General features: G+C 68.3%; 43 protein-coding genes (1 of these 43 running past the window's edge). 19 read left to right on the top strand and 24 right to left on the bottom strand.

Features of this window, described 5'->3' with window-relative positions; genetic code table 11:
• Positions 1-38 precede the first annotated feature (38 nt).
• The 3 genes from AB0M14_RS30335 to AB0M14_RS30325 all read left to right on the top strand — a co-directional run bounded on the left by AB0M14_RS30335 (position 39) and on the right by AB0M14_RS30325 (position 4,665).
• Entirely contained in the window at positions 39-698 is a 660-nt protein-coding gene (locus AB0M14_RS30335; RefSeq protein ID WP_365002009.1) for an rRNA adenine N(6)-methyltransferase family protein, read from the top strand.
• Positions 699-1,527: 829 nt separating this feature from the next.
• The gene (locus tag AB0M14_RS30330) at positions 1,528-2,028 is read left to right on the top strand and encodes a hypothetical protein (protein WP_365000917.1); all 501 of its coding nucleotides are present in this window, start codon (positions 1,528-1,530) and stop codon (positions 2,026-2,028) included.
• A 399-nt stretch (positions 2,029-2,427) separates the two neighbouring features.
• Entirely contained in the window at positions 2,428-4,665 is a 2,238-nt protein-coding gene (locus tag AB0M14_RS30325; protein WP_365000914.1) for a serine/threonine-protein kinase, read from the top strand.
• Between the two features lie 11 nt (positions 4,666-4,676).
• Here the strand turns inward: AB0M14_RS30325 and AB0M14_RS30320 are convergent, their stop codons facing one another.
• Together AB0M14_RS30320 and AB0M14_RS30315 are read right to left on the bottom strand one after the other, a co-directional pair.
• Positions 4,677-5,045 carry a hypothetical protein gene (locus AB0M14_RS30320; protein WP_365000911.1) on the bottom strand — a complete coding sequence of 123 codons (369 nt, stop codon included), beginning with the start codon at positions 5,043-5,045 and terminating at the stop codon, positions 4,677-4,679.
• A gap of 118 nt (positions 5,046-5,163) precedes the next feature.
• On the bottom strand, positions 5,164-7,215 hold the full coding sequence (locus tag AB0M14_RS30315) for an AMP-binding protein (protein WP_365002006.1): 2,052 nt from the start codon (positions 7,213-7,215) through the stop codon (positions 5,164-5,166).
• A 309-nt stretch (positions 7,216-7,524) separates the two neighbouring features.
• On the opposite strand from AB0M14_RS30315, the gene AB0M14_RS30310 reads away from it, so the two are divergent.
• Both AB0M14_RS30310 and AB0M14_RS30305 read left to right on the top strand, forming a co-directional pair.
• Positions 7,525-7,746, top strand: coding sequence for a hypothetical protein (locus tag AB0M14_RS30310; RefSeq protein ID WP_365000908.1), 222 nt, complete (start codon positions 7,525-7,527; stop codon positions 7,744-7,746).
• Complete coding sequence (locus AB0M14_RS30305; protein WP_365000905.1) at positions 7,746-8,969, top strand: hypothetical protein; 1,224 nt, start codon at positions 7,746-7,748, stop codon at positions 8,967-8,969. The genes AB0M14_RS30310 and AB0M14_RS30305 overlap by 1 nt, the downstream gene beginning before the upstream one ends.
• 121 nt (positions 8,970-9,090) lie before the next feature.
• On the opposite strand, the gene thpD is transcribed toward AB0M14_RS30305, so the two are convergent.
• The 6 genes from thpD to AB0M14_RS30275 form a co-directional block, all read right to left on the bottom strand.
• Positions 9,091-10,017, bottom strand: coding sequence for an ectoine hydroxylase (gene thpD / locus AB0M14_RS30300; protein WP_365000902.1), 927 nt, complete (start codon positions 10,015-10,017; stop codon positions 9,091-9,093).
• 12 nt (positions 10,018-10,029) lie between these two features.
• Positions 10,030-10,425, bottom strand: a complete 396-nt coding sequence (locus AB0M14_RS30295; protein ID WP_365000900.1) for an ectoine synthase — start codon at positions 10,423-10,425, stop codon at positions 10,030-10,032.
• Between the two features lie 3 nt (positions 10,426-10,428).
• A complete protein-coding gene (gene ectB / locus AB0M14_RS30290; RefSeq protein WP_365000897.1) occupies positions 10,429-11,724 on the bottom strand; it encodes a diaminobutyrate--2-oxoglutarate transaminase in 1,296 nt (431 codons plus the stop codon).
• Complete coding sequence (gene ectA / locus AB0M14_RS30285; RefSeq protein ID WP_365002003.1) at positions 11,721-12,218, bottom strand: diaminobutyrate acetyltransferase; 498 nt, start codon at positions 12,216-12,218, stop codon at positions 11,721-11,723. The genes ectB and ectA overlap by 4 nt, the downstream gene beginning before the upstream one ends.
• Before the next feature lie 227 nt (positions 12,219-12,445).
• Entirely contained in the window at positions 12,446-13,156 is a 711-nt protein-coding gene (locus AB0M14_RS30280; RefSeq protein ID WP_365000894.1) for a response regulator transcription factor, read from the bottom strand.
• Positions 13,157-13,701: 545 nt separating this feature from the next.
• On the bottom strand, positions 13,702-14,097 hold the full coding sequence (locus AB0M14_RS30275) for a hypothetical protein (protein ID WP_365000890.1): 396 nt from the start codon (positions 14,095-14,097) through the stop codon (positions 13,702-13,704).
• Between the two features lie 139 nt (positions 14,098-14,236).
• Between AB0M14_RS30275 and AB0M14_RS30270 the strand changes: the two genes are divergently transcribed.
• The gene (locus AB0M14_RS30270) at positions 14,237-14,443 is read left to right on the top strand and encodes a hypothetical protein (protein WP_365000887.1); all 207 of its coding nucleotides are present in this window, start codon (positions 14,237-14,239) and stop codon (positions 14,441-14,443) included.
• Between the two features lie 19 nt (positions 14,444-14,462).
• On the opposite strand, the gene AB0M14_RS30265 is transcribed toward AB0M14_RS30270, so the two are convergent.
• The 5 genes from AB0M14_RS30265 to AB0M14_RS30245 form a co-directional block, all read right to left on the bottom strand.
• On the bottom strand, positions 14,463-15,248 hold the full coding sequence (locus tag AB0M14_RS30265; protein ID WP_365000885.1) for an RNA polymerase sigma factor SigF: 786 nt from the start codon (positions 15,246-15,248) through the stop codon (positions 14,463-14,465).
• Complete coding sequence (locus AB0M14_RS30260; protein ID WP_365000883.1) at positions 15,238-15,669, bottom strand: anti-sigma factor; 432 nt, start codon at positions 15,667-15,669, stop codon at positions 15,238-15,240. The genes AB0M14_RS30265 and AB0M14_RS30260 overlap by 11 nt, the downstream gene beginning before the upstream one ends.
• 128 nt (positions 15,670-15,797) lie before the next feature.
• The gene (locus AB0M14_RS30255) at positions 15,798-16,424 is read right to left on the bottom strand and encodes a PAS and ANTAR domain-containing protein (RefSeq protein ID WP_365002001.1); all 627 of its coding nucleotides are present in this window, start codon (positions 16,422-16,424) and stop codon (positions 15,798-15,800) included.
• 141 nt (positions 16,425-16,565) lie between these two features.
• The gene (locus AB0M14_RS30250; RefSeq protein WP_365000880.1) at positions 16,566-16,958 is read right to left on the bottom strand and encodes an STAS domain-containing protein; all 393 of its coding nucleotides are present in this window, start codon (positions 16,956-16,958) and stop codon (positions 16,566-16,568) included.
• A 397-nt stretch (positions 16,959-17,355) separates the two neighbouring features.
• On the bottom strand, positions 17,356-17,922 hold the full coding sequence (locus AB0M14_RS30245; RefSeq protein ID WP_365000877.1) for a hemerythrin domain-containing protein: 567 nt from the start codon (positions 17,920-17,922) through the stop codon (positions 17,356-17,358).
• A 171-nt stretch (positions 17,923-18,093) separates the two neighbouring features.
• On the opposite strand from AB0M14_RS30245, the gene AB0M14_RS30240 reads away from it, so the two are divergent.
• Positions 18,094-19,329 (top strand): glycosyltransferase, encoded by a 1,236-nt coding sequence (locus AB0M14_RS30240; RefSeq protein WP_365000875.1) that lies wholly within the window; start codon positions 18,094-18,096, stop codon positions 19,327-19,329.
• 41 nt (positions 19,330-19,370) lie between these two features.
• Here AB0M14_RS30240 and AB0M14_RS30235 read toward each other — a convergent pair whose 3' ends face one another.
• A complete protein-coding gene (locus AB0M14_RS30235; protein ID WP_365000872.1) occupies positions 19,371-19,907 on the bottom strand; it encodes a DUF6328 family protein in 537 nt (178 codons plus the stop codon).
• A 94-nt stretch (positions 19,908-20,001) separates the two neighbouring features.
• Between AB0M14_RS30235 and AB0M14_RS30230 the strand changes: the two genes are divergently transcribed.
• The 7 genes from AB0M14_RS30230 to AB0M14_RS30200 all read left to right on the top strand — a co-directional run bounded on the left by AB0M14_RS30230 (position 20,002) and on the right by AB0M14_RS30200 (position 23,975).
• The gene (locus AB0M14_RS30230; protein WP_365000869.1) at positions 20,002-20,592 is read left to right on the top strand and encodes a hypothetical protein; all 591 of its coding nucleotides are present in this window, start codon (positions 20,002-20,004) and stop codon (positions 20,590-20,592) included.
• Positions 20,593-20,856 carry a BON domain-containing protein gene (locus AB0M14_RS30225; protein WP_365000866.1) on the top strand — a complete coding sequence of 88 codons (264 nt, stop codon included), beginning with the start codon at positions 20,593-20,595 and terminating at the stop codon, positions 20,854-20,856.
• 5 nt (positions 20,857-20,861) lie between these two features.
• Positions 20,862-21,605, top strand: a complete 744-nt coding sequence (locus AB0M14_RS30220; protein ID WP_365000863.1) for a metallophosphoesterase — start codon at positions 20,862-20,864, stop codon at positions 21,603-21,605.
• Positions 21,606-21,675: 70 nt separating this feature from the next.
• Positions 21,676-21,960: a hypothetical protein gene (locus tag AB0M14_RS30215; protein WP_365000860.1), complete on the top strand. Its 285-nt coding sequence runs from the start codon at positions 21,676-21,678 to the stop codon at positions 21,958-21,960.
• Positions 21,960-22,412, top strand: coding sequence for a hypothetical protein (locus AB0M14_RS30210; protein ID WP_365000857.1), 453 nt, complete (start codon positions 21,960-21,962; stop codon positions 22,410-22,412). Before AB0M14_RS30215 ends, AB0M14_RS30210 begins: the two co-directional genes overlap by 1 nt.
• Before the next feature lie 24 nt (positions 22,413-22,436).
• Positions 22,437-22,754: a hypothetical protein gene (locus AB0M14_RS30205; RefSeq protein ID WP_365000854.1), complete on the top strand. Its 318-nt coding sequence runs from the start codon at positions 22,437-22,439 to the stop codon at positions 22,752-22,754.
• 237 nt (positions 22,755-22,991) lie between these two features.
• Positions 22,992-23,975, top strand: coding sequence for a glycosyltransferase family 9 protein (locus tag AB0M14_RS30200; RefSeq protein WP_365000851.1), 984 nt, complete (start codon positions 22,992-22,994; stop codon positions 23,973-23,975).
• Between the two features lie 77 nt (positions 23,976-24,052).
• Here the strand turns inward: AB0M14_RS30200 and AB0M14_RS30195 are convergent, their stop codons facing one another.
• Positions 24,053-24,301 carry a CsbD family protein gene (locus tag AB0M14_RS30195; protein ID WP_365000848.1) on the bottom strand — a complete coding sequence of 83 codons (249 nt, stop codon included), beginning with the start codon at positions 24,299-24,301 and terminating at the stop codon, positions 24,053-24,055.
• A 106-nt stretch (positions 24,302-24,407) separates the two neighbouring features.
• Here AB0M14_RS30195 and AB0M14_RS30190 point away from each other — a divergent pair, with 106 nt between their 5' ends.
• The 4 genes from AB0M14_RS30190 (at position 24,408) to AB0M14_RS30175 (ending at position 28,764) form a co-directional block, all read left to right on the top strand.
• The gene (locus tag AB0M14_RS30190; RefSeq protein WP_365000845.1) at positions 24,408-25,913 is read left to right on the top strand and encodes an FAD-dependent oxidoreductase; all 1,506 of its coding nucleotides are present in this window, start codon (positions 24,408-24,410) and stop codon (positions 25,911-25,913) included.
• A 148-nt stretch (positions 25,914-26,061) separates the two neighbouring features.
• Positions 26,062-27,585 (top strand): hypothetical protein, encoded by a 1,524-nt coding sequence (locus AB0M14_RS30185; protein ID WP_365001998.1) that lies wholly within the window; start codon positions 26,062-26,064, stop codon positions 27,583-27,585.
• Positions 27,575-28,174 (top strand): DUF305 domain-containing protein, encoded by a 600-nt coding sequence (locus AB0M14_RS30180; RefSeq protein WP_365000842.1) that lies wholly within the window; start codon positions 27,575-27,577, stop codon positions 28,172-28,174. The genes AB0M14_RS30185 and AB0M14_RS30180 overlap by 11 nt, the downstream gene beginning before the upstream one ends.
• A gap of 62 nt (positions 28,175-28,236) precedes the next feature.
• Entirely contained in the window at positions 28,237-28,764 is a 528-nt protein-coding gene (locus AB0M14_RS30175; RefSeq protein WP_365000839.1) for a hypothetical protein, read from the top strand.
• Positions 28,765-28,779: 15 nt separating this feature from the next.
• Here AB0M14_RS30175 and AB0M14_RS30170 read toward each other — a convergent pair whose 3' ends face one another.
• From AB0M14_RS30170 to AB0M14_RS30130, 9 genes are all read right to left on the bottom strand, one after another.
• Positions 28,780-29,451, bottom strand: coding sequence for an FHA domain-containing protein (locus tag AB0M14_RS30170; protein WP_365000836.1), 672 nt, complete (start codon positions 29,449-29,451; stop codon positions 28,780-28,782).
• Positions 29,451-30,737, bottom strand: a complete 1,287-nt coding sequence (locus tag AB0M14_RS30165; protein ID WP_365000833.1) for a VWA domain-containing protein — start codon at positions 30,735-30,737, stop codon at positions 29,451-29,453. Before AB0M14_RS30165 ends, AB0M14_RS30170 begins: the two co-directional genes overlap by 1 nt.
• 21 nt (positions 30,738-30,758) lie before the next feature.
• Positions 30,759-31,988: a PP2C family serine/threonine-protein phosphatase gene (locus AB0M14_RS30160; RefSeq protein ID WP_365000830.1), complete on the bottom strand. Its 1,230-nt coding sequence runs from the start codon at positions 31,986-31,988 to the stop codon at positions 30,759-30,761.
• A complete protein-coding gene (locus tag AB0M14_RS30155) occupies positions 31,985-34,396 on the bottom strand; it encodes a tetratricopeptide repeat protein (RefSeq protein ID WP_365000827.1) in 2,412 nt (803 codons plus the stop codon). The genes AB0M14_RS30160 and AB0M14_RS30155 overlap by 4 nt, the downstream gene beginning before the upstream one ends.
• Positions 34,393-35,613, bottom strand: coding sequence for a hypothetical protein (locus tag AB0M14_RS30150; RefSeq protein WP_365000824.1), 1,221 nt, complete (start codon positions 35,611-35,613; stop codon positions 34,393-34,395). Before AB0M14_RS30150 ends, AB0M14_RS30155 begins: the two co-directional genes overlap by 4 nt.
• Positions 35,610-36,572: a glutamate ABC transporter substrate-binding protein gene (locus AB0M14_RS30145; RefSeq protein WP_365000821.1), complete on the bottom strand. Its 963-nt coding sequence runs from the start codon at positions 36,570-36,572 to the stop codon at positions 35,610-35,612. Before AB0M14_RS30145 ends, AB0M14_RS30150 begins: the two co-directional genes overlap by 4 nt.
• Positions 36,569-37,840, bottom strand: coding sequence for a hypothetical protein (locus AB0M14_RS30140; protein WP_365000818.1), 1,272 nt, complete (start codon positions 37,838-37,840; stop codon positions 36,569-36,571). The genes AB0M14_RS30145 and AB0M14_RS30140 overlap by 4 nt, the downstream gene beginning before the upstream one ends.
• A gap of 108 nt (positions 37,841-37,948) precedes the next feature.
• The gene (locus tag AB0M14_RS30135; protein WP_365000815.1) at positions 37,949-39,841 is read right to left on the bottom strand and encodes a CocE/NonD family hydrolase; all 1,893 of its coding nucleotides are present in this window, start codon (positions 39,839-39,841) and stop codon (positions 37,949-37,951) included.
• Between the two features lie 36 nt (positions 39,842-39,877).
• Positions 39,878-40,753, bottom strand: a complete 876-nt coding sequence (locus AB0M14_RS30130; RefSeq protein WP_365000812.1) for an SDR family oxidoreductase — start codon at positions 40,751-40,753, stop codon at positions 39,878-39,880.
• Positions 40,754-40,892: 139 nt separating this feature from the next.
• Between AB0M14_RS30130 and AB0M14_RS30125 the strand changes: the two genes are divergently transcribed.
• A protein-coding gene (locus tag AB0M14_RS30125) for an aldehyde dehydrogenase family protein (RefSeq protein WP_365000810.1) crosses the window boundary here: on the top strand, positions 40,893-41,416 show its 5' portion. The gene runs 1,003 nt beyond the window's last position; 524 of the gene's 1,527 nt are visible here — the first part of the coding sequence; the start codon lies at positions 40,893-40,895; its stop codon lies beyond the right edge, outside the window.

Genomic DNA, 41,416 nt, shown 5'->3' with positions numbered 1-41,416 from the left:
GGCTCCGCGGTCCGGTTTCCCGGGGGCCGTAACTCTTTCTGTATAGGGCCCCCGGCGACGGCATGCTGACTCGGCAGTTGCTCGGCGCCGCCGACCGCGTCCTGGCCTACGAACTCGACGGCCACTACGCCGCCCGCCTCCGCCGCCGCTACGCGGACAACAAGCGAATCCGCTGCTACCACAGCGATTTCCGGGCTATGTCGGCCCCCAGCGAACCCTTCGCCGTGGTCGCCAACATCCCGTTCGCGAGCACCACCGACATCGTGCGCTGGTGCCTCGCGGCCCAGCACCTGACCTCGGCGACACTGCTGGTACAGGAGGAGTTCGCGCGCAAACACACCGGCGACTACGGCCGCTGGACCAAACTCGCGATCAAGCATTGGCCGTGTGTCGCAATGGAATTAGGACCGCGAGTCGACCGGCATCGCTTCCATCCGGTCCCACAGGTCGACGCGGCCGTGCTGCATCTCCGCGTCCGTTCGCGGCCACTGCTCCACCACGCCGCGCTGCCGACCTACCGGCGACTGGTGGAACTCGGATTCTCCGGTGTCGGCGGGTCGCTGGCGGCGTCACTGGGCCAGGAGTTTCCGGCCCGCATCGTCCGTAAGGCCTGTGCGAGCGCGGGAGTTCCGTTGGACCAGCCGGTGGGCTTCGTCGCTCCCAGCCAGTGGTTGAAGATCTTTCACGCACTCAGCTAGGTGCTGTCTCGAAGTGGTGAGGTCAGTGGTCGGCTCTCACCTGCGATGTCTGGTATCGGTCAGCGAGCGTGCCGAACCGGAAGCTCTGCGGGGCAGTTCAAGACTTACTCGACTCCCTTGAGCCACCGCAGGACCGAACCTGCGTTCGGTGGCGGTGCCCGGTGTGCGAGTGCGGGCGGCCAATGTGTGACTACACAGACCGAGCTGTCACCAAGGCTGGGTCACCGCCAACCTGGTCCGAAAGCGTCGGCCCGGCAGTCCTGTCCGGAGTGGCCTAGGGTTCTGGGCTGTATCGACTACAGGGGCGGCTCGGTCGGCTGCCCGGGGAGGATTGTTCGTGACGAACCCGAGTCAGCAGCAAGCACAGCAGGGGTTCGGTCCTGCGCCGCATGATGCGAATAATGCTGCGGGGCAGCAGCATCAGCAGAACCAGCCGCAACCTCCGCAGGACGGCGGCTTGGTGCTGCCGGATCCATATCAGGCCGGAGGGCAGGTTCCGCAGGACTCCTACCAAGCCGCGGGCCAACCAGCACCGCAGAGCTCCCACCAAGCCACAGGCCAACCGGCACCGCATGGTGCGTACCCCGTACCGGGGAACATTGGGCCGCAGGGCTCCTTTGCGGGAGCGGGTCAGCAGCAGGGCCTGCCGGTTTCGTATCAAAGCGGCGGGCAGCCCAGTCCGCAGTATCCAGCCAATGCCCCGTATCAGGGTGCGGGGCAGGGCGTTCCGCAGCCGGGACAAGGCGCTCCGGGGTATCCCGCGCCGTACGGGCAGCAGCGGCCTGGGTACCCGCCGCAGCCGGCCCGGCCGGGCGCAGCGCTCGGGCGGGTGGCGGGTGGGCTGCTGCTGGTAGCGACGATCCTGGCGATCGTGGAGCGGGTGGTCTGGGGGCGGATGGACTTCTTCCACGAGGACTTCTGGTACGACGCTCCCTTCTATCTGGTCTGCCTCGCCGCGTTCGGATCCGCAATCATGTTGCTGATCGGAGTGCGCGCGCCCGCCGCCGCGGTGGCTTGCTCGGCCGCCTCGGGCATGCTGTTCGCGACTGGGTTGACCCCGATCCTTGCCTACGGACGCTTCTTCGGCATTGCATCGGCCCCCCTGCTGGTGCTCGTACTGAGCGTTCTCGCGAACTTGGCCGCACTCGTCCTGGCAGTGATCGCGGCGGCGAAGGCTAGTGGCGCTACGCCCCCGGCACAACCGCCCGCGCAATGGGGCGGCCAGCAGCCGCCCTCGTCACAGCCGGGACAGCAATGGGGACAGCAGCCCGTCTCGCCGCAGCAGGGCCCGTGGGGGCAGCAGCTCGGAACACCCCACCAAGGGCAGTAGGCCAGCGACCCGGAAACGGCCGCACCAGAGCGCGGTTGGCCAACAGCCCGGAAACGCCCCACGAGGTGCTGTAGGCCAGCAGCACGGGAACACCTCGCCAGGGGCAGTGGGCCAACAGCCCGGAAATGTCTCGCCGAGGGCGGTAGGCCAACGGCCCGGGAATGCCTCCGCCAAGGGCAGCGGGCCAACAGCCCAGAAACGCCTCGCCAGAGGCAGTAGGCCAACAGCCCAGAAACGCCTCGTCAAAGGCACTGGGTCAGCAACCGGTGGTGAAGGGCAACCGGCTGGAAGGCCGTATCAGCCGCCTCAGTGATGTATTTGTGCCTCATGGAGCGCGCGGCTGGTCGCATCTGCTGTTGTTGGGCTACTGCTGTCGGCGGCCGGCGCTACGATTCAGCCATGGCGCATCCGGCTCCGGTGGTTTCGGGGGCGACGGTTGCAGCGGGCCGTTCGCCCGGTATCGGGGTGGCTGAGGTGGTGGCGCGGTTTGCTGAGGCGTGGCAGGAGGCTGAGGCGCCGCCGGAGATTCCCGCGTATTTGCCGGAGTCGCCTGCTATTCGGCGGGTTTCGCTGATCGAGTTGATCAAGGTTGATCTGGCGAATCGGTGGCGGCGGGGGCAGGAGCCCAAGCGGCTGGCCGACTATGCGGCGGAGTTGCCGGAGCTCAGCAGCTGGCCGTTGCCGCCGGATTTGATCTATGAGGAGTTCCACGTCCGCAAGCAGGCCGGTAGCGAGGTCGAGGCGGCGGAGTACACCGCCACGTATCCCGCTCAGGCAGCGCAGCTTTCGGAGATGCTGGCCACCGACGACTATCACAGCACGCTGATGTCGGTGGCCGCCGAACCCGCGCGGCTCGACGATATCGAGGCCGGGCAGCGCATCGACGACTTCGATCTGATGACGGCGCTGGGCCGGGGCGCGTTCGCGCGGGTGTTCCTGGCGCGGCAGCGGTCGATGCAGCGGCTGGTGGCGGTGAAGATCTCGCAGGACAAGAGTTCCGAACCGCAGACGCTGGCGCAGCTGGATCACGACTACATCGTGCGGGTTTTCGATCAGCGGATCCTGGAGGAGCGCGGGCTGCGGCTGCTGTACATGCAGTATGTGCCGGGCGGGACGCTGTTCACCGTGCTGGAACGGGTGCGCAAGACCGCCCCCGCGCAGCGGTCCGGCGCACTGCTGCTGGAGGTCATCGACGGCGTGCTGGCGGACAAGGGTGAGATCCGGCCCGGGGAGTCGCCGGTGCGGGCCGAGCTGGCGCGGTTGTCCTGGCCGGAAACCATTGCCTGGCTGGGGCGCCGGCTGGCCGAGGCCCTGGATTACGCCGATCACCGCGGCGTCCTGCATCGCGATATCAAGCCGGCGAATGTGCTGCTGACGGCGGAGGGCGTGCCGAAGCTGGCGGATTTCAACATCAGCTTCAGCGGCTCGGTGTCCGGGGACAGTCCGGTCGCGTATTTCGGCGGTTCACTGGCGTACATGTCACCGGAGCAACTGGCGGCGGTGCACCCGGACAAGCCGCAGACCGCCGCCGACCTGGATGTGCGCAGCGATCTGTTCGCGCTGGCGGTGGTGCTGTGGGAACTGCTCACGGGCACCAAGCCGTTCGCCGACGACGGCGTGACCGGCGGCGACCGCACCACGCTCGACGGCATGCTGGAACGGCGCGAAGCCAGCCCGGAGGCACTGCCGTACGAGAATCTGCCCGAGGATTGTCCAGCCTCCTTGCGCCGCGCCCTGGCTCGCGCGCTGGAACCCGAACCAAGACGGCGCTGGGCCAACGGCGCCGAGATGGCGCAGCAACTCGAGGTCAGTCTGGACGCGCGCGCCCGCGATCTGGTGGACCCGCCGCCGCGCAGCCCGCGAATCCGCGCGCGTGCGCTGATGCATCCGATCATGGCCTGCGCCATCGCGATTCCGAATGCCCTGGCGATCTGGTACAGCTACCACCACAATCGCACGCTGATCATCGGCAAGTTCGACGAGCAGGCCCAGCATCGGTTCGATCAGATCGCGCTGACCACCTACGGGCTGTGTTTCCTGGTCGGATTCCTCGTCACGAATCTCTTGCTGATGCGCCTGTGGTCGACGGCGCGCGCACTGCGGCGCGGCCAGTCCTTCGACGCGCCCGCGCTGGCGAAGGTGCGGGCCGACACGCTCCGGCTGGGCACCCGCAACGTGCTCACCTGTTTCGCGTTGTGGGCGCTGGCGGGTGTCGTGGTCCCGCTGTCGGTGCAGCTGAGCGGCAATCAGCTCGGCGCGGCCGACTACGCGCACTTCTTCCTCACGCAGATCGTGTGCGGCGCGATCGCGATGGCGTATCCGTACTTCCTGGTGAGCTTCTACGCGGTGCGCTGCCTGTATCCGATGTTCCTGCCGCACGGCGGCGTCGGCGGGGACGACCCGCGCCGGCTCGAACAGCTGGACCGCCGCAGCACCTATTTTCTGGCGATTGCCGCGGCGGTTCCGCTGCTCGGAGTCGCCGGGGCCACGTTCATTCCGGTCGACGACATCGGCTCGGTAATCCTCGCCATCCGGGTGTTGTGCGTAGGCAGCGCGCTGGCCTTCCTCGCCATCTACTGGCTGTTCCGTATGTTGGAGAAAGACCTGAACGCGCTGCAACGCATCGTCGTTCGCTAGCCGGGGCTAGCTCAGTTGCCGGACTTGGCCGGGGCGGTGGTGTCGGACTTCAGGCACAGCGCGTGCGAGGTGTCGTTGATCTGCTGGATGTACGGCGCGACCACACCGTTGTCCCGCAGCACGAAGTCGGCCTCGACCTCGTTGAGGGAACCGACGTAGGCGCTGCTGACCTTCTGGTCCTGCAGCAGCTTGACGGGGGCCTCGGTGTTCTGTGCGGTGAAGCCGGCCTGCTTCATGCCCGCTCCGGCGCAGATCTTGGCCGGCGCCTCACCGGGCTTGCCCGCCACGAGGGTCATCTCGTGGTCGGCGTGCGCAGTGCCCGACATCGCGACGAGGATGCCGGTGACCGCGACACCGACGCCGAGTGCACGGATTTTCATGTAGAGCCTTTCCGAACCTTGTTGTTCGAGCATGAGCTCGGCTCGGGGAGGTCCCGAGCACCACGGTTATTCGGTTCGGCGGATCGGACGGATGGGTCGGCTTTTGCTGGTCAAGCGGTCAACTGGGTTGGACGAGTGTCCGTTTCAAGATCTTTCCGGTGGCGTTGCGCGGCAGCGCGTCCAGGAAGGTCACATCCCGGGGCACCGAGAATCTGCTGAGGCGATGGCGGATGTAGGTGCGCACCATCTCCCGGTCCAGCCCGAACCCGGGCCGGGTCACCACGAACGCCGCGAGCCGCTGCCCGTACTCCCGATCCGGTACACCCACCACGGCTACCTCGCTCACTTGCGGCAGATGCGACAGGGCCTCCTCCACCGGCCGCGGGAAGACGTTCTCGCCGCCGGAAATGATCATCTCGTCGTCGCGCCCGGCCACGAACACCAGTCCGTCGGCGTCGATGTAGCCGAGGTCTCCGGTATCGAGCATGCCCTCGGCTTCGGCGGGCGGGGTCGCGTCGGTGTATCCGTCGAACAGCATGTGGTTGTTGACGAAGATGCGGCCGGTCACCCCGCGCGGCACCGGCCGGAAGTCGTTGTCCAGGATCGCCACCTTGGTGCCCAGCGGCGGCCGCCCGGCGGTGGTCGGCGCGGCCCGCAGGTCGGCCGGATCGGCGATGGTCGCCCAGGACACCTCGGTGGACCCGTAGACGTTGTAGAGGGTGTCGCCGAAGGTCTGCTGGAACCGCTCCACCGTCGAACCGGCGAGCGGCGCACCGCAACTGGCGACGATGCGCAGGCTGGAGCGGTCGTAGTGCGCGAGCACGTGCGGCGGCAGGTCGAGAATCCGGTTGATCATCACCGGCACCACCACCAGCGCGCTCACCCGATGCTGTTCGATCAGGCGCAGGGTGTCCTCGGCGTCGAAGCGCTCCGGCAGCACCACGCTCGCCCGGATCGGGGTGCTGATCTGCAAGGCCGCCAGCCCCCAGGTGTGGAACAGCGGCGCGGGCACCAGCATGGTCTCGTCCATCCGGAACGGGATCCGCGACAGCAGCGCGGCCACCGTGCCGAACCCCTTGGGGTGCGGGCGGCGCGCGCTTTTCGGGGTGCCGCTGGTGCCGGAGGTGAGCACGATCAGCCGGCCCGGCTGCGGCGGCCGGGCGAACGACGGCGCGTCCAGGCCCATCAGGTCGTCGAGGTTCAGCGGGCCGTCCGGCCGCGGCGGCGAGGTGGAGTAGCGCGGGATGGTCGGCGAGACGTATTTGAGCAGGTGGTCGTATTCGTCGTCGCGGAAGATCGCCGCCAGCCCGTGGCGGAGCACCACCTCCTCGATCTGGCCCGCCGACAGTCCCGTGTTCAACAGCACCGTGTCGACACCCAATTTGCCTGCGGCGACCATGCATTCGACCATCGGAGCGCTGTTGCGGGCGAGCAGGCCGATGCTGGTGCGCGCCCCGAATCCGAGGGTGCCCAGGGCGGCGGCGAGCTGGTGGGTGCGCTGGTGCACCTCGGTGAAGGTGTAGGCGACGTCGGGGTCGATCAGGCCGAGCCGCTTGGGGGTGTAGGCCGCCGCGGCGGCGTATCCACCGGCCAGGTTGAAACCCCACTTCGCCAGTCCGCCCAGCTGTTTGAGGCCCCGGTCGAATCGGTAGCTGCGCACCACGCCGGTGGTGACCAACTGCCGGGCGATGCCGACCTGCAACCGGGTCGCGGCGCTCTTGGACGCTGCGGTCTCGCCGTTGATCAGGACCGAGGTGGGCGCGCCTTGAATGACTTCGGCGATCCGCGTCAAACCCGCACGCACCCAGGCGACTACGGCCGCGTTGTCCGGTTCGGCCGCACCTGGCCGGCCGCCGTATCGCAGGACACGGCCGGCGCCGAAAACCGTGACACTCACCCGCGTCTTCGCCCGCTCCGATCCGGCGTCGACAGTGTTACGCAGTCGGACTGCGACGAAACTTCCCGTGCTCGGGCACTGCAATTCGAGTAATTCGCGCTCCCGCGCGACAACGAGATGGATTGGCGGTACGGTGATTTCCGTACCGGAGGTGCTCGCACGAATCAACAGAATCACTTGCGTTTCTGAAGTTTCTTCGCGCTCGGCGGCTCCGATACCGGTAAACATTCGCGTGTAGGTCTGCGGCTCCAGCAGCAGATCCCACATCGCCATGCGATCGACCCCGTATTCGAGCTCGACAGTGATGACATCGGTAACCAATGGCGTGCTTTTCTCCTCTGCCGACCCAAAGTTGCAGACAGATCGGCATGTTTCACGTATTTGTACTCACCGGTAACACCTAGGTCAAGAGCCGATTTCTTTGCTCGATGATTGCCGCTGACGCGTCGACGTCCTTCCGGCCGCGAATCATCCCAGCACTCTGCACATCCCGGCAGAATATGATCGTGTAATCCTCGGGTTACAACTCGAGAAACCCGCGCGCGCAATGCTGTTCGCGCGGGTGTGCAGAACGGGAGAACGATGACCGCCAGAGCCGAGCTGGAACGCGAATTGGGGGGCCCGCTATCCGCCCTCGACCTGCTCTCCGAGCCTGAAATACGGGAATTACTGATGACTTTCCGATCGGCGCGCCGGGTCGAGGCGGCGATGCTCAACGACTCCGTGGACAGCGTCATCGGCACCCTGCCCTGGCCGCTGCGCACGCCGGCGAAGAAGATCATGTTCGGCAATCGGCTGCGCTGATGACGGATCTGGTCACCCAAGCCCAACTGGTGCTGCTGGCGCGGACGCTGCACGTGCCCGTCGAACGTCTCGCGCACCTCGAGCGCCTCGGCGCCGAAGCCCTGCACGAGCTGCAACAGCGCATGGCAGCGGTAATTTTCGCCCAGCATGCCGCGACCTTCGAGCGCATCAGCAAGCTGGTGCCGATCATCCCGCTGAGCATCTCGATCCCGTTGGTGCAGAAGCTGGTTCCGCCGATGATGACCGGGCGCGCGGCCGGCGCGGTAGGTGTGAAATATCCGAAAAAAGCGGCGGATGCCGTGTGGATGCTGGAGCCCGGATACGCGGCGGATTGCGCGCCGTATCTGGACCCGCACACCGTCGGGCAGCTCGCCGACGTCGCCCCGCCGGAGCCGATCGTGCGGATCACCAACGAGGTCCTGCGCCGCGGCGACTACGTCACCGCGGGCCCGTTCCTCGCCTACGCCACCCCGTCGCTCATCCGGGCCATCGAGGCGGGCGTCGCCGACGACGAGGGCCTGATCCGATCGGCGGCCTACGCGTATTCCGGTGCGAACCTCAGCGGCGTCATGCGGCAACTGCTGCACGGGCGGTCCCACCGGATCCCGCAGATGGTGGCGACGGTGCTGGACGGCTCGCCGGAGTTGCAGCTCGCGGCGCTGTCGGTGTTCGCGCGCTGCGACAGCGATGTGGTCGGGGCGGTCGGCGAGCTCATGTTCGAGTTCGGGTCCACCGCGGCCATCACCACGTTGATCGGCACGGTCATCGAGGCGGGGGCGATCCCGGAGCTGTTGCGCTTCGTCGGGAACCTGCGTCCCTCGGCCTTGGACAGTCTGGCCGCGAACCCGATCGTGGGCGATCAGGTTCGGATGGCGGCGCTGGTGCAGGCGCTGGAAGGCGCGGACGAGCCGGCCCTCTGGCGCGGGCTGCTGTGCTGGATCGAACGCACCGATTTCGAGGTGCAGCGCCGAATCGCCAGGCAGGTCATCGAATTGACCGATCCGACCTTGCTCGCGGTGCCCGGCGCGGCCACCGAGGTGCGGATCTGGCCGGCGCTGCTGCGGATCCTGGCCGAGGCGGACGTCGACACCCAAGCCCAGCTCGGCGAAATCTGGGCGCTGCTGACACCGTCGGTGCGCGCGGACCTGCAACGGCGCGTGACAGATCTACGGTTGGATACCCGGCTCGCCACCCTGACGGTCACGCTGGACATCTACGCGTGAGAGCGGCTTCGGCAGGCCGAATTCCGGTCCACTGCCCGCGTGCGCCTCTCGCCCCGACGACCGAGGCGCACGCGAGACAGTGGAGTTCGGCTCCCGGTTCGCACCGGGAGATCAGGCGGGCCTACACCGGCGTGTAGTCCCGTGCGGCAATGTATTCCGGCCGCCGGTTGGGCGCCGCGAACGGCTCCACCAGGGCGTTCTCCACGCTGTTGAACACCAGGAAGATGTTCGACCGCGGGAACGGCGTGATGTTGTTGGACGAGCCGTGCATGATGTTGGAGTCGAACAGCAGCGCCGATCCCGCCCGGCCGGTGAACTGCGTGATCCCGTGCCGCTCAGCCAGCACGGCGATATCCGAGGTGCTCGGCACGCCGATCTCCTGCTCCTGCAACGACTCCCGGTAGTGCTCGGCGGGGGTGCTGCCCTGGCACGGCACGAAGGTGCGGTGCGAGCCGGGCATCACCATCAGGCTGCCGTTGACCGGATAGTTGTCGGTCAACGCGATCGACAGGCTCACCGCCCGCGGCGCCGGCATACCGTCCTCGGCATGCCAGGTCTCGAAATCGGAGTGCCAGTAGAAGCCGTTGCCGCGGAACCCGGGCATGTAGTTGACCCGGGTTTGATGCAGGTAGACCTCTGAACCGAGCACTTCCCGAGCCGGTCCCGCGATTCTGGACTGCCGCACCAGATCCGCCACCGCCGCGCTGAGCTTGTGCACCTCGAACACCGACCGAACCCGTCCGGAGTGCAGCGTGTGCGCGCCGACCCCCGACCGGACCGCGGCGCGCTCCCGGATCACCCGATCGTCGTCCGCGAGCGCGGGATCGGTGGCCAGACGGGCGATCTCGGCGCTGAACTCGGCCACTTCGGCGGGGCTGAGCAGATCGTCGAGCACGGCGTACCCGTCGGTCCCGAAGGTGGACAGGGCCTCGGTGCCGATCTGACCCCACACCGTGGGATCGACCCGCTCCACGTGCTGGCGCGGCCCACCCGTGCGGGTGGGGTAGCGATCCAGCAGGCTCGTATCAACGGTGTGCTGCAACACCATTCGCTACCTCCCTCACATATTCGCGACGGCCACCAGTGGGTAGACGCCGTTCTCGTCGTGCACCTCCTGGCCGGTGACCGGCGGATTGAACACGCACAACATGCGCATCCGCGTCCGCGTCTCCAGGCGATGCTTCTCGTGCCCGTCGAGCAGATACATCGAGCCCGGCCCCAGTGGATAGGTGACGTTGTTGTCGAGGTCGGTCAGCGTGCCCTCGCCCTCGACCAGCCACACCGCTTCGACGTGGTTCTGGTAGTGGAAGACGTGGGTGGTGCCGGCCTCGATGGTGGTCTCGTGGAAGGAGAACCCGACCCCGTCGCCGCCGAGGATGATGCGCTTGCTGCGCCAGCCCTCGTCGGCGACATCGCGCTCGGTGCCGGTGATCTCCGCGGTGGTCCGAACGATCACTGCTTACGCTCCCTTGTCCATGTGGTGCAGGCGCTGCCAGCCGGTGCACACCGTGTCGATGGCGCCGGTGAGCAGGTGCAGGCCGAGATCGAGTTCCTCGTCGGTGATCGTCAGCGGCGGCAGCAACTTCACCACCTCGTCGCTGGAGCCGGAGGTCTCCACCAGCAGCCCGCGTTCGAAGGCGACCTGGGTCACCTTGCCGGCCTGCGACGGATCGTCGAAGGCGATGCCCTGCACCAGGCCGCGACCGCGGACCGACAGACCCGGGAAGTACTCCGCGACCTGACCGAGCGCCTCGCCGATCCGCGCGCCCTTGGCCGCAGTGGCCTGCTGCAAGGTGTCATCGGCCCAGTAGTGCGCCAGCGCCGCCTCGGCGGTGATGAAGGCCGGGTTGTTGCCGCGGAAGGTGCCGTTGTGCTCGCCCGGCGACCAGACGTCGTGCTCGGGCTTGAACAGCACCAGCGCCATCGGCAGACCGTAGCCGCCGATCGACTTGGACAGCGTCACGATGTCCGGGGTGATGCCCGCGACCTCGAAGGAGAAGAACGGGCCGGTGCGGCCGCACCCCATCTGCACGTCGTCGACGATCAGCAGGATCTCGCGGGCCGCGCACAGCCCCGCCAGATGCCGGAGCCATTCCGGGCGTGCGACATTCACGCCGCCCTCGCCCTGCACCGTCTCCACGATCACCGCGGCCGGGCGGTCGAAGCCCGAGGACGAGTCGTCGAGCACCCGCTCCATCCATTGGAAATCCTGGGTGGTGTTGTCGAAGTAGCCGTCGTAGGGCATGTGGGCGGCGTGCACCAGCGGCACGCCGGCGCCCGCGCGCTTGGCCGCGTTGCCGGTGACCGACAGCGCGCCGAGCGTCATGCCGTGGAAGGCGTTGGTGAAGCTGAGCACGGTCTCGCGCCCGGTCACCTTGCGGGCCAGCTTGAGCGCCGCCTCGACGGCGTTGGCGCCCGTCGGGCCGGGGAACTGGACCTTGTAGTCCAAGCCACGCGGCTGCAGGATGGTGTCGCGCATGGTCGCGAGCAGCTTGCGCTTGGCGGCGGTCGACATGTCCAGGCCGTGGGTGATGCCGTCACCGGCGATGTAGTCCAGCAGCGGCTGCTTGAGGATGTCGTTGTTGTGGCCGTAGTTCAGCGCACCGGCGCCGGCGAAGAAGTCGAGGAATTCCTTGCCGTCCTCGTCGCGGAGCCAGCTGCCCTTCGCGGTGGTGAACACCGTGGGCCAGGAGCGGCAGTAGCCGCGGACGTTGGATTCCAGCTCTTCGAAGATGGTCGTCTCGGCGGTGATCACTTTCGGGCCTCCTGCTTGCTGACAGACAGATCAATCGGGGAAATCCGGTAGAGCTCTTCGGCTTCGTGGCTGTCCGGGAACAACTCCGGATCGAACAGTGGAGCCTTGGTGAGCTGCGCACCACGACGACGCGCCACCGAGCTGAACATCGCGATGGAACCCGGGTTGTCCGGTGCGATGGTCGTCTCCAGAACCGAAACCCCGTGCGGGGCAACGGTGTCGAGCAAATGCTGAATCAATGCGGTGCCGGTGCCGAGGCCCTGCTGGGCCTGCTCGACGGCCACCTGCCACACGAATACCGTGTCGGGCGCTTCCGGCCGCAGGTATCCGATGACGAACCCCACTACGCGGCCGTCGACTTCGGCGACCACCGAGGTACCGGTGAAATCGCGACACCACAGCAGGTAGGCGTAGCTCGAATTGGTGTCGAGCACTTGCGAATCCTTGGCGATTCGCCAGATCTGCGCGGCGTCACCGACGCGCGGAGCGCGCATAACCGGTGCGGCGAGCCGGTCGATTTCAGCAATGCTGCTGTCGTCGAGCGTGGGCAAGGTTGGTGTGGACATACATCTCCCTCTTGCGGGTCTGTAGTACTTACACAGCCTTACGACTGAACTTTGCGGTGAACTTGTCGAACTCTTTGCGGTTGTATTACGAAGAGATCACAACGCCTGGTAAAAGGGCATGCCGAATAAGCCTCGTCACAAAATGTTTCGGAAATTCAGTGCTGCAGATCCAGGCGGTAACCGAGCCCGCGCACCGTCACCACGATGCGGGCGTCGGAGGGGTCGCGCTCGATTTTCGTGCGCAACCGGCGGATGTGGACATCGACGATGCGTTCGTCGCCGAAAAAGCCGTCGTCCCAGACGCGTTCGAGCAGCAGGGCGCGCGAGAGCACCCGTCCCGGCGTCTCGGCCAGCTCACACAGCAGCCGGAACTCGGTGATGGTGAGGTGGATTTCCTCGGCGCCGCGGCGGATCGCGCCGGAATCGGGGGTCAGCACCAGCGGCGCCGCCGGGTGCGCGTCGAGCACGATCTCCTTCGGCACGTCCCGCTCGGCGGTCAGCCGGGCCCGGCGGCGCAGGGCGCGCATGCGGGCCGAGATCTCCTTGATCTCGAACGGCTTGGTGACGAAGTCGTCGGCGCCGGCCTCCAGGGCGGCCACCACGTCGTGGGTGTCGTCGCGCGAGCTGATCACGATGATCGGCACGTCGTGCTCGCGGCGAATCTCGCGGATGCAGTCGAAGCCATCCATGTCGCCGAGCATCAGCTCGACGATCATCACATCCGGTGCGCCCTTGCTGCGCAGATAGGACAATGCGTCCTCAGCCTCTTGCGCCTCGGAAACGTCGTAGCCTTCGTCCTCCATCGCCAGGCGCAATTCGCCCCTGACGTTCTCGTCCTCGTCAACGATCATCAAGTTGGTGCTCATACCTGCGCCTCGCTGTCGCTCGGCTCCGGCATGACCACCAAAGGTGGCTCTACTACCGGTTCGTTCGCAAGCTCACTCACAAAAGGTCCTCATCCCTTGCCAGAGCGGACCCGCGTGCAGTACGGAACTTTCGCATCCCCATACCGACGCGACATTCCGCCTTCGAGCAACGTGCCAACCTCCGGGTTACCCGAACCAACCGTTCGGTAAACCCCTCATCGGAGGGTGGGTTAGCCGCTGGCTATCCCCAACCCTTCGCCTTTACCCGCTCCAAATGCAAGTCGACGGTGAGGTTCGACACAATTCGGGCAACTCGGGAATGCGGCTCGCACCGCGCGGTGACAGGGTAGCAACGCGGACACGTGACCCCGCGGAATCGCCACGGCCGCAAGCGCTTCCGGCGCAGCGGGTCTGGAACTCGGACGATCGCCCGCCACGCCGGCAGTCGAGGCTGGGGCGGCGCACTCCAGGGACAGCAAAGCGGGGCCCGCGATCGGTGTGATCACAGGCCCCGCCCCTCGAAAGGTGGTTCGGGTGAGCGTTTTCTACCACTCGTCGTGTGGGTGCTCCAGGCGATTGAAGTTGCTCGGGGTGCCGTCGGAGCGCTTCTCCTGATACAGGAAGCTGCAGTGCCGGGCGTCGAAGGTGTCGAACCACTTCTCCCATTCGACCGGCTGCAGGATCGCGCCGCCGTAACCGGGGAAGTCGAAGCGGAGGTTGCCTAGTCGTCCGTTGTCTTCACTGAACGGAGTGGTGGCGGGGCGCGCACCGCGCTGTTCGGCCCAGCGGCGGATGACATCGTGGTTGCGGGTGACGAGGGTGCGGTCGGCGCGGTCCGGCTTCTCGGCGGGGGAATTGATTTGCTGTGCGGGTTTCAGCGGTCGCGAATCGCCGGGTCCGGGATGCGGATTCCGGGCGACTGGACGTCGCTGGCGGTCCATGACGACCCTCCTTAGCGCCCTGAGCGGTGGTTCGATTCCTTATCTAGTACCCGATGGGAAAGCGCGGCAAACCGGGCGCCGACAGTTAGCTGAGTTTTTCGCCGCGGTTTGCGCTTCAGGGGGTGGGTACCCGGAAACCATGACCGATACGCCGTTCGACGGGCCCGGCCTGACGCAGCCACCGATTCCGGAGCCGGACCCGGTGCCGCCGGTACCCGGCCCCGATCCGTTCCCGGAACCGAATCCGGTTCCGCCGCTGCCGCCGGACCCGAGTCCGATCCCGAATCCGGATGATCCGCGGCCACCGCTGCCGCCCGTACCCGGCCCGCCACCGTTACCGCGGTAGCTCCGCGGCCGTGCGGGCCCTAGTCACGGAGTGCTTGTTCCCGTAAGGCTGTCAGGGTTTTCGACAGGATCCGCGACACGTGCATCTGCGAGACGCCCAGGACCTCCGCGATCTGGGTCTGGGTCTTGTTCTCGAAGAACCGCATGATCAGGACCTGGCGTTCACGTTCGGGCAGGTCCTCGATCAGCGGTTTGACCGCCATGAAGTCCTCCACGAGATGGTAGGACCGCTCCTCCTGGCCCAGGCTATCCAGCAGCGGCAGCGGGGCGTTGTCGATGTCGTCGCCGGCCACCGCGTCGATGGACTGGGACTGGTAGGCGTTGCCCGCGATCAGCGCCTGGGTGACCTCCACCAGGTCCACGTCGAGTTCGGCGGCGATCTCCCGGGCCCGCGGCACCCGGCCCAGCCGCTGCGACATCCGCTCGATAGTGGGTCCGATGCTGAGCTGAATCTCCTTGACCCGCCGCGGCACTCGCACCGCCCAGGTGTTGTCGCGAAAGTGCCGGCGCACCTCGCCCATGATGGTCGGGACCGCGAAAGCCAGAAAAGAAGAACCGCGGCTCACATCGAAGCGGTCCGCGGCCTGCACCAAACCCAGTCGTGCCACCTGCAAGAGGTCGTCGAAGATTTCCCCGCGCCCGGAGAACTTCCGCGCGATGTGCTCCGCCAACGGCAGGCAGCGCTGAATCAGCTCCTCCCGCATCGGTTCCCGGCGCGGATCCGCCGGATCCAGGGCGGCGATCTTCTCGAAGAGCGGCTCGATATTGTCGTAGCTGTCACCGGGCGATCTCGACTCACCCGTCATCAGCCACCCCACGCACCCAGCTGAAATCGACAGCCGTCGGGAATCCGCCCAGCTCCGCGTCGAACGGTTCCTGCACGGCGGCAATGGATGCCGTCAGGGTCCGCACGATATGCCAGCCGAAGCCGGCCTGCCCCACCACCGCCTCGGAGGTCGCGACCGAGCCGACGTGGACGAACATCTGGCGGTCGTCATAGGTGAATTCGCATTCGAGGGTGGAGTCCGGCACTGCCTCCATGATCAGCGAGGTGGCCACCTCGTCCAGGGCGAGCCGGATGTCGGTGACTTCGTCGAGCGCGAAATCGGCTATGAGCGAGACAGTTTCAGCGAGGGCGCGCAGCATTGTGAGCTGGTCGAACTGGGCGGGTAACCGCACCCCGATCGTCGTCGTCTTCGTTGAGGATCGGGAAGTCCACTCCCCCATTGCCCATCACCACCTTGTTCGCGTCGCCGGTTGCGCGGTCCGGCCACCGGGCACAGCCCCATGCTCTAACCGCGACGTTCCTCACGGTGCCGCTTACCCGGTGCGGGCGTAGGCAAACACGATCCTGGTCAGTCGCCCGCCTCGATGCGCTCGTGCGCGGTGAGCAACAGGTGATCGAATTCGGTGCGCATATGCACTGTCGAGTGCACCATCGTGGCGATGTCGGCGACCAAGCGGGCGGCGAGGGCGCGCAACTTGACGTTGGTTTCCTGGGACCGCCAGCTCAAGACCTTGAACGCCTGCTCCGGGGTGATCCCGTAGACCAGCATGAGCGCGCCTTTGGCCTGTTCGATCACCGCGCGCGCCGCGTACAGCTCGGGCAGGGTGTCGTCGAGGGTTTCCTGACGGTGTTCCTCGAGGGTGTCGGTGACGTCGATGTAGTAGCCGGCGGTGCCGACTATCTCGCCGTCGTCGTCGGCCATCCGGTCGGCCACCACGATGACGTGATGCACGGTGCCGGCGGTGTCGATGATGCGGTGGCGGCTGGAGAACGGATCGCCGTGCTCGACGGTCTTGGCCAGCGCGCTGGCCACCTGCGCGCGGTCCTCGGGATGTTTGTGGGTCATCAGCAAGTCGGTTGTCGGAGTGACGGTGCCGGGCGGGTACCCGTGCATCACCGCCACCTCGTCGGACCATTCCCACCGCTCGTCGTCGAACCAATACTTGAAGTTGCCGACGCTTTGCGGCTTACCCATGCCGATCACACGGTTCAACGCGACGGCATCCTCGGATTCCGCCCCCGTTTCATGAACCGATCCACTCTCCATCACAGCGCCAGTATGCGGCGCGCGGGGCGTGTGGGCGAGTGGATCGGAACGTTCGGGGACCAACGTCATCTAGTCGTCGAGGGCGGCCCGCATCGAGGAGTAGTACCCGAACATCGGCCGGACTCCGGTGAGTTCGAAGGCGCGCTCGATGGCGGGCCGTCCTGCCACGATCCGGAGGTCGACCCCGTTGCAGGCGGCCCGCTGCCGCACCGCGCCGAGGCTGGCGGCGGCACGCAGACTCAGGAACCGCGCGGCCCGCAGATCGATCACCACCGTGGGGGCGCCGGCGTCGATCGCCTCGTCGAGGGTGGCGCGGAATTGCGGGTAGACGGCGGCGTCGAGCTCGCCTTCGACCCGAAGCACCACGCTGCGTCTGCGGCGGTCGACCCGTTGCGCCCAGGTCCGGCTGGGATGGAACCGGGGGGACGAATCTTGCGTTGTAGCGCCATTATTGGCAGACACGCGCGCACCGGTAAGGGGGTGCAGCACAACTGCATCCATAGGCATGACAAACCTCCCACAATCAGGGGGGATCTCCGGCTCGCAGCGGCTATGGCGTGCCCGCGGGGTGTGAGCGGCGACAGAGGGAGTTCGCGTTCTGGGAACTCGTATCGCACTGCTCCCGCCGACCTAGCACCGAGCGTCTCCCCATCGAGGCGGTCGCTGTGAACCGGGGTCGGCTGTAGTCTCAACCTTTCCCAAGTCTGGCACGGCTGCTCTGTTCTGTACACAAAACCGGCCCGGCAGTTCGCCGGGCCGGAGTTGCCGAATATTTCCAGATGCGAATAACTAGGCCGGAACGGCCGCCGTCGGACGCTGCCAGTTGCGATGCTGGGCGACGTGCTCGGCTGAATACCGTTCAGCTGCTGGTCTTGTGCCGCCAATCGCGTACCGCGTCGCGGACCCGGTCGAACAGAGCCAGCGGCGGCCCGGCCGCCAGATTCGCCAGCGCCGACTCCCCGGCGCCCGGATGCGGACGGGTCGGGGCGACCGCCTCGGCGACCTTGACCGCGGTGGCGAGCCCGGCCCGCTCCTCCTTGGTGGTCTCCTGCAGCAGCTGCCCGAACTCCTCTTTCTCCTCGAGTTGGGAGTGCTCGATCACCGCTTCGGCGAACGCGTGGAACTTGGCGTCGAAATCGGGATGCTGCACGCCCAGGTCGTAGAGCTCGGCCAGCACGTGTTTGGCCTCTTCCTCTTCTTCGAGCCTGCTGTCGACGACGCTGTCGCTGACGTGCGCGCGCCGCGAGGTCGGGTGCACGACCTCTTCCTCGGCGGCCTCGTGAATGGCGAGCAGCCGGACCAGGTCCTCGAACGGCGGTCGCTTCTCCGCGCCGGTCGCGCCTTCGACCTGGGCAATCAGTTCTTTGATCTCGGTGTGCTGGTGCAGCAGCAGTTCGACGACATCGTGATCGTGTCCAGTGGTCATGGGTCTTCTCTCCTTGGTCGCGTCCCTACGGGGCTGTGGACGCTTCATTGCCCGCCTACCCCCGTCCACGCCGCTCACACCCGCCGCTGCCCAGCGCATGCCCGGGTTTGCCGCCGCAGTTCACTGGGCATAACCGCCACAGATCGTCTGCGCCGTTGATGGGAGTCCGCCGTGAAGATCGCGATGGTGGCCGAATGTGCTTCTCCGCTAACCGAACTCGCCGGCGGCGCCGCCAGCGGCCGCACGGTCGCGGTCGCGGCGCTGGCGGCGGCGCTGGTCCGGGCCGGGCACGAGGTCACGGTGTACACCCGGCGGCAGGACCCGCACACCCGCACCGAGGTCCCGGCCCGGGAGGGCTATCGCGTGGTGCACGTGCCCGCCGGGCCGCCGCGACCGCTGCCGCGGGACCAGATCCTGCCGCACCTGGGCGAATTCGGGACGTTCCTGCGCAAGCACTGGGCGCTGCGCCGGCCGGAGGTGGTGCACGCGCACTTCTGGATGTCGGCGCTGGCCGCCGAATTGGCCGCCCGCTCCCACGATCTGCCCGTCGTGGTGTCCTTCCACGGGCTGGGTACGGTGAAGCGGCGGTTCCACGGCTTGGCCGACACCAGTCCGCGCCCGCGCATCCGGTTCGAGCGGCTGATCGCCACCCGCGCCACCCAGGTGCTGGCCACCTGCACCGACGAGGTCACCGAGTTGACCCGGATGGGTGTGCCGCGCTTCCGGATCTCGGTGGTACCCGGCGGGGTCGACCTCGCCACGTTCACACCCGACGGTGGCGCGGCCGCACGCCGGCAACCGCACCGGGTGCTCGCGGTCGGAAGACTGGTGCGCCGCAAGGGATTCGACCTCGCGGTGCGCACCCTCGCCGAACTGCCGGACACCGAACTGGTGATCGCCGGCGGCGCTGTCGGCGACGACCTCGCCGATGACACGGAAACCCGCCGGCTGCGCCGCCTGGCCGTCGATTACGGTGTGGCGGAACGACTTCGAATGCTGGGTCCGGTCGCCCACGCGACGATGCCGCGCCTGTACCGCTCGGCCGACGTGACGCTGTGCACCTCCTGGTACGAGCCGTTCGGCCTGGTTCCGCTGGAGGCCATGGCCTGCGGGACCCCGGTGGTCGCCACCGCGGTCGGCGGGATGCTGGACACCGTGGTCGACGAGGTCACCGGAAGACTCGTCGCCCCACCGGAACCCGCGACCCTCGCGCGCGCGGTCCGCGGCTTGCTCGACGATCCGATGCGGCGCGAATCCTGGGGCGCGGCGGGCGTACAGCGCGTGCACGAGCGCTACTCCTGGGACCGCATCGCCACCGAAACCGTCGCCACCTACGAACGCGCCACGCCAATCCGCAGGACCCCCCTGCACCCGGCCCCGATGCCCGCCGTCGCCAACGCACGCTAGGCCCCGCCGTCACCCGGCATACTTGCGGCCGTAATCGAGCGCTAGCCCTCTTTCTCCGACAACTCAGCCGGGCCGGACTCGGAGTTCGCTCGCCACCGCCACGGTGTGAGCAGCCATGCGACGACAAACAAGAGTGCGAGGACAGCGCCCGCAATCACGCCCGCGTATGCCGCTTCGACGACGACCTCGAAGACCAGCACCACCGCGCCGGTGAGCGCGATGCCCAGCAGGGCCACGCCGATCATGGCGCACCGATGCGCCGCCGCGACCACGTTGCCCATGCGCTGCCGCCGGAACAGGATCCGATGCCAGGACACCGGCGCGACCAGAAACACCGTCGCTCCGACCGCGGTGGACACGGTGACCAGGTACAGCACCCGTAAGGGGCCTGAAAGATGCGCGAATCCCGATTGGAACGGCAAGATGAGCAGCGCGCTGATCAAGAACTGTATGCCGGTCTGCACGACCCGCAATTCCTGGATCAGGCTTTCCCAGTTCCGGTCGAGACGTTCTGTTTCGGTCTCGGACCGGGCGTGCGGGAAGCGGTCCTCCCCGGTTCGGTCGCCGTGCTCTCTCACCACAATCTCCTCCCCTGCTCGATCTCCAGGGGTAAAGGCGCAGATACCCATTTCGGCCGCGATTAACCGGGAAAGCGCCGGGTACCACCGCTCTATGGTCCCGACCACCGAAGAATTGCTGCACGCGCTGACCCGCACCGTCAGCACCCTGTCCGGCACCGATATCCGGTTCGCGGTGGCGGGTGGTTGCGCGGTGTATGCGCGGGGCGGGCCCATCACCCATCACGACGTCGATATCTTCGTCAAACCCGAGGACACCGGCGCGGCCGTGGCGGCGCTGGCCGCGGAGGGGCTGCGGGTGTGCGAGCCCGCCGAGGACTGGCTGACCAAGGTCTACGACGGCGACACCCTGATCGACGTGATCTTCCGTCCCAACAACCGCGATGTCACCGACGACCTGCTGGATCGAGCCGAGGAGATGCGGATCGGCGCGACCCGGGCGCCGGTGGTCAGCGGCACCGATCTGATGGTCGACAAGCTGCTCGTCTTCGACGCGCACCGGCTGGACCTGAGCCCGCTCCTGCACATCGCCCGGGATCTGCGCGAACAGGTCGACTGGAGCGCCGTGCGGCAGCAGTCCGAGCATTCGCCGTACGCGCGCGCCTTTCTCGGCCTGCTCGCCGACCTCGGGATCGCCGACACCGGAATCAGCAACGGGGGCAACCACATCGAGGGAGCCGAGTAGATGGAGACACCGCAATACCTTGTCGCGCACCTGCGCCGCGCGCTCGCCGAGGATCCGCGCACCTGCGAACTCGGCATCCACGTCACCATTCGCGGTGACGTGGTGGTGCTGGGCGGCGAGGTGAGCAGCGTGGAACGCAAACAGGCCATGGAGACGGTGATCCGCGAGCAGCTGCCGACGGCGCGCGTGCACAACGATGTCCATGTCACCCCGCCCTGCGCCCCCGAGGGCGCCGAAGACCTCTCCGCGCCCGAAAGGAGCTGAGCCCCATGCGAATCGCGGCCGTGGGGGATATACATCTGGGCGCGGAATCGGCCGGCGAGCTCCGGCCGGTGCTGCGCGAGCTGCCGCTGCGCGCGGATGCGCTGCTGCTGGCCGGGGATCTGACCCGGCACGGCACCCTCGACGAGGCGCGGGTGGTGGCCGGTGAGGTTGCCGACCTGGGGTTGCCGGTGGTCGCCGTACTGGGCAACCACGACCACCACAGCGACCAGCAGGACGAGATCACCCGCCTGCTCTGCGACCACGGCATCACCGTGCTCGAAGGCACCTCGATCACCCTCGACATCGGCGGCCGCACCCTGGGCATCGCCGGGTGCAAGGGCTTCGGCGGCGGCTTCGCGGGCAAATGCGCCAGCATCTTCGGCGAACGTCTCATGCGCGAATTCGCCGGGCACACCGTGGATGTCGCCGAGTCGCTGCGCAGCGCGCTGGCCGATCTGGACACCGATGTGACGGTGGTGCTCACCCATTACTCCCCGGTCAGTGACACCTTGCACGGTGAACCGCCGGAGATCTACGCCTTCCTCGGGTCGTACCTGCTGGGCGAGCCGATCGACGAATTCCAGGTGGATCTGGCACTGCACGGGCACGCGCACGCGGGCACCGAACGCGGCACCACGCCCGGCGGCATCCGGGTGCGCAATGTGGCCGAACCGGTGATCCGCGCGGCCTACGCGATCTACCAGCTCGAGCCCGCCCCGGTCCCGGGCGTGCTGGCCGGCACTGATTGATCGCGCCGAACCCGGGTATCGCTGCCAAAGCACACCTGTTCGACAGTTCGGCCAGAAAAGGAGCTTCCGCATGGTTGGCGAGCAAGATTTTCCGGATCATGAACGCACCACCCGCAGTCATGCCGGTGAAACGCTCGAGGACACGCGCAATTGGCCCGGAATAGTGCTTGTGATGCTGGGCATCGTCGGCCTCGCGCTGACGGTGACGGCCGCGGGTTATGGATTCGCGGGCTGGGCGATCATCGGCGGCATCGCCACTGTTGTCTGCCTGGCTGTCGGCACGTTCCTCGTTTTCGCCGAGCATCGCCGGGTCCGTAAGGAAGAAACTGCCGCCTCCGACGATCGCGGGCACTGATGAACGTTCGCCTCTGGTGTTCGCTGCTTGCGGCGGGCGGGTTTCTGCTCGCCGGCTGCGGGAACACCCTGCCCGGTGGCGATTCCGAAACTCCGGTCGGCCCCGCCACCCCCACCCAGCCGAAATTCACGATCACCTTCAATTCGACCACGCCGCGCAGTTCGCAGATCCCGAATCCCGATCAGATCACCCCGGAAGCGGCGAACCAGCTGTGCGGAATGTTCCGCGACGAGCTCGGGGAATGGAAATCCCAGGGGTCGGTGCTGGCCCGGGTCGGTTTCAACGGCACGGTGCACAACTGGGCGCTGCGCAACGGCGGCCTGAACGACTTGATCGTGCGGGACCGGACCGTGGTCGATACGGCCACCGGCGCCGCGTGCCCGCAGACGCGTGACGAAGTGCTCGAAGCGCTCGATGTCCCCGATCTCGCCTCCGGCCTGGCCGGATTCTGATCCCTTCAGCCACAGGAGAATTCGATGAAGTTCAGCACCCTGACCACCGCGGCGGTCGCCGGTTTGGCCGCGGCCGCCCTGTTCGCCGCGGGTTGCGACGAAGCCGAGAAGGCCGTGAACAAGGGCGGCGAAACACCGTGCAGCGAATTCACCAAGCAGGACAAGGACAAGCAGCGCACCACGGTCGCGAAGTTCCTGGAGCAGGAACAGGGCGGCGACGTCCCGAACGACCAGACCGTCGACCGCTCGCTCACCGCGATCGAATTGATGTGCGGCGCCCAGGCCAACCCCGACACCCCCATCAACAAGGCCGACCTCACCGGCATCCTCGTGCCCAAGTAGAGATCTGCGCCACACCCCGTTTCGCGCGGATTCGCCGGGATATCACCGGAGTACGTATCGCCGCCTCCGGCCCGCTCGACATCGGCGTCGAGCGTCGAAACCCGCACCACCAGGACGTTTCTCGCCCCGGGGGGTACGGAGCCGGCGGCCGGCTCGCGGACGGGGACGCCGACGCTGCCGCCCTCGTCCGCGAGTTCGCCTGGGCGCCAGAGCTCGACCCGCCGGGAGGCGTTGCTGATGTCCCACACCGCAGAGCCGGCCGTCACCCTGATCCTGCGAGCCCGCGGCCTGGGCGGGCTGCTCACCGCGCTGCCCGCCCTGCGCGGTCTGCGTGCCGCCCGTCCGCATCACCGCCTGGTGCTCGCCGCTCCCGGCTGGTTGCGCCCGATCGTCGATATGACCGGCTGCGTGGACGAGTTACACGCCACCCCGATCCTGGGTGACCTGCGCTGGAACGCGCCGCCGCCGACCAGCGCGGTGAACCTGCACGGGCCCGGCCCCGAAGGTCTCGCCGACCTGTACGCGACCGACCCCGAGCAGCTGATCACCTACCGGCACCCGGACTTTCCGCTGGTACTCGGCCCGGACTGGCCGGACGGCCGGCACGAGACGATGCGTTGGTGCACACTGCTCGAATCAGCGGGGATACCCACGGATCCGGGCGCTATCGAGCTGGATCCGCCGCCCGAGGCGCTCGGCCAGCGCACCCACGTCGTCCTGCATCCGGGCGCGAATTCGCCCGCGCGGCAATGGCCGGCCGAGCGCTTCGCGACCGTGGCCTCGCGCTTGCGGGCGGCCGGGCACCCGATTCTGGTGACCGGCACCGCCACCGAACTCCCCCTGGCCCGCTATGTGGCCGAGCACGCCGGATTGCCCGCGAACTCGGTAGTGGCAGGCGAACTCACCGTGCAGCAGTTGGCCGCGACGGTCGCGGGCGCGGCGCTGGTCGTGTGCGGCGACACCGGAGTCGGCCACCTGGCCACCGCCTTCGGCACGCCGTCGGTCCTGATCTTCGGACCGAACTCCCCGGCCGATTCGGGTCCACCGCCCGAGCGCTCGGCGCATATCGCATTGTGGGCCGGGCAGCTCGGTGACCCGCACGCGCCCGAACCCGGCCCGGGCCTCCTCCAGGTCAGCGCCATGGAGGTCATCGATGCCGCCGAACGACAATTGACCATCGCCCGCCGGCTGCCGACCATGGAAAACAAAATCGTCCAGTAATAAATCCAAAAGAAAAGGCCGCCCGGATTATTCATCCGGGCGGCCTGATCAATTATTCGGTTGCCGTTGTTCGGCGATTATTCCTGCCCGCGCTGGTAAGCGCGCTGGCGCTGCTCGTCGACGCCGGCTTCCGCACGTTCCTTTTCGGCCGCCGCTTCCTTCCGCGCCGCTTCGCGCTGCGCACCGGCCTTGTCCTGCTGGGCCTTGCCTTCATCCCGCAGATCATCGTTACCGAAGACTGTGCCGGTGGTCTCCTTGACCTTGCCCTTCACGCCTTCGACAGCGCCTTCAATACCTTCGCGGGGACCACTCTTATGTTCGGTCACGATATCTACCTCCGAAATTTCGGTTATCAGGTGGACATATGCCGTCTACCCGGCGATGCGGGGCCCAATCAGGTGTGACCGAGTTTTTTCTGGATATCACCAGGTTATGACGTCATTTTGGATGAACGACGCCGAGGTGCCGGCGCGGCTGCGGCTCACCCCGGGTCTGCGCTTCGACACGGTCGTGATCGGCGGCGGGCTGACCGGCCTGGTGACAGCGCTGCTGCTGGCCGAGAACGGCGTGCAGGTGGCGGTGCTCGAAGGCCGTCGCGTCGGCCTCGGCACCACCGGCGCCACCACGGGCAAAGTCAGTCTGCTGCAGGGCATTCGAGCGCAGGAGATCCTGCGGCATCATTCGGTGCGCACACTGAGCCGGTACGTCGAGGCCAATCGCGACGGCCAGCAGTGGCTGCTGCGCTTCTGCGCCGAACACCAGGTCGCGCACCAGCGGGCCGCGGCGCTGACCTACGCGCAGACCGACCGTGAGGTGCGGGCCGTACACGCCGAATACGAGGCCACCCGCAAGGCCGGACTGCCGACCGAGCTGGTCGAGAACCTGGACGTGCGGTTCCCGACACACGGTGCGGTCCGCCTGGCCGATCAGGCACAGCTCGATCCGGTGGCGCTGCTGGCGGCACTGGCCGCCGAGGTGGAGGCGCACGCCGCGCCCATCTACGAATCCACCCTGGCCACAGGCGTGCACCGCGGATCCGACGGCGACCTGGTCATCGACACCGAGCACGGCGAGATCGCCGCGCACACCGTCATCCTCGCCACCGGCACCCCGATCCTCGATCGCGGCGGCTTCTTCGCCCGGCTCACGCCGCAGCGCTCCTACCTAGCGGCTTTCCGTGTGCCCGAACAGCTTCCGCACGAGATGTTCCTCAGCGCGGGTGCGCCGACGAAGTCGCTGCGCTACACCCCCACCCCGGACGGCGAGGTCCTGCTGGTCGGCGGCAACGGCCACGCGGTCGGCCGCACCGACTCCGCGCTGGCACACGCCGACGCGCTGGTCGACTGGACGCGACGCTGGTTCCCGGATGCCGAACCGCTACAGAGCTGGTCGGCGCAGGACTACCACCCGGTCGGCGAGCTGCCCTACGCCGGGCCGCTGCTGCCCGGGCAGGACCGGATCCTGATCGCCACCGGATATGCCAAGTGGGGCTTGACCAATGGCGTCGCCGCCGCGCTCGCGCTGGCCGGACGACGCACCGGCAAGCCGCCGGGCTGGGCCGGAGTGTTCGACAGCTGGAATCCCAGCGAGCTGAAGTCCTGGTTCCCCGCCGCCCGCGCCAACGCGGCCGTGGCACAACAGATGTCGGCCGGGTGGCTGCTCCGGTTGGCGAGCGGGCCGGGCGTTGCCCCCGACGAAGGGTGCGGGCGGGTGGAACGCCATGGCCTGAGCCCGACGGCGGTGTGCACGGTCGACGGGACGACCACCGAGGTATCGGCGGTGTGCCCGCATCTGTACGGGATCGTGCGCTGGAACGACGCGGAGAAGTCCTGGGACTGCCCGCTGCACGGGTCGCGCTTCGCGCCGGACGGGACGCTGCTGGAAGGTCCCGCGACCGAGGGACTTTCGCCGCGGGTGGTGCCGCGGCCCGCGCACTGAGGCCGCACTGACACAGAATTCCGCCAATTGCCTCGAGAACAGACCGCTCAGTTGTAACGTGTTCTAGATCCGTCGCCCAGGGGTTACCGAGTGGCGCGGCGGGTGCGTAACACCTGACTCTGGGAGGGGTTCTGTGGCTCGACTGTCGATGCTGACTGCCGCTGTGGCGCTTGCTGTTTCGTGTACCGCGCTCGCGCCGGGAACCGCCGGGGCGGCGGTCTACAACTGGCCCGAGATCGAGCAGAACGCGGTACCGCGCGCCGAGTGCGGGCCGGGCTCGCTGCCGGAAACCGGTGTGCAGGGCGATGTTCCAGCCGACGACCGGCTCAGCGGCCGCAGCGCCGCCGGGTATCGCTGCAACACCTCCTTCGTGGGCGGGTTGCAGCAGCAGGGCGGCGGGACACTGTCGGCGGTGTACGACCACTGCTCCTACACCGGCACCTTCTTCCCGGGCAATCTGCTCAATGCGGCCGCCCCCGGCGTGCACGTCATCGACGCGTCCGATCCCGCGAACCCGGTGCAGACCGCCAGCCTCGACGAACCGGCCATGCTCGGCGGGACCTGGGAGAGCCTGAAGGTCAACACCACGCGAAAACTGCTGGCCGCCACCGCCGTTCCGGTCACCACCGGCACCGCGTACTTCTCCATCTACGACATCTCCGACTGCGCGCGTCCGCGACTGCTGAACCCCGGGCCCGGCACCGACCTGACCATGCCGCTGCCGTTCATGTCGCACGAGGGCGGCTTCTCCCCCGACGGCAACACCTACTGGGCGACCAGCACCAGCCCCGGCCTGGTCACCGCCATCGATGTCAGCGATCCGTCGAATCCGCGCGTCATCTGGCACGGCCTGCAATCGCTGACCGCGCACGGGTTCGGGATCAGCCCCGACGGCAACACCATGTATCTGTCCATCCAGAACGGGATCAATATTCTCGACATCAGCGCCATCCAGCGGCGCGACCCGTATCCCGTGGTGCCGCAGATCGCCACCTATCACTGGGGCGACGGCTACTTCAATCAGCAGGCGGTGCCGGTCACCTATGCCGGGCGTCCGCACATCTTCGTCGGCGACGAAGCCGGTTCCGGCGGCGTGAAACTGATCGATGTCACCGATCCGGCCCGGGCCGTGCGCAAGATTACCGTCAAACTCGAGATCAACACGCCCGCCCGGATCGCCGAGCACGCCCGTTCGGCCGCGGGTAGTCCGCTGTTCTCCTACGACGCACACTATTGCGTCGCCGACCGGCCCAACGATCCGACCGCGCTGGCCTGCAGCTGGCTCGGGTCCGGGATCCGGGTGTTCGATGTGCGCGATCCTGAGGACATTCGCGAGATCGCGTACTTCAATCCGCCCGCGCAAACCGGAAAAGCCTTCCAGCTGCCCAATTCGGTGAACTCCGACCTGGCCTTCGTCGGCGTGCCGGTGTGGAATTTCGTGCCGCTGGCCCGCGAGATGCTCAACGGCAAACTCCAGCCGGGACAGGCGCTCGGGCCGCGCTCGGGCATGGTGACCAAGAACGACATGTCCGCCGACATGTGCCTGTCACCCCCGGTGTTCCGGGGCACCCAGATCTGGACCACCTGTAGCGACAACGGGTTCCTGATCTTCGAGCTGGAGAACGGCGTCTACACCCCGCCCGCCGATCAGGAGCCGACCATTGGCGCGTAAGCACCTCCTGCTCGCGGCGGCGTGCCTGATAGCCGGTGCGGCGCTGGGATTCTGGTGGCAACCGGCGTCGTCCGGCGATACCGCGCCGGTCCTGTCGCAGGTCGATATCGGCTTCGCCCAGGACATGGCGGTGCACCACGAGCAGGCCGTGCTGCTGGCCCGCTCGCTGCCCGCCGACGCGAGCCCGCAGATCCGCGGGATCGCCGAACGCATCGTGCTCGCCCAGACCGGTGAGATCGCGCAGCTGCGCGGCTGGCTACAGCTCTACGACCTGCCGCTGACCACCGCGACGCCGATGCGCTGGATGGCGCACCGGCACGAGCACGGTGGCGCGCCGATGCCCGGCCTGGCCTCGACCGCCGAGATCACCAGACTGGCCGGGTCGCGCGGCGTCGAGGCCGAGATCTTGTTCCTGCAGTTGATGATCCGCCACCACTACGGCGGCATCGACATGGCGCAGGCCGCCTTCAACACCGGCTCGAACGCGGCGGTCAAGCGAGTGGCGCTGGATATGGTGAATGAACAGGGCAACGAGGCCGGCCAGATGACCGCGCTGCTCACCGCCCGCAACGCCCAGCCGCTGTCCTGATTGTAGGGTGGCAGCAGCGCCGGAGCATGTCCGGTCGCCGAGCGAACGAAGGGACAGCGGGGATGTCGGAAACCTCGGTCGAGGTGCTCCTGGACGACTTCGAGAACAAGGACAATTGGGATGTCGCCGGCGCGGGCGCCGATCGCAGTCATCTCACGACGTTCGCCGAAGGCGCTCCCAACAAGGAACTTCGAACCTACGTCGACGGCCGCGCCGGCGCCGACCACCGTGCCCTGGTCCTGCTGATCAAGTCGGCCGCCGACGACCTCGAGGTCGACCTGGTCACCAAGTCCGGTGAATCCTTCGCCGTCCCCGGCCGGTTGGCGGCCCTGAACCTCTGGGTCCGCTCCCCGCACGCCTCGATCCGCCTCTTCGCCAGCCTCGGCAGCACCGACGGCGCCACCCGCGAAGTACAACTCGGCAAGGTCACCGCCAGCGCCGAATGGCAGCACATCAAACACCAGCTCGACACCCCCATCGACGGCGCCAACCTCAAGGGCCTCAAGATCCGCCTGATGGCTGTCACCAAGCAAACCGGCGAACTGATGATACTGCTGGACGACCTCACCGCCCGCACCACGGGTAACTAGCCGACGAACTTCCGCCTAGCCGCGACTGAGAGTGATGGTTGTCCACGCGCCGACATGGATTCGGTCGCCGGGATGGACCGGGACCGCGGCGTTCTTGGGGATGTCGTCCTCGGAGTCGTTGAGGCTGGTGCCGTTGGTCGAGCCGAGATCGGTGATGGTGGCGGCATCGTTGCTCAGGTGCAGCGTGGCGTGCGCGCGGGAGACGCCGGCGTCGGCAGGTGGGATGCCGAGGTCGATATCGGGGTTCAGGCCCTGAGAGACGCTGTGTTTGCCGATCAGGATGTCGCTGCCGTGCAGGGTGATTCGGCGTTCCGGAAAGTAGGCGGGGAAGTCGACCTGGTCGGCGTCGGGGCCGTTGCGGGCTTGGACGCGGTCGTAAAGGGCGCGGTCGGCGGTGACGGTGGCAATCCAGGCGAGCGCGGGGGCCCGGGGTTCGACGACCGCGGGCTCGACCAAGGTGGGCGGCGGGCCCACCAAAGTACCGCCCGCGGCGGTCTTTCCGGCTGCGCCCAGGACGAAGTCGTAGCCGCACACTTCGCAGAAGCGGCTGCCGGCGCCCGGAGTCGCGCACTCCGGGCAGGCCGCCGCCGTGGGGGTTCCGGCGTGCGACGGCTGCCCGATCTGGGTGCCGCACTCGTCGCAGTAGTCGGTCGATACCGAGGAGTGCCCGTCGGGACAGATAACCATCAGGACTTCTTCGGCGGAATCCGGACGGTCTTGACCGAGCGGGCCTCGAGGGCCTTCTCGTCGAACGCCTCGACCTTGGTGCGCAAGCGCACGGTGCCGTCGCGTTCGACGTCGACGACATTGCGCAGCAGCTTGGCGGTTTCGGCGTTGCCGGCCTGGGTGGCCAGTTCCACCGCGCGGCGCAGCTTGGCGGTCGCGGTGTCCACGTCGCCGTTCTTGCGGGCTTCCAGGCCTTCCTGGACCGCTTGCGCCAGCTCGGCCTGATCGGTGTATTTCGCTACGCGGTCACTGATCCGGGCCGACAGTTCGGTGTCCTCGGTCCACACCGCGCGCACCAGCCCCTTGCCGACCTCCTGATCCCCGGCGAAGACGGTGACCCGCGCGGCGGCCTTCTCCCGGCCGGGCGCGGCCGGCTCCACCCGCACCTGCAGGTGGTATTCGCGTTCCTCCGCACCCCAGGAACCGAGCGGGAAATCCCGCACCTGCGGGCTGTTCTCGACCTGCAACCCGGTCAGGTCGACCACCGCCGGGCTGACCTGCTTGACGTAGTTGACCGTGGCCCCCGCCGGCGTCCACACCCGAAGCGTCAGTTCGGGAATCGCCTTGGCCAGCGAACTCTGCATCATGGCGGTGAAATCGGCGGCCAGCTCTTCGCCCTGCTCCACCACGTCGGTGCTGCCGTGCAGCGCGTTGGAGATCATCTGCATTTCCTTGACCACGTAGTCTGCGCCGACTCCCCGGCAGTCGCAGGTGAACAGGCCTTCGGACAGCTTGATCTCGGCTTTGAGGGTTTCCTCTTCCTCGTGCTCGTTCTTGCCGTCGGTGAGCAGGATGGCGTGCACCATCGAGCCCTCGTGCTTCTTGGCGAGCTGGCGGGCCAGCCCCAGCCAGGTGCCCATCGCGGTCCCACCGGACGGCCGCAGTTTGTCCAGCTGCCGCCGCGCCGCCGCCACGTTCTGCCGGGTCGCGGGGAGCGAAGGGTCGTCTTTGGGAAAGATCAAGCGCGCCTTGGCCGTGCCCTCGATGATGGCGAAGCGGGTGCCTTCGGGCAGTACGTCGAGCGCGGCCAGGGTGGCCTCGCGCGCGCCTTGGAATTTGCGGCCGGTGGCCATCGAACCGGAGCAGTCGATGATGAGGATCTCGACCCGCTCCGGCGGCGGTTCGGCGGCCACGAAATCCGCTCCCGCTTCCACGGTGACGATGGCGTCGACCGTGTCCGCGCCCTCGGCCAGATACTCGTTCTGGTCGACGGCGACCGCAATGCCGTTGTTCTCCACGGAACTCACAGTGTTCACTCCTGGTGTAGCTCAGGTGATGGGTGCCAGTGCGACAGTGATGTTGTCGCGCCCGCCGCTGCGCAACGCGAATTCGACGAGTTCGCGGGCGGCGGGCATACGTTCGGCCACGGTGGCGATGGCGGCCAGGTCGCCCGCGCCGGGCCGGTAGTTCCACAGGCCGTCGCTGCACAGCAGCAGCACGCCGGGACCGGTGGTGGTGAAGGTGCCGACGCAGCTGTCGGCGGCGGGTTCGGCGCCGGAATCGGCGCCCAGCCACCGCATCAGGTGGTGGGCGCGCGGATGCTGCATGGCGGTTTCGTCGTCGGTGCCGAAGTCCACGAGGGTCTGGGCGTAGGAGTCGTCCTTGGTGAGGCGCTGGGACGGCGGGCAGACCGACGCCGAGGATTCGGTGCGCAGCCAATATGCCCGGCTGTCACCGATGTTGGCGTGCGCGATCTCGAACCGGCCGGTGCCGTAGCCCCGCACGATCGCCGAGACATAGGTGCAGGACGGCGCGTGGCCGTTGGGTTTGGCGATCGCCCGGACCGCCTTGGTGGCGGCGATGAGCCCGGCGTAGACGGCCTCTTCCAGGGAGTCACCGTCGGCGAGCGCGCTCAGGCAGCCGTCGACTCCGGCGCGCACGGCCGCGCCGGAGGCGGCCTGCGGGTCTTCCGAGGAGGAGACGCCGTCGCTCACCACGATCACCGTGGTGCCGGGCATACCGCCCGGCCCGTCGATGACCGCCGCCGCGACCGAGTCCTCATTGCGGGAATGGCTGAGCCCGCGGTCGGTGGCGAGATACACCGCACCCAGATCGGCCTCGAAACGGTCCGGCTGGGAACGCAATTGGCCGCAGCCACGGCAGTAGCCATCGCTGTCGTGGTCCGACCCGCCGCAGCTCTCGCACTGCGACGGCCCGGCTTGCCCGCCCGCTTCGTCCACCGGCCGCGGCAGCGCCACCCGGCGCGCGCCGATCTCCTGCCCGCATTCCTCGCAGTAGCGATCCTTGGCGCCCACCGGGGCCTGACACTTCGGGCAGGTGCCGGCGCGCCCCCGGGCCGCGGGCAGGTGCAGGGGCTCGGTAGGCAGAGTGCCCGCGGTAGTCGTGTTCAAGTCGGCGCTCACAGTGGGGATCGAATTGGGCAGGGACGGTTCGGTGGTGGCCGCGGCGGGCGGGTCGGCCGAGGCGGCTCCGGGCACAGCCGGGTCGGCGGCCGTTGGGTTGGTCGCGGCTGCGTCGGGCCGCCGGTCGGCGCTCATAGCGTGGTTCTCGGTCGGACGCCGTTGGCGCGGTCGACCATCTCGAAACGCGCCCACATATCGGGGGTTTCGTGGGCCAGGTCGCGGTAGCAGCGCTCCAGGCCGGTGCGCACGCCTTCTTGGTCGAACGCCGCGCCGAGCAGTGGCGTGTGATCGGCGGGAGCTTTCCCCGCGGTCAACCAGCTGAGGGCCGCGTCGAGCACTTGCATGCGCACCTGGGCGCGACGGCGGGTGGAATCTATGGTGAGGGCTGCCACGCGCGCTCCCGTTTCCCGCAACACTTGCTCGGAGAGATCGTCCGGGCCGCGATCGGCGAGTTGTGTTGTCACAGCGGCGATCCGGGCCTCGGTGTAGAGCGCCGAGGACGGCTCGACCTGGTCGAGCACGCCCACCGCGCCGTCGCGGTCACCGCCGTGCCGGCGCAGCCTGGCCAGGCCGAACGCGGCGCTGACGTAGGCGTGATCGGTGCGCCACACCAGCTCGTAGTACCGGGCCGCCTGGAAGCGATCCGCGGGTACGCCCGCCATGTGCGTATCCCCTTCTTCCGCAGCCGAACCGTTGGCGTCGCGCCGGGCCGCGGCGGCGTGCACCGCGAGTTCAGCGACCGCGGCCAGCGCCAGTTTCGGGGCGGGTTCACCGGGCAGCGCGGCATAGACGGCGTCGAAATCGCCGTAGGCGTCCCGGTAGTCCCCGGCCAGCAGCCGGGCCTGGCCGCGATACCAGGCCAGCCGCCAGTCCCCGGGCAGCGTGGTGGCCAGGTCGTCGATGCGGCGGAACGCGTCGTCGTAGTCGCCGATGTCGAGGGCGGCCCGGACCAGGCGCAGCGGGATCTCCACGGATTTCTCGCCCGTGGTGACCACCGCCTGCAAGCCCGCGGTGAACGCCGGTTCCAGTTCCGCCGGCGCGGTGCCGCCGGTGGTGGCCAGCAGCGGGGCGCCGCTGTCGCCGGGGTCGACCAGCGGAACCGGCAGCGCCGCGATGATCTCGGCGGGTTCGATCACCGAGTCCGCGCCGATGCCGAAGACTCCGCGCGGCGGCCCGAAGAACGCCGACATGCCCGGACGCGGCACGCCGTCGTCGGTGGCGAGCACCTCGCGCAGCACGCCGGTCAGCTGATCGGTCATCTCCTCGGTGGAGGGGAAACGGGCGTCGGCCTCGGCGTCGGTGGCGCGCAGCAGGAACCGGTGCAGCGAGTCGTACCGCGCCAGCAGCGCTTCCTCGGCAGGGTCGGGCAGCGGGCCGAGAATGCCGTCGCGCAGACCCAGGCGCAGCATCAGCACGGCCAGCGTGCGCCCGACGGTGTAGATCTCGGTGGCGACCGTCGGGCCGGTCTGGGCGATTTCCGGCGCCTGATACCCGGGCGTGCCGTAGATCGGGCTCGACTCGTCGTCCATCGAGATGACCGCGCCGAGGTCGATCAGTTTGAGGTGATCCTCGGACTGGATCATGTTGTCGGGCTTGAAATCACAGTAGGCCAGCCCGTTGGCGTGCAGGTATCCCAGCGCGGGCAGCATGCCCAGGATGTAGGCGATGGCCTGCGGCGGCGGCAGGTGCCCGCCTTCGGCGTCGCGGTGCCGGCGCAGGATCTGCTTGAGCGAGGTGCCGCCGACGTACTCCATCACGATGTAGCCGACCGCGATGCCGTCGTCGCCGACGTGCTCGACGAAGTTGAAGATCTTGACGATGCTGGGGTGCTCGACCTCGGCGAGGAACCGCTTCTCCGCCAGCGCCGCCTTCATGGCGTCCTCGTCACCGGAGTTCAGCAGGCCCTTGAGCACCACCCACCGGCCGCCCACATTGTGGTCCACGGCCAGGTAGATCCAGCCGAAACCACCGTGGGCCAGACAGCCTTTCACCTCGTACTGACCGCCGACGCGATCACCGGCGACGAGTTTCGGGGTGAAGGAGAACTTCGTGCCGCAGTGCGGGCAGAACCCCTCGGCGCGCCCCGGCCGGCCCTCGCGGCTGCGCCCGACCGCCCGGCCGCAGCTGCCGCAGAACCGTTTGTCCTCGGCGACTTGCGGATCGGCCAGGATCGCTGCGAGCGGGTTCACCTTCGGCTGACGCGGCATCTCCACCAGACCGCCACCCAGGCCGCCGCGCTTGCTCTGACTCGACGACGACCGGCCGGTGCGCACCGAGCGCGAGGATCGGCCGCTACCGGTCGAGGCCTCGGTCGTCGGCATCGTCGAGGAGGTGACCGGCAGGCTCGGCGCGGCGCCGCAGACATCGCAGTAACCGTCGGAAATGCCGCCGCCGCAACCGGGTTCGGCGCAGGCCTGGCCTTCGGTCGGTGCGGTCGGCGGCTGGGCCGACTCCTGGGTCATGGCCGCCGAGGGCGCGGTGCCACAGCGGTCGCAGTAGCCGTCCTCGACGGTGCCGCCGCAACCGGGTTCGGTGCAGGTCATCGCGTCTTCCCCGCTTTCTTCTCCCCGATCAGCTGCTGATAGTCGGCGACGGCACGGGTGACCGCCGCCAGGTCGCAGGGGTTGCGGGTGAGCAGCCCGGCTGCGATCTGATAGGCCGCCAGCACTTCTCGATCCTCGCTGATGCCCAGCCGCGCGGCTTTGGCTTGATAGGCCCCCAGGCGGCCCCGCAGTTCCGCGCGGCGATCCAGCAAGCCCTGGGCGAGGGCCTCGTCGGCTTGCGCGGCGGCGGTGGCGTCGGCGATGCGGGCCCGCAGGCCGTGTAAAGCCACCGCCGGGACGGCGTTCGCCGCGCCGGCGACGCGGCCATCCGGCTGCGCGGCTGCCAGCTTGGACAACTCGGCGCCGAGCATCGGGGCCTGGTCCGGCCGCGCGGGCAGCGGCGCGGTCACGATGCGGCGTTCGGCCTCGGCTTTCAGCTGCGCGGCCCGATCCCTGGTCGTACGCAACAACTCCCAGTGCCGCCGGGTCTCGGCGACGGCGGCGGCCCAATCCTTGGTGATCGCGTTGAGCTCGGTGAGCACCGCCGACTGCCGGCGCACCGCGGCGCTGATCTCGGCGATGCGCGCGTCGATCTCGCTGCCGGTGAGCGAGAGCGGGTCGGTGCCCGCGCGCCGCATCAGGGCGTCGATATCGGCGGCCACGGCCCGGAATTCCGGTGTCACCCCCTGGGCGAGCTCGACCTGCGCCTGCAACGGGCCCAGCCCGGCGACCACCCGGTTGTTGACCGCGTCGACACCGTCCAGGAATTCGGCGATCCGCGGGAAGGTGGCGCGCATACGATCCAACGTATCGGCCAATCCGACGAACAGCACGTGTTCGCTGGGACCGGTGAGCGAGCGCTGCGCCATCGGGATCGGGGTGCGCCCCGCCTCGTGCGGGCGGCCGCGCAGCAACTGCGTCAACTCGACCCGGGCACGGTCGTCGACCCGGCCGCGGGTGCCGCGCAGGGTGCGGGCCTGGTCCAGGATGGCCTTCATCCGGCCGTGGTCCTCCCACATCAGATCCAGCGCCTGCCGGATCGGCTCCCAGCGCTCGGCGGTCAGCCCGGCCGGCGGGAAATGCCGGAGCAGGTTCAGCCCGGGATGATTGTCCAGCTCCAGCAGGGTGCCGGTGATGGCCTCGAATTGTCGGGTGCGGTCGGCGAGTTCGCGATCGATCTCGGCGACGCTGAGCGGGAGCACGGCAGCGGCCCTCACTCGCTGTACCGGGTCGGCGGCGGACCCGGTGACGGGCCGAGCTGCGAAAGATGTTTGGCGTAGATGCTTTCCCAGCTGCCGTCGGTGCGCAGCCGCTCGATCACGCCGTTGACGAAACGCACCAGCTCGGGGTTGTTCTTGGCGATCCCGACCGCGTAAGCGCCGCTGCCGATCGACTCGCCGAGCACCGCGAGGTGGCGGTCCTGGGCGACCAGGCCGTGCAGGATCGGCTCGTCGGCGCTGATCGCGTCGACGTGGCCCTGCTGCAACGCGGCCAGGCAGTCGGTCCAGTTGGTCACCCCGAGCACGGTCAACCGGACCGGCAGGGTGAACAGCGGGCCCGCGGCGGTGGTGCCGCTGGCGACGCAGACCCGTTTGCCCGCCAGGTCGGCGCTGCCGCGGATACCGGAGTTCTTGGGCGCGGCGATGCGTTGCGTCGCACGGTAGTACACGCCGGAGAAGTCGACGTCGCGGCGGCGCTGGCAGGTGGCGGAGAAGGTGCGCACGATCAGGTCGACCTGCCGGTCGCGGAGGGCGGTGATGCGTTCGGCCGCTGTCACCGAGCGCAGTTCGACCTTGCCGCGATCACCGAAGAGGCTGTAGGCGATCTCGCGGGCGACGTCGATGTCGAAACCTTCGAGTTCGCCGGTGGTCGGGTTGCGAAACCCGAACAGGTAGGTGTTCTGGTCGACGCCGACGCGGACCCGGCCGTTGGCCACGATCGCGGCCATCGGGGAACCGGCGGGCATCGCGCCCGGCTGCGGCAGCGCCCTGGGGGTCAGGCTGGTTTCGGCGTCGCACTCCCCCTCGGCTTGCGGCGGGGTGGTGATCGGGGTCAGTTCCGGCGGTGTCGGATTGACCGCGGCCATCGTGGTCATATCCGGTACCGAGGAGTCGGCGCCGCAGCCGGCCAGCAACAAGGCCACGCCCAGCAGCGGCGCCAGAGCGCGGGACCTCACAGGAACTCCTTCACACGCGGCCACAGACCGATGATGACGGCCGCGGCCGCGAACAGCATCAAAAGCAGTGTGGCCGAGGGACTGTAGGACAGGGCGTCACCGGCGGAGTCGACGCCGCCGCGCAATTCGCCGCGGACAGCGGTGAGCTCTTTGCGCAGCGACTCGTCCAGGCCGGCGAACTTGGTGGCCGAGGTTTCGGCGCCGCGGCCGATGGCCTGGTCCACCGCCTCGGTGAACTTCGCCGCCTGATAGGCCTCGACCTGTTTGCGATGCCCGGTGTTCCAGCTCTGGAAGCGCTGGGAGGCTTCGGAATCGGCGCCGGTGACCGCGGTGAGCCGATCCCGCAGCGCCGTGGTGTGCTGGGTGAAGGTTTCCTCGCCTTCGGCGATGTCGCCGCGGGTGATCAGCTGCAAGGTTTCGGCTGTCCGCGCCTGCTGCGCGAGAATCCGGGCTTCGGCCAGGGTCTCGAACCGGTTCGCGGCCCCCGCCTCGCCGCCGTCCAGCGCCGACCCGGCCAGCGAGGTGGCGACCACCACCCAGATCATCGCCAGCACCGTCGCGCCCGCGGCGGCGGCGAGCCCGAGGTTGAACCGGCGGTTGGTGCGTTCGAGCAGCACGTACGACCCTGCGCCGCAAGCGATCAGCACCAGCAGCAGCAACCCGAGGGTGCCCCACGGCAGCGCCCCGATCCGGCCCTGTTCGGCGTTGACCGCGGCGAACCGGTCGGTGCTGAGCTTTTCGGCGTTCTTCAGCAGCGAGTCCTGCATGAGCGCCGAGGCTTCGCGCAGGTAGGCCGAGCCGACCGGGAACCCCTGCCGGTTGTTGGCCCGCGCCGTCTCGACAAGCCCGGTGTAGGCCGGTAATTCGGCGCTGATCCGGGCGACGATCAGCCGGGTTTGCTCGTCATTGGCGCCGACGGTGGCATCGGCCAGTGCGGCGGCCGCGTCGGCCAGCGCCGTCTGGTAGCGGACCCGCACGTCGGGGGCTTCGATACCGCCGGAGAGAAAGGCCTCGGCGGCGGCGGCGTCGGCGGCCGAGAGCGAGACGTAGAGATTCTGCGCGGCGTAGGCCAGCGGCTCGGTGCGATCCAGCGCCGTCTCGTGCCGGGATATCTTGCCGCTCAGCGTATTCGCGCTGGTGAACCCCGCGAGCAGGCACAATGTGACGACGACGAGCACGACGACGCCGATCGCGCCTGGCGTCGTGCCGGCGAAGCGCCGCAACCACAGCGCGGCATTGCGTACCGCCGCTGGTAGGCGAGGTCTCACACCGTCCCCCCTTCATATCCCGGCCGGTGTCTCCGCTCGCGATAGTACGTCAGGCGGTACCCGCGCGCCGCGCTATTTTTTCGCAAGCGGACAGGAGCCGGGCGGGGGTTATTTCGGCGCGCTCAGGTAGCTCAGGTAACTGGGACGCTCCGGGTCGAGAAGGATTGCCTGGCCCCGGATCTGGCGCTGCTTCCAGGGCGCGATGAAGTGGCGGGGGAAGCTGCTCCGGCTGACCGAGACACGTAAGCGGTGCCCGGCGCGCAGCAGCACCTCGGTGGGGTTGATCTCGATATCGATGTCGAAGGGCTCGCCGGGGGTCAGTGGTGCGGCGGTGTCGGCGGTGAGAGTGTGCAGCGGGAAGAGGAGTTCGCCGTCGACGTAGTAACTCTGCTCGGGATCGGTGGCGCGCAACGACGACAGGAGCGCCCCGCGGGTGATCGGCACCGAGGCGCCGTCGGGGTGCACGGCACAGACGGTGACAGCCCAGAAAGCGTCGGTGCCATCGGCTTCGGCGCGCAGATGCAGATTCATCGGGCCGGTGAGCACGGTGTCGGCGTCGAAGGGGGCGCTGGTGAACGTGACCGCGGTTGCTTCGTTGCGGCGGTCGTCGTTGCCGAAGGCGCGGCCGAACAGCAGGGCGATGCCCATGCTCATGACCGCGGTGTTGCCCGAGGCCGCGCTGCCGCGTCCGGCGGGCAGCGGCAACCGGTACTCGACATCGACCGGACTGTCCGCCAGGCCGGCGTCGGCGGCGGCATGCGCTGCGGCGCCGGTGCTTTCGCCGGTCAGGTAGAGCCTGCCGACCCGCGCCCGCGGATCCGGGAAGCTGTCGCGGCGCACCCAGGCCCCATCGCCCTGGCGGCGCACGGTGATCGGCCCGTAGCCGTCGATGCCGTTGTCGATGCCCTTGACCCACTTGTCGAAGAACGCGCATTGCAGTTCGTCGAGGGCCTGCGGATTGCCCTGATCGCCGAACCCCGAGCCCGGCGTCAGGTGATAGGAGTCGTCGACGAGCACCTGCTTCGGGCCGCCGGGCACCGGAATGCGGTCGTAGAGACGGAAATTGGAGCGGTTGTAGACATCGTGCCAGCCGCCGTGGATCCAGGTCGGCACGGTGATGTCCTCGTACTTGCACAGCCGGGCCGCCCACATCGGGTTCAGATACCCGTCCTCGTGTTCCTCGGTGAACGCCAGCCGCAGCGCCCGCCCGAGCCAGCCGGTGCTCCCGATCGTCCGGTCCCGCAAGAACTTTCCCGCGATTCCGGCGCGCACCAGCCCGGGCAGCGCCGGGAGCCATTTACCGCCGTTGACCGCGAGCATCCAGACAATGATGCCCGGCGTCGGAACCCCGCCGGTGAGCCCGAGTTCGCGCACCGGGTTCTCCCCCGCCTCGATCGCGAAGCAGGCCTTCACCCCCTCGGCCCGCTGGCCCGCGGTCAGCAGGGCCGCGATAGCGCCATAGGACAGGCCCTGCACCGCGACATCGCCGTTGCACCACGGCTGTTCCCGCACCCACCGCACCACTTCGACATAGTCGAGCTGTTCCCGCGGGCTGAAGAAATCCCAAGTGCCGGTGGAACTTCCGGTGCCGCGCACGTCCACCATCAAACCGACGTAACCGCGCGAGACGGCGGTGCGGTTGACGGCGAAGGGTTCCAGCACGCCGCCGGCGGGCGTGCGCAGCACATCGCGGCCGGTCATCCGGGTGCGGTCGGAGGGCTCCAGCCGACCGGCCAGCCCGCGCAGCAGGGTGTTCCACCGCATGCCGTGCCGGTTCAGCATCTTGTTGTAGGCGGTGAAGTTGATGATCGCGGGCAGCGGTTCGCCGGTCGGCCCGGAACGGTCGCCGGGGCGCAGGATATCGGCGGTGAGCACCGCGCCGTCGGACATGACGATCGGAACGGTGTTGCGCCCGAACAGTTTCGGGTACCGCACCGGCCCGATCTCGAAGCGGGTATCCGGCGCCGCGGTTCCGGCGGTGGTGGACAACGGCTGACCCATGGCGACCCCTCGCGACGAACTGTCTCAGATGCCTGCCTATGGTGCGCGCACGACCCCCGGCTTGTCGAGGCTCGCTTTGTCCAGCACCCGGTGCATCCCCCAGTTCATGCCCCGCATGGCCAGGTTGTAGGTCAGCGGAAGATAGCGCTGCGCGTAGTAGCCGACCCGGATATCCGGCGAGGTGAACACCATGTACCGGTTGCGCTCGACGCCGCGCACGATGGTCTTGGCCGCCGCGTCCGGGGTGACCGCGTGCCGCAGGAACAACCCCATCGCCTTCTGCACCGCCTCGGCCTCCCGGTCCACGCCCGCGATATCGACGCTGTCCACCATGGGCGTCGCCATCGCGCCCGGGCACACCAGGCTCACGCCGATCTTGTGGCGGCGCAGGTCGAACCGCAGCACCTCCGAGACGCCGCGCAACCCGAATTTGCCCGCGCTGTAGGGCGCGTGCCAGGGCAGCCCGAACAACCCGGCCGCCGAGGAGACGTTCACCAGATGTCCGCCGCGCCCGGCCGCGATCATCGGCGGCAGGAATTCCTCGATCACGTGGATCGGGCCCATCAGATCGATATCGATGGTGCGCCGCCACTGCTGATGGGTCAGGCGTTCGACGGTGCCCCAGGTCGCGATGCCGGCCACGTTCATCACGATGTCGACGCTGGCCAGTTCGGCGTGCACCTTGGCCGCGAGCGCGACGACCGCGGCGTGGTCGCTGACATCGGCGGCTTCGGCCAGATGCACCGTGGCTCCGGCCGTGCGCAGCTCCGCGGCGGTACGCTGCAGACCTTCGTCGTCGATATCGGTGAGGACCAGGGCCGCGCCCTTGGCGGCGGCCGCCTGCGCGGTGCTGCGGCCCAGGCCGCTCGCCGCCCCCGTGATCAGGCAGCTCTTGCCGTCGAACTTCGTCATGGCTCGACCATAGCCGTTTACGAACATTGATGTCTATTTATGGCTGCGGGCGGGTCCGCCGGCCAAAAGCGCGCCGGGAGGACAGGGGTGGGAGAGCATGGAACCAGCCCGAACCATTCAGCGACAGTGGAGGTCTTCGATGACCACCGTGCACAGTGCCCACTCCATCCAGGTCCGTAATCCGGCCGACGGCGCCGTCGTCGGCGAGGTGCCCGATCAGGACCGCGATGCGGTCGAAGCGGCAGTGCTGGCCCTGCGGACGGCCCAGCGCGACTGGGAGGAGATCGGCCCGGCCGGACGCCGGAAATGGCTGCTCGCCTGGCAGGATTGGCTGATCGACAACTCCGCGCGGCTGTCCGAGGTGATTCGTTCCGAGACCGGAAAGCCGCGCGCGACCGCCGATATCGAGGTTCCCGCCGCCGTCGACCTCATGAAGTACTGGGCCAACAACGCGGCCGGGTTCCTCGCCGACGAGCACCCGAAACCACATAACCTGCTGGGCAAGACGAAACAGCTCACCACCTGCTACCGGCCCTATCCGGTGGTCGGCGTCATCACGCCGTGGAACTTCCCGCTGCTCAACGTGTGCTTCGACGCGCTGCCCGCGCTCATGGCCGGCGCCGCCGTCCTGGTCAAGCCCTCCGAGATCACTCCGCTCAGCGC

This window comes from Nocardia sp. NPDC051832, from assembly GCF_040681285.1.
GTDB lineage: Bacteria > Actinomycetota > Actinomycetes > Mycobacteriales > Mycobacteriaceae > Nocardia.
This window is presented reverse-complemented; position numbering and strand designations above follow the sequence as displayed.

Excerpts from the sequence above, each read along its gene's own strand:
- AB0M14_RS30215 (WP_365000860.1), top strand. The coding sequence starts at position 21,676 with ATGGTTGGCGAGCAAGATTTTCCGGATCATGAACGCACCACCCGCAGT.
- AB0M14_RS30155 (WP_365000827.1), bottom strand. The coding sequence starts at position 34,396 with ATGACCTGCACCGAACCCGGTTGCGGCGGCACCGTCGAGGACGGCTAC.
- AB0M14_RS30185 (WP_365001998.1), top strand. The coding sequence starts at position 26,062 with ATGCTGACTGCCGCTGTGGCGCTTGCTGTTTCGTGTACCGCGCTCGCG.
- AB0M14_RS30315 (WP_365002006.1), bottom strand. The coding sequence starts at position 7,215 with ATGGCGATGTGGGATCTGCTGCTGGAGCCGCAGACCTACACGCGAATG.
- ectA (WP_365002003.1), bottom strand. The coding sequence starts at position 12,218 with ATGCGCGCTCCGCGCGTCGGTGACGCCGCGCAGATCTGGCGAATCGCC.
- AB0M14_RS30260 (WP_365000883.1), bottom strand. The coding sequence starts at position 15,669 with ATGGGGGAGTGGACTTCCCGATCCTCAACGAAGACGACGACGATCGGG.
- AB0M14_RS30225 (WP_365000866.1), top strand. The coding sequence starts at position 20,593 with ATGGAGACACCGCAATACCTTGTCGCGCACCTGCGCCGCGCGCTCGCC.
- AB0M14_RS30190 (WP_365000845.1), top strand. The coding sequence starts at position 24,408 with ATGACGTCATTTTGGATGAACGACGCCGAGGTGCCGGCGCGGCTGCGG.
- AB0M14_RS30210 (WP_365000857.1), top strand. The coding sequence starts at position 21,960 with ATGAACGTTCGCCTCTGGTGTTCGCTGCTTGCGGCGGGCGGGTTTCTG.
- AB0M14_RS30270 (WP_365000887.1), top strand. The coding sequence starts at position 14,237 with ATGACCGATACGCCGTTCGACGGGCCCGGCCTGACGCAGCCACCGATT.
- AB0M14_RS30280 (WP_365000894.1), bottom strand. The coding sequence starts at position 13,156 with ATGAGCACCAACTTGATGATCGTTGACGAGGACGAGAACGTCAGGGGC.
- AB0M14_RS30245 (WP_365000877.1), bottom strand. The coding sequence starts at position 17,922 with ATGACCACTGGACACGATCACGATGTCGTCGAACTGCTGCTGCACCAG.
- AB0M14_RS30175 (WP_365000839.1), top strand. The coding sequence starts at position 28,237 with ATGTCGGAAACCTCGGTCGAGGTGCTCCTGGACGACTTCGAGAACAAG.
- AB0M14_RS30275 (WP_365000890.1), bottom strand. The coding sequence starts at position 14,097 with ATGGACCGCCAGCGACGTCCAGTCGCCCGGAATCCGCATCCCGGACCC.
- AB0M14_RS30200 (WP_365000851.1), top strand. The coding sequence starts at position 22,992 with ATGTCCCACACCGCAGAGCCGGCCGTCACCCTGATCCTGCGAGCCCGC.
- AB0M14_RS30325 (WP_365000914.1), top strand. The coding sequence starts at position 2,428 with ATGGCGCATCCGGCTCCGGTGGTTTCGGGGGCGACGGTTGCAGCGGGC.
- AB0M14_RS30255 (WP_365002001.1), bottom strand. The coding sequence starts at position 16,424 with ATGGGTAAGCCGCAAAGCGTCGGCAACTTCAAGTATTGGTTCGACGAC.
- AB0M14_RS30320 (WP_365000911.1), bottom strand. The coding sequence starts at position 5,045 with ATGAAAATCCGTGCACTCGGCGTCGGTGTCGCGGTCACCGGCATCCTC.
- AB0M14_RS30130 (WP_365000812.1), bottom strand. The coding sequence starts at position 40,753 with ATGACGAAGTTCGACGGCAAGAGCTGCCTGATCACGGGGGCGGCGAGC.
- AB0M14_RS30220 (WP_365000863.1), top strand. The coding sequence starts at position 20,862 with ATGCGAATCGCGGCCGTGGGGGATATACATCTGGGCGCGGAATCGGCC.
- thpD (WP_365000902.1), bottom strand. The coding sequence starts at position 10,017 with ATGGTGTTGCAGCACACCGTTGATACGAGCCTGCTGGATCGCTACCCC.
- AB0M14_RS30205 (WP_365000854.1), top strand. The coding sequence starts at position 22,437 with ATGAAGTTCAGCACCCTGACCACCGCGGCGGTCGCCGGTTTGGCCGCG.
- AB0M14_RS30265 (WP_365000885.1), bottom strand. The coding sequence starts at position 15,248 with ATGACGGGTGAGTCGAGATCGCCCGGTGACAGCTACGACAATATCGAG.
- AB0M14_RS30230 (WP_365000869.1), top strand. The coding sequence starts at position 20,002 with ATGGTCCCGACCACCGAAGAATTGCTGCACGCGCTGACCCGCACCGTC.
- AB0M14_RS30310 (WP_365000908.1), top strand. The coding sequence starts at position 7,525 with ATGACCGCCAGAGCCGAGCTGGAACGCGAATTGGGGGGCCCGCTATCC.
- AB0M14_RS30170 (WP_365000836.1), bottom strand. The coding sequence starts at position 29,451 with ATGGTTATCTGTCCCGACGGGCACTCCTCGGTATCGACCGACTACTGC.
- AB0M14_RS30135 (WP_365000815.1), bottom strand. The coding sequence starts at position 39,841 with ATGGGTCAGCCGTTGTCCACCACCGCCGGAACCGCGGCGCCGGATACC.
- AB0M14_RS30160 (WP_365000830.1), bottom strand. The coding sequence starts at position 31,988 with ATGAGCGCCGACCGGCGGCCCGACGCAGCCGCGACCAACCCAACGGCC.
- AB0M14_RS30305 (WP_365000905.1), top strand. The coding sequence starts at position 7,746 with ATGACGGATCTGGTCACCCAAGCCCAACTGGTGCTGCTGGCGCGGACG.